Annotated in this window: 48 protein-coding genes and 1 riboswitch (1 of these 49 cut by a window edge); of the genes, 24 read left to right on the top strand and 24 right to left on the bottom strand. The window is 59.3% G+C overall.

The annotated features are described in order from the left end of the window. Positions 1 to 182: 182 nt before the first annotated feature. From AB3G35_RS06935 to AB3G35_RS06925, 3 genes are all read right to left on the bottom strand, one after another. Positions 183 to 905 carry an OmpA family protein gene (locus AB3G35_RS06935; RefSeq protein WP_016779503.1) on the bottom strand — a complete coding sequence of 241 codons (723 nt, stop codon included), beginning with the start codon at positions 903 to 905 and terminating at the stop codon, positions 183 to 185. Between the two features lie 155 nt (positions 906 to 1,060). Next, entirely contained in the window at positions 1,061 to 2,818 is a 1,758-nt protein-coding gene (locus AB3G35_RS06930; protein WP_369782417.1) for a DUF1302 domain-containing protein, read from the bottom strand. Positions 2,819 to 3,058: 240 nt separating this feature from the next. After that, on the bottom strand, positions 3,059 to 3,688 hold the full coding sequence (locus AB3G35_RS06925) for a LysE family translocator (RefSeq protein WP_016779501.1): 630 nt from the start codon (positions 3,686 to 3,688) through the stop codon (positions 3,059 to 3,061). Positions 3,689 to 3,768: 80 nt separating this feature from the next. Here AB3G35_RS06925 and AB3G35_RS06920 point away from each other — a divergent pair, with 80 nt between their 5' ends. The 3 genes from AB3G35_RS06920 to AB3G35_RS06910 all read left to right on the top strand — a co-directional run bounded on the left by AB3G35_RS06920 (position 3,769) and on the right by AB3G35_RS06910 (position 6,609). Then, the gene (locus AB3G35_RS06920; RefSeq protein WP_016779500.1) at positions 3,769 to 4,734 is read left to right on the top strand and encodes a 2-hydroxyacid dehydrogenase; all 966 of its coding nucleotides are present in this window, start codon (positions 3,769 to 3,771) and stop codon (positions 4,732 to 4,734) included. Positions 4,735 to 4,764: 30 nt separating this feature from the next. Next, positions 4,765 to 5,763, top strand: a complete 999-nt coding sequence (locus AB3G35_RS06915) for a class I SAM-dependent methyltransferase (protein ID WP_159259150.1) — start codon at positions 4,765 to 4,767, stop codon at positions 5,761 to 5,763. Positions 5,764 to 5,813: 50 nt separating this feature from the next. Next, positions 5,814 to 5,933: riboswitch (yybP-ykoY riboswitch) on the top strand. Positions 5,934 to 6,024: 91 nt separating this feature from the next. Continuing rightward, positions 6,025 to 6,609: a TMEM165/GDT1 family protein gene (locus AB3G35_RS06910; RefSeq protein ID WP_086799543.1), complete on the top strand. Its 585-nt coding sequence runs from the start codon at positions 6,025 to 6,027 to the stop codon at positions 6,607 to 6,609. Positions 6,610 to 6,763: 154 nt separating this feature from the next. On the opposite strand, the gene AB3G35_RS06905 is transcribed toward AB3G35_RS06910, so the two are convergent. Genes AB3G35_RS06905 through AB3G35_RS06890 form a run of 4 tightly spaced genes read right to left on the bottom strand, consistent with a single transcriptional unit; the run spans position 6,764 to position 8,753 of the window. Then, on the bottom strand, positions 6,764 to 7,585 hold the full coding sequence (locus AB3G35_RS06905; RefSeq protein ID WP_369782416.1) for a M48 family metallopeptidase: 822 nt from the start codon (positions 7,583 to 7,585) through the stop codon (positions 6,764 to 6,766). 34 nt (positions 7,586 to 7,619) lie between these two features. Continuing rightward, positions 7,620 to 8,246: an SOS response-associated peptidase gene (locus AB3G35_RS06900; RefSeq protein WP_369782415.1), complete on the bottom strand. Its 627-nt coding sequence runs from the start codon at positions 8,244 to 8,246 to the stop codon at positions 7,620 to 7,622. A 51-nt stretch (positions 8,247 to 8,297) separates the two neighbouring features. Further along, positions 8,298 to 8,558, bottom strand: a complete 261-nt coding sequence (locus AB3G35_RS06895; RefSeq protein WP_029611239.1) for a putative signal transducing protein — start codon at positions 8,556 to 8,558, stop codon at positions 8,298 to 8,300. Between the two features lie 12 nt (positions 8,559 to 8,570). Beyond that, complete coding sequence (locus AB3G35_RS06890) at positions 8,571 to 8,753, bottom strand: CPXCG motif-containing cysteine-rich protein (protein WP_086795873.1); 183 nt, start codon at positions 8,751 to 8,753, stop codon at positions 8,571 to 8,573. Between the two features lie 105 nt (positions 8,754 to 8,858). Here AB3G35_RS06890 and AB3G35_RS06885 point away from each other — a divergent pair, with 105 nt between their 5' ends. Together AB3G35_RS06885 and AB3G35_RS06880 are read left to right on the top strand one after the other, a co-directional pair. Beyond that, positions 8,859 to 10,025, top strand: coding sequence for a 1-acyl-sn-glycerol-3-phosphate acyltransferase (locus AB3G35_RS06885; protein WP_037000949.1), 1,167 nt, complete (start codon positions 8,859 to 8,861; stop codon positions 10,023 to 10,025). Between the two features lie 178 nt (positions 10,026 to 10,203). Further along, positions 10,204 to 10,410 (top strand): hypothetical protein, encoded by a 207-nt coding sequence (locus AB3G35_RS06880; protein WP_016779492.1) that lies wholly within the window; start codon positions 10,204 to 10,206, stop codon positions 10,408 to 10,410. 60 nt (positions 10,411 to 10,470) lie between these two features. Here AB3G35_RS06880 and AB3G35_RS06875 read toward each other — a convergent pair whose 3' ends face one another. Beyond that, positions 10,471 to 11,055 carry a YajG family lipoprotein gene (locus tag AB3G35_RS06875; protein ID WP_016779491.1) on the bottom strand — a complete coding sequence of 195 codons (585 nt, stop codon included), beginning with the start codon at positions 11,053 to 11,055 and terminating at the stop codon, positions 10,471 to 10,473. A 156-nt stretch (positions 11,056 to 11,211) separates the two neighbouring features. On the opposite strand from AB3G35_RS06875, the gene AB3G35_RS06870 reads away from it, so the two are divergent. Then, a complete protein-coding gene (locus tag AB3G35_RS06870; protein ID WP_169845841.1) occupies positions 11,212 to 11,445 on the top strand; it encodes a hypothetical protein in 234 nt (77 codons plus the stop codon). Positions 11,446 to 12,139: 694 nt separating this feature from the next. Continuing rightward, on the top strand, positions 12,140 to 13,648 hold the full coding sequence (gene mqo / locus AB3G35_RS06865; protein ID WP_016779489.1) for a malate dehydrogenase (quinone): 1,509 nt from the start codon (positions 12,140 to 12,142) through the stop codon (positions 13,646 to 13,648). Between the two features lie 469 nt (positions 13,649 to 14,117). On the opposite strand, the gene AB3G35_RS06860 is transcribed toward mqo, so the two are convergent. The 5 genes from AB3G35_RS06860 to AB3G35_RS06840 all read right to left on the bottom strand — a co-directional run bounded on the left by AB3G35_RS06860 (position 14,118) and on the right by AB3G35_RS06840 (position 18,679). After that, the gene (locus tag AB3G35_RS06860; protein ID WP_016779488.1) at positions 14,118 to 14,405 is read right to left on the bottom strand and encodes a PA4642 family protein; all 288 of its coding nucleotides are present in this window, start codon (positions 14,403 to 14,405) and stop codon (positions 14,118 to 14,120) included. A 51-nt stretch (positions 14,406 to 14,456) separates the two neighbouring features. Next, positions 14,457 to 14,951 carry a hypothetical protein gene (locus AB3G35_RS06855; RefSeq protein WP_086795869.1) on the bottom strand — a complete coding sequence of 165 codons (495 nt, stop codon included), beginning with the start codon at positions 14,949 to 14,951 and terminating at the stop codon, positions 14,457 to 14,459. A gap of 55 nt (positions 14,952 to 15,006) precedes the next feature. Continuing rightward, the gene (locus tag AB3G35_RS06850) at positions 15,007 to 16,722 is read right to left on the bottom strand and encodes an ABC transporter ATP-binding protein/permease (protein ID WP_106116764.1); all 1,716 of its coding nucleotides are present in this window, start codon (positions 16,720 to 16,722) and stop codon (positions 15,007 to 15,009) included. Between the two features lie 141 nt (positions 16,723 to 16,863). Then, on the bottom strand, positions 16,864 to 17,424 hold the full coding sequence (locus tag AB3G35_RS06845; RefSeq protein WP_016779485.1) for a response regulator transcription factor: 561 nt from the start codon (positions 17,422 to 17,424) through the stop codon (positions 16,864 to 16,866). Next, the gene (locus AB3G35_RS06840) at positions 17,417 to 18,679 is read right to left on the bottom strand and encodes an ATP-binding protein (RefSeq protein ID WP_086795867.1); all 1,263 of its coding nucleotides are present in this window, start codon (positions 18,677 to 18,679) and stop codon (positions 17,417 to 17,419) included. The genes AB3G35_RS06845 and AB3G35_RS06840 overlap by 8 nt, the downstream gene beginning before the upstream one ends. Before the next feature lie 328 nt (positions 18,680 to 19,007). Between AB3G35_RS06840 and AB3G35_RS06835 the strand changes: the two genes are divergently transcribed. From AB3G35_RS06835 to AB3G35_RS06795, 9 genes are all read left to right on the top strand, one after another. Beyond that, complete coding sequence (locus AB3G35_RS06835; protein WP_016779483.1) at positions 19,008 to 19,724, top strand: SIMPL domain-containing protein; 717 nt, start codon at positions 19,008 to 19,010, stop codon at positions 19,722 to 19,724. Between the two features lie 413 nt (positions 19,725 to 20,137). Further along, positions 20,138 to 21,763 (top strand): ABC transporter substrate-binding protein, encoded by a 1,626-nt coding sequence (locus AB3G35_RS06830; protein WP_016779482.1) that lies wholly within the window; start codon positions 20,138 to 20,140, stop codon positions 21,761 to 21,763. Between the two features lie 298 nt (positions 21,764 to 22,061). Continuing rightward, positions 22,062 to 23,660: an ABC transporter substrate-binding protein gene (locus AB3G35_RS06825; RefSeq protein ID WP_169845843.1), complete on the top strand. Its 1,599-nt coding sequence runs from the start codon at positions 22,062 to 22,064 to the stop codon at positions 23,658 to 23,660. A gap of 328 nt (positions 23,661 to 23,988) precedes the next feature. Further along, positions 23,989 to 25,353: an OprD family porin gene (locus tag AB3G35_RS06820; protein WP_095039890.1), complete on the top strand. Its 1,365-nt coding sequence runs from the start codon at positions 23,989 to 23,991 to the stop codon at positions 25,351 to 25,353. Positions 25,354 to 25,438: 85 nt separating this feature from the next. Continuing rightward, entirely contained in the window at positions 25,439 to 27,034 is a 1,596-nt protein-coding gene (locus tag AB3G35_RS06815; RefSeq protein WP_106116767.1) for an ABC transporter substrate-binding protein, read from the top strand. Between the two features lie 74 nt (positions 27,035 to 27,108). Further along, positions 27,109 to 28,119 (top strand): ABC transporter permease subunit, encoded by a 1,011-nt coding sequence (locus tag AB3G35_RS06810; RefSeq protein ID WP_086795865.1) that lies wholly within the window; start codon positions 27,109 to 27,111, stop codon positions 28,117 to 28,119. Positions 28,120 to 28,129: 10 nt separating this feature from the next. Beyond that, a complete protein-coding gene (locus AB3G35_RS06805; RefSeq protein ID WP_029611237.1) occupies positions 28,130 to 29,041 on the top strand; it encodes an ABC transporter permease subunit in 912 nt (303 codons plus the stop codon). Between the two features lie 10 nt (positions 29,042 to 29,051). Beyond that, complete coding sequence (locus AB3G35_RS06800) at positions 29,052 to 30,020, top strand: ABC transporter ATP-binding protein (RefSeq protein WP_086795864.1); 969 nt, start codon at positions 29,052 to 29,054, stop codon at positions 30,018 to 30,020. Beyond that, entirely contained in the window at positions 30,020 to 30,994 is a 975-nt protein-coding gene (locus tag AB3G35_RS06795; protein WP_169844754.1) for a peptide ABC transporter ATP-binding protein, read from the top strand. The genes AB3G35_RS06800 and AB3G35_RS06795 overlap by 1 nt, the downstream gene beginning before the upstream one ends. A 163-nt stretch (positions 30,995 to 31,157) precedes the next feature. On the opposite strand, the gene AB3G35_RS06790 is transcribed toward AB3G35_RS06795, so the two are convergent. The 4 genes from AB3G35_RS06790 to AB3G35_RS06775 form a co-directional block, all read right to left on the bottom strand. Next, positions 31,158 to 31,469 (bottom strand): hypothetical protein, encoded by a 312-nt coding sequence (locus AB3G35_RS06790; RefSeq protein ID WP_369782412.1) that lies wholly within the window; start codon positions 31,467 to 31,469, stop codon positions 31,158 to 31,160. Between the two features lie 343 nt (positions 31,470 to 31,812). Next, on the bottom strand, positions 31,813 to 32,076 hold the full coding sequence (locus tag AB3G35_RS06785) for a bacteriocin immunity protein (protein ID WP_016779473.1): 264 nt from the start codon (positions 32,074 to 32,076) through the stop codon (positions 31,813 to 31,815). After that, positions 32,076 to 34,325 (bottom strand): S-type pyocin domain-containing protein, encoded by a 2,250-nt coding sequence (locus AB3G35_RS06780; RefSeq protein WP_369782410.1) that lies wholly within the window; start codon positions 34,323 to 34,325, stop codon positions 32,076 to 32,078. Before AB3G35_RS06780 ends, AB3G35_RS06785 begins: the two co-directional genes overlap by 1 nt. Before the next feature lie 288 nt (positions 34,326 to 34,613). Beyond that, positions 34,614 to 36,197: a peptide chain release factor 3 gene (locus tag AB3G35_RS06775; RefSeq protein ID WP_016779471.1), complete on the bottom strand. Its 1,584-nt coding sequence runs from the start codon at positions 36,195 to 36,197 to the stop codon at positions 34,614 to 34,616. Positions 36,198 to 36,536: 339 nt separating this feature from the next. On the opposite strand from AB3G35_RS06775, the gene AB3G35_RS06770 reads away from it, so the two are divergent. The 5 genes from AB3G35_RS06770 (at position 36,537) to AB3G35_RS06750 (ending at position 41,600) form a co-directional block, all read left to right on the top strand. Then, positions 36,537 to 37,253, top strand: a complete 717-nt coding sequence (locus tag AB3G35_RS06770) for an ABC transporter permease (protein WP_016779470.1) — start codon at positions 36,537 to 36,539, stop codon at positions 37,251 to 37,253. A 24-nt stretch (positions 37,254 to 37,277) separates the two neighbouring features. Continuing rightward, on the top strand, positions 37,278 to 38,171 hold the full coding sequence (locus tag AB3G35_RS06765) for a glycine betaine ABC transporter substrate-binding protein (RefSeq protein ID WP_016779469.1): 894 nt from the start codon (positions 37,278 to 37,280) through the stop codon (positions 38,169 to 38,171). Positions 38,172 to 38,185: 14 nt separating this feature from the next. Next, entirely contained in the window at positions 38,186 to 38,839 is a 654-nt protein-coding gene (locus AB3G35_RS06760) for an ABC transporter permease (protein ID WP_016779468.1), read from the top strand. Continuing rightward, positions 38,836 to 39,993 carry a betaine/proline/choline family ABC transporter ATP-binding protein gene (locus tag AB3G35_RS06755; protein WP_016779467.1) on the top strand — a complete coding sequence of 386 codons (1,158 nt, stop codon included), beginning with the start codon at positions 38,836 to 38,838 and terminating at the stop codon, positions 39,991 to 39,993. The genes AB3G35_RS06760 and AB3G35_RS06755 overlap by 4 nt, the downstream gene beginning before the upstream one ends. Positions 39,994 to 40,436: 443 nt before the next feature. Next, positions 40,437 to 41,600, top strand: coding sequence for a type III PLP-dependent enzyme (locus AB3G35_RS06750; protein WP_083369775.1), 1,164 nt, complete (start codon positions 40,437 to 40,439; stop codon positions 41,598 to 41,600). Positions 41,601 to 41,644: 44 nt separating this feature from the next. Here the strand turns inward: AB3G35_RS06750 and AB3G35_RS06745 are convergent, their stop codons facing one another. The 4 genes from AB3G35_RS06745 to AB3G35_RS06730 form a co-directional block, all read right to left on the bottom strand. Continuing rightward, positions 41,645 to 42,637, bottom strand: coding sequence for an alpha-xenorhabdolysin family binary toxin subunit B (locus tag AB3G35_RS06745; RefSeq protein ID WP_106116771.1), 993 nt, complete (start codon positions 42,635 to 42,637; stop codon positions 41,645 to 41,647). Positions 42,638 to 42,674: 37 nt separating this feature from the next. Then, on the bottom strand, positions 42,675 to 43,904 hold the full coding sequence (locus AB3G35_RS06740; RefSeq protein WP_016779464.1) for an alpha-xenorhabdolysin family binary toxin subunit A: 1,230 nt from the start codon (positions 43,902 to 43,904) through the stop codon (positions 42,675 to 42,677). A 184-nt stretch (positions 43,905 to 44,088) separates the two neighbouring features. Next, positions 44,089 to 44,859 carry a tetratricopeptide repeat protein gene (locus tag AB3G35_RS06735; protein ID WP_369782408.1) on the bottom strand — a complete coding sequence of 257 codons (771 nt, stop codon included), beginning with the start codon at positions 44,857 to 44,859 and terminating at the stop codon, positions 44,089 to 44,091. A gap of 3 nt (positions 44,860 to 44,862) precedes the next feature. Beyond that, on the bottom strand, positions 44,863 to 45,543 hold the full coding sequence (locus AB3G35_RS06730; RefSeq protein WP_016779462.1) for a Fe2+-dependent dioxygenase: 681 nt from the start codon (positions 45,541 to 45,543) through the stop codon (positions 44,863 to 44,865). Between the two features lie 218 nt (positions 45,544 to 45,761). Between AB3G35_RS06730 and AB3G35_RS06725 the strand changes: the two genes are divergently transcribed. After that, on the top strand, positions 45,762 to 48,062 hold the full coding sequence (locus AB3G35_RS06725; RefSeq protein ID WP_106116773.1) for a TonB-dependent siderophore receptor: 2,301 nt from the start codon (positions 45,762 to 45,764) through the stop codon (positions 48,060 to 48,062). Between the two features lie 234 nt (positions 48,063 to 48,296). After that, on the top strand, positions 48,297 to 50,843 hold the full coding sequence (locus AB3G35_RS06720; RefSeq protein ID WP_369782407.1) for a PepSY domain-containing protein: 2,547 nt from the start codon (positions 48,297 to 48,299) through the stop codon (positions 50,841 to 50,843). A 143-nt stretch (positions 50,844 to 50,986) separates the two neighbouring features. Here AB3G35_RS06720 and AB3G35_RS06715 read toward each other — a convergent pair whose 3' ends face one another. The 3 genes from AB3G35_RS06715 to ptsP are packed head-to-tail and all read right to left on the bottom strand — an operon-like array spanning position 50,987 to position 56,537. Then, complete coding sequence (locus tag AB3G35_RS06715; RefSeq protein ID WP_088378967.1) at positions 50,987 to 52,723, bottom strand: PTS fructose-like transporter subunit IIB; 1,737 nt, start codon at positions 52,721 to 52,723, stop codon at positions 50,987 to 50,989. Between the two features lie 11 nt (positions 52,724 to 52,734). Next, positions 52,735 to 53,676, bottom strand: a complete 942-nt coding sequence (gene pfkB / locus AB3G35_RS06710) for a 1-phosphofructokinase (RefSeq protein WP_106116776.1) — start codon at positions 53,674 to 53,676, stop codon at positions 52,735 to 52,737. Then, on the bottom strand, positions 53,676 to 56,537 hold the full coding sequence (ptsP, locus tag AB3G35_RS06705; protein ID WP_095041471.1) for a phosphoenolpyruvate--protein phosphotransferase: 2,862 nt from the start codon (positions 56,535 to 56,537) through the stop codon (positions 53,676 to 53,678). The genes pfkB and ptsP overlap by 1 nt, the downstream gene beginning before the upstream one ends. 339 nt (positions 56,538 to 56,876) lie before the next feature. Here ptsP and cra point away from each other — a divergent pair, with 339 nt between their 5' ends. Further along, positions 56,877 to 57,671, top strand: the 5' portion of a protein-coding gene (gene cra / locus AB3G35_RS06700; RefSeq protein WP_016779456.1) for a catabolite repressor/activator. It continues 201 nt past the right edge of the window; 795 of the gene's 996 nt are visible here — the first part of the coding sequence; it begins with the start codon at positions 56,877 to 56,879; its stop codon lies beyond the right edge, outside the window.

Here is a 57,671-nt window from a genome sequence, read left to right as displayed (position 1 = left end):
AAGGATCGCGGGGCTTTTTGTTGTGTGTCTTGCGCCCACCCGTAGCAGCTGCCGCAGGCTGCGTTCGACGACAAAGTCGTCGCAAGATCAGCCGTCACCGTGTATCAGGCAAACCCCGCACCCAGGGTTTGCGACTGCTTCGCAGCGGGACGCAGCCTTCGGCAACTGCTACGAGGTACTGATCAAGGGTACTGCTGCACCTGACCCGGCTGCTGGTACTGCATGCCCGGGATTGGTGCCAGGGTCACCTGCACGCGACGGTTCTGTGCGCGGCCATCTGCGGTGGCGTTGCTGGCAATCGGATCAGCCGGGCCCATGCCTTTGACCGACAGGTACTGGCCGCTGACCCCTTGAGACGTCAGGTAGGTCGCTACGCTTTGCGCACGCTGCTGCGAGAGCTGCATGTTGTAGTTGTAGTTACCGGTGCTGTCGGTGTAACCCACGATCTGGATCAGGTTCTGGTTGTTGAACTGCTTCAACGAGTTGGCCAGGTTGTTCAGCGGCTGATAGAAGCTTGGGGCAATGTTGGCCGAGTTGGTGGCGAAGGTAATGTTGCCCGGCATCACCAGGGTGATGTTGTCGCCCTGGCGCTGAACTTCAACGCCCGTGTTGGCCATGCTCGCACGCAGGGCTGCTTCCTGCTTGTCAGCGTAATAGCCATAACCCGCAGCCCCCAGGCCCGCTACAGCAGCGCCGATCAACGCGCCTTTGCCACGGTTGTTATGGTCGATGGCAGCACCCGCCACAGCACCAGCCAGAGCCCCCAGGCCACCGTAGGTGGCGGTCTTGCTCAAGCCCGTGCCGGAAGACGCCTGGCCCTGGTTGTCATACGGGTTGGGCGTAGCGCAGCCGGCCAGCAAGGCAACCGCACTTGCAGCAACAATCAAACGACGCGAAATGAACATGGTGAAGCTCCTGATCAATCTTTCTGGGGGCAAAGGCCATAGGCATTAGACCTTTATAGGCGTTGGAACACGACCAACGGTAAAAATTCCTTTGATCGATAACATTTGCACTGCACCAACAATAGTCGCCCGATCGCCTGCCCACAAATCCCGATTCAGAACTTCACCCCCGCCGTCAGCGCCATGAAATCGCGATCACTGAGGGTGTTGTAGCGCCCGCCAAAGAAGTTGGTGTATGACAGGCTGGCGGTGTAAGTATTCTGGTACTCACCGTCCAGGCCCAGGCTGATGGCCTTGCGGCCCTCCTCGAAGCTGGCGTCAGGCCCCGGCGAGTAGCCGCTGACGTCATGGGACCACCCCAGGTTGGGCTTGAGGTTCACCCCGGGCAGCACGCTGTTGTATTGCCACACCGCCCGGCCACGGTAGCCCCAGGAAGTGGCCGTGGTGAAGCCGTCAGTGCCTGCGGAGCCAAACACCGGGTCACGCCCGTAGCGCAGCCCGGACGGGCTATCCAGGCCAGCCACATGTGTCACCCCCACTTCGCCGGTGACCGTCAGACGATCGGCACCCATCGCGTTATCGAACACATGACTCAGGGAGGTCTGCAACTGAGTGACTTCCTTGCGCCGATAACCCTGCACATCCGCGCCAGGCGTAACGGTCAGTGGCGATGCATCGGCAAGGCCGGGCAACAACGTGACATTGGCGTACAACAGGTCGTTGCTGTTGAGTTGTACCGGGGCATTGGGCCGGTAGCTCAACTCGCCCTTCCAGGCCGTGCCTGTGGATAACGTGGTGGCAAAACTCACACCGTACAGGCGGATATCTTCGGGGTACTCGACGTAATAGCTGGAGTTGCCGGCGACGATCATCGGCGCCAGCCCACCCGCGCCTGCCGCCGCGTTGTAGGCCGATTGCGCTGCGGCGCCGGCGCTGAGGATCGGGTCGCGGCTGTGGTAATTCATGAAATAGGCGCCGAACTCGGTGTCCAGCGGCTCGAACATATAGTGCATGGCCACGCCAAATTGCCCGCTGTTGCGCGCATTGCGGTTGGCGCCACGGCGCACCAGCACGCCCTCCTCGTTCACCTCTGCACCCGCCGAGGTGAGCGCCGCCAGGTCGGCAACATCCAGGGCCGAGCGCTTGCTCATCACCCGGTAGTTGCCGCTGCAGCCGTCGGCAATCACGTCAGACTGGGAGAAGAATGTGCCGCAGTTGTCCGCCTCGGAAGGTTCCCAGTCCAGCTGGTAGAAGGCGTCGGCCGAGAGGTTGTCGGTGAGGTTTTGCGACACATAGAACAGATTGACCGGCACCAGACCGTCTTTGTATTCCGTGCCCGGCCGACGATAGGCCGCGGGGTCGGTGGGGTTGATGGCATTGATGCCGCCGCCGATAAAAGCACCCTCGCCCCAACTGACCACCTGCTTGCCCAGACGTACCGCGCCGGGTTGATCGGCAATGGCGTAGTTGTGATACACGAATGCATCGAGCAGTTGCGCGCCGGCCGATTGCGCACTGGCCCGGCGACCACTGTCACTGATGGCCTTGAAGGGGCGGCTGTCGTCCTGCAGCTCGAAGTCGTACCAGTATTTGCCGCGCACATACAGGCCGCTGTCGCCGTACTTGAGCTCCAGGGCGTGCATGCCGGTGAAGATTTTCGAGAAGGTCTCGCCGCGTTTGAAATTGAGACGGCCATCATCGGAAATCTGCGACTGGCCCGTTCCGCCGTTATTGGCGCCGATCAGCTTGCTGTCGGCCCTGGCGGTGGACCAGTTGGCGCCAATGGACAACTCGGAATCGATCTGCCCCTCGACCGGGCCGACATTGAAGCTCACGCCCCAGGCGGACGTCGACGCGAGGCTGACTGCCAGCGCCAGCTTGGCGTGGCGCCAGGACCGGTGGACTGAGGACATCGATACTTCTCCGTGGGCACACTGCGATAGGCCCGCAAGGATGAAGCAAATCTGGATTTTGACAAGAACACTCCTACCCTCGTAGCAGCTGCCGAGGAACGAAGGCTGCGTCCGGCGACGCAGTCGTCGTAAAACCTGAGTTCGCTGCCTACCTGTTAAGCCGCAGACAAAGGTTTTACGATCGCTTCGCAATCGGACGCAGCCTTCGTTCCTCGGCAGCTGCTACGGGATATTTGGCGATCAATGCATCTCGGTAAACGCCAGTTTCACGCCCAGCGCCACCAGCACCGCGCCCATCGTGCGGTCAAACCAGTGGCCCATGCGGGCAAAACCGGTACGCACGCGCTGATGGCTGAACAACATCGCGACCATGCAGAACCACACCCCGGTGGCCACCGCCAGGTACACGCCATAACCGGCCTGGATCGACAGCGGTGTATGCGGGTTGATCACCACGGTAAACAGCGACAGGAAAAACAGCGTCGCCTTGGGGTTCAGGCCGTTGGTCACGAAGCCCGAGGTGAAAGCACCGCGCGCCGTGCGTTCGCCCACCGGCAAGCTGGCTGCCAGCGCCGCAGGATCGGCCGGCTTGGCCCGCAAGGCCTTGATACCGATATACAGCAGGTAAGCCGCCGCCAGCCATTTCAGGGCGTTAAACAGCACAATCGATTGCGACACGATAATGCCGATACCCAGCAACGAATAACCGACATGGACGAAAATCGCCGTGCCCACACCAAAGGCGGTAAACATCCCCGCGCGGCGACCATGGGTCACGCTCTCGCGCACCACCACGGCAAAATCAGGCCCGGGGCTGGCCACAGCCAGCAGGTGAATCAGGGCAACAGTCAAAAATTCTGTCCAGTACATGCGCCGCTCCATTACAAATTGTTTCTTCTGTTAGGCTCGCCACATTACGCCTTCATTTCACAGCACAAAAGGTACAGTTGATGACTAACACTCAGCGCGCCGTATTCCTTGATTACACCTCACTGGACCTGGGCGATCTCGACCTCGACCCGCTGCGTCGCGCCTTCGGCGACGTGCAGCTGTGCGCAGACACCACGCCAGCCAATGTGATCGAGCGTCTGCAAGGCGCCCGTGTGGCCATCAGCAATAAAGTCGTGCTCAACGCCCAAACCCTGGCTGCCTGCCCGGACCTGAAGCTGATTCTGGTGGCGGCCACCGGCACCAACAACGTCGACCTTGAGGCCGCCCGCGCCCAGGGCATCACCGTGGCCAACTGCCAGGGCTATGGCACGCCGTCGGTGGCGCAACACACCCTGGGCCTGCTGCTGGCACTGGCCACGCGCCTGGTCGATTACAACAAGGCCGTGGCCGATGGCCAGTGGCAGCAGTCGAAACAGTTCTGCCTGCTGGACTTTCCGATTGTCGAGCTGGAAGGCAAGACCCTGGGCCTGTTCGGTCACGGCGAGCTGGGCAGCGCGGTGGCGAAACTGGCCGAAGCCTTCGGCATGCGCGTGCTGATCGGCCAGATCCCCGGGCGCCCGGCCCGCGCCGGGCGCCTTGCGCTCGACGAACTGCTGCCCCAGGTCGACGCCCTGACATTTCACTGCCCGCTTACCGAGCACACGCGCAATTTTATCGGCGCCCGCGAGTTGGCCCTGCTCAAGCCCGGTGCCTTCGTGGTCAACACCGCACGCGGCGGCATGATTGACGAACAGGCACTGGCCGACGCCCTGCGCAGCGGTCACCTGGGCGGCGCCGCCACCGATGTGCTGAGCGTCGAACCGCCCCGCGACGGCAACCCGCTGCTGGCCGCCGACATTCCGCGCCTGATCATCACCCCGCACAGTGCCTGGGGCAGTCGTGAAGCCCGGCAGCGGATCGTCGGCCAACTGGCGCAAAACGCCGAAGCGTTCTTCACAGGTACAGCGCTGCGGGTCGTCAGTTGATAGACTGCGCCCCTTTTTGAGGAGCAGATTATGGATCCGCGCAGTGAAGTACTGCTTCGTCAGCCTGAATACTTTCAAGGCTCGGTGCTGTTGGTCGGCTTGCCGGCTGACGAGTTGCTGAACGAATTGCCCGATGCCCACGGCTGGTGCTGGCATGCCGGTGACCAGGCCCTGCTCGACGCCCGTTTTACCGGGCGCGTGCACTTCGGTGTCGATATCCCTGAGCGGGCGTTCGACACCGCAGTGGTGTTTCTGCCCAAGTCCAAGGAACTGAGCGACTACGTGCTCAAGGCCGTGGCCGCCCGCCTGCCGGGTGCCGACGTGTTTCTGGTCGGTGAAAAAAAGGGCGGCATCGAAGGCGCCTCCAAGCAACTGATCCCGTTTGGCAAACCGCGCAAGCTCGACAGCGCGCGGCATTGCCAGCTGTGGCAAGTGACCGTGGAAAACGCGCCAGCGGCACCGGTGCTGCATGAGCTGGCGCAACATTACGAACTGCCGATGGCCGAAGGCCCGCTCAAGGTCGTGAGCCTGCCCGGCGTGTTCAGCCACGGCCGCCTGGATCGCGGCAGCGCCCTGCTGCTTGAGCATCTGGACAAGCTGCCCAGCGGCCATGTGCTGGACTTTGGTTGCGGTGCGGGCGTGCTCGGGGCTGCGGTCAAACGTCGCTACCCGCACAACAACGTCACCTTGCTCGACGTGGATGCCTTCGCCACTGCCAGCAGCCGCCTGACCCTGGCCGCCAACGGCCTGGAAGGCGAAGTGATTACCGGCAACGGCATCGACGCCGCGCCCATGGGCTTGAACACGATTCTGAGCAACCCGCCTTTCCATGTCGGGGTACACACCGATTACCACGCCACCGAGAACTTGCTGCAAAAAGCAGTCAAACATCTGAAATCAGGTGGCGAACTGCGGATTGTCGCCAACAGCTTCCTGCGCTACCAGCCGCTGATCGAAGAGCATTTCGGCGCTTGTTCGGTCAAGGCCGAGGGCCAGGGTTTCCGGATTTACAGCGCCAAGCGTCGTTGAGCCTGCCGGAAAATAAGAGCTTGCCGGATCGGATTTGCCTAGGCAGAATCCGCTCCGTCCTAGGGGAGTAGTCTCCCACGAGCGTCAAGCTCGTCCGGCATACGTCAACATACTTGGTCAACAGACCATGGCGTATGCGACCCAGGTGTCCGCACAGACGGACCGGGGTTTGACAAGACCTATGACACGAACACCTTACCCGGGGCGGGGAGGCTGTACGTGTCATAGCCGTGTCGACCCGCCCCTGGAAACCACCTGATGATGCTCGATTCCCTGCTTGTCCCTACTGCAATCGTTGCCTTGGCCGAAATCGGCGACAAGACGCAACTGCTCGCCCTTATTCTGGCCGCACGCTTTCGCAAACCCTGGCCGATAATCGCCGGTATCGTGGTCGCGACCCTGGCCAACCATGCTGCAGCCGGTGCCGTAGGCGCCTGGTTCAGTACCTTCTTCAGCGATGCCATGCTGCACTGGATCCTTGCCGCGAGCTTTACCGCCACCGCGCTGTGGACTCTGGTGCCGGACAAGATGGACGACGACGAAGCCAGCACCGCACGCAAGTACGGACCGTTCGTGACCACGTTGATCACCTTCTTTATTGCCGAAATCGGGGACAAGACCCAGGTGGCGACCGTCATGCTCGCCGCGCAGTACCCGGACTTGTGGCTGGTGATTATCGGCACCACCCTGGGCATGTTGATTGCCAACGTGCCGGTGGTATTGGCGGGCAACTTTGCCGCCGACAAACTGCCGCTGACCCTGATCCGCCGCCTGGCTGCCACTGCGTTCGTGGTACTGGCCGTCGTGGCGGTGTACAAGGCGATGCAGATCAGCGGCTGGGTTTAAAAGCCCCTCACCCTAACCCTCTCCCAGAGGGAGAGGGAACCGATTGGGGGATGCTCCAGAGCAATACACAGCAGAAAAACTTGTACTGAACCTTGAAACAACTCGGTCAAGCCCCCTCTCCCTTTGGGAGAGGGTTGGGGTGAGGGCCAGGCCGTTACTGGGTTTTCGGCGCTTGCTGATACAGCGGCATGACCTTTGGAATGGCCGCTTGCAGCGCTGCGATCCGGCTGCTGGAAGCCGGGTGGGTGCTCATGAATTCCGGTGGCGCATTCTGTGATTGCTGGGCCATTTTCTGCCACAGGGTGATCGCCGCATTCGGGTTGTAGCCCGCACGGGCTGCCAGCTCCAGGCCGATCAGGTCCGCTTCGTTTTCATTGCTGCGGCTGTTGGGCAAGGTCAGGCTGTAGTTCACCACCGTGTCGGCCAGCCCCAGGCTGTCCTGGCCCAGCCCCAACAAAGCGCCAGCACCCTGCTTGGCGATCTCGATACCGTAGGCCTTGGACATGGATTCACGCCCGTGCTCACGCAAGGCGTGGGCAATTTCATGGCCCATGATCGCGGCAATTTCATCGTCGCTCAGCTTCAGCTGTTCGATGATCCCGCTGTAAAAAATGATCTTGCCGCCAGGGCCACAGTTGGCGTTAAGTTCATCACTCTTGATCAGGTTCACTTCCCAGTTCCATTGCGCGGTATCCGGGCGAAAGGCCGGGGCCTGGGCAATCAACCGGTTGGCGATTGCCTGCAGGCGCTTGGCGTTGGCGCTGGTCTTGTCCAGAGCGCCCTTGGTACTGGCCTCGCTGACAGTCTGCTGGTACGACTGGGCGTACATCTGGTCAACCTGCTGGCTCGACAGCATGCTGAACATGTACTGCTTGCGCTCTACGCCCACGGCGCCGCCATTGGTGGTATTCACCGCCTGGCATCCACCCAGCAACAACCCGGCGCCCACGGCGCACACTACCGCTAACTTACCCATCGAAGCTCTCCATAAAGATGCTGCGCATCGTATCTCAACCCGGCGTCAGGCACTCGGGCGCGTTGAGTTTTGGATCGTTGACCAGATTGGCCAAAGGACGCTCACGCAGCGGCATCTGCGGGCTGGCCAGCAGTGCCTGCAGCACATGCAGCGGGGTCTGGGGGTCAAGCCAGGCCTGTTGGCCGGCCTCATCCAGAATCAGCGGGCGACGCTGGCTGGCCGCCGCCTGTGTGATCACCGCGGTACTGAGCCACACATGACCGGCCACCGGGTAGGCCTCCCAGATACCGGCAAAAAACAGCGAGGAGCCCTCCCCCGGGGTCAGCCAATAGGGGCGCTTGCGGGTCGTGCCGCGCCACTCGTAAAAACCGTTGGCCGGAATCAGGCAGCGACGCTCGCGCAAGGCATCGCGAAACATGGGCTGCTCGATCACGGTTTCGGCACGGGCATGAGCCGGGGTGCGCGACAGGTCGGTAAGCCACGCCGGAGTCAGGCCCCAACGCGCCCGCGCCAGTTCTCGCTGGCCAGGCTCGGCCCCTGCACGCAGGATCAATACCGAATCATTGGGCGAAATGTTCCACTGGGCCTGCTGATCCGCCGGAAAACCGGGCAAGGCTGCAAACGCGGGGTTCCAGCGAAACAGGGCAAAACGTCCACACATGGGGCAGCACAACTCTTCTTTTATATGGCAGTGAAAAAACCGCTGCAGGCGTCAGCAGATCAGTACATCTGCAACGCTTTCGGGCTCATCGCCCGCCACCGGCGTGGCCGCATTGTACGCATCGATCAACGCGCGTGCGCAGCGCGCCTGATCATCGGCTACCGCCAGCCCCAACAACCCCAAGGCCGGCAACTCCCCGGTACCGCCAATCAAATCGCGACCCTGCAGGGTTGCCGCAATGCCTTCACTGGCCAGCATGCCCAGCAACAATTCGGCTTCCATCAGGTTTTCCGGCTCGTAGATGCGTTGCATGGTCTTCACTCACTACTCATTCTCGGTATGCACATCGAGCATCCATTCATGACCATCGGTCTGAAGATGGAAAAGGATCGGTCGGCAACACACCGGGCAATCCTCAATGTAGCTTTGATCGCCCCCCGAAAGATCCAGTACCGCTTCTGCCGGCTCGCCACAATAGGGGCATTCATAGCGTTCAGTTTCAAGCATCGCGGTCTCCAGAGTGACTTGTGCGTATAATCGCCGGTCTATTAGCAGGGCTATTATTTTTGCCCTGCCCTGCGTACCAACCCTAGCCGTTTCCAACAAGAGAGCATGATGGGCCAATTCGATAGCATCCGACCTTACGACGACGCCGAAGTACCAGCAGTGCTGGCCCGGCTGCTCAGCGACAAGGCGTTTCTGGATATCCTGACCCACTTTCGCTTTCCGCGCCTGGCTGGCGCTTTCGGCTGGCTGTTAAAACCACTTATAGCTCATCGCCTGCGCAAAGAGTTCGCCAGCGTCAATTCGGTTGCGTCCTTGCAGGACAAGGTCGAGGTTTACGTCGACCGCACCATCGAGCATGCCACCGACGGCGTGACCTATACCGGCGTCGAGCAACTGAAATCCGGCAGCGCCTACCTGTTTCTGGCCAACCACCGCGATATCGTGATGGACCCGGCCTTCGTCAATTACGCCGTGTACCACGCCGGCCTGCCGACGCCGCGCATCGCCATTGGCGACAACCTGCTGCAAAAGCCGTTTGTCAGCGACCTGATGCGCCTGAACAAAAGCTTTATCGTGCACCGTTCGATCACCGGGCGCAGGGAAAAGCTCGCGGCCTATCAACTGTTGTCGGCCTATATCAACCACTCGATCCGTAACGACTGCCAGTCGATCTGGATTGCCCAGGCGGAAGGCCGGGCCAAGGACGGTGATGACCGTACCGACTCGGCGATCCTGAAAATGTTTCATATGAGCCGCAAGGACGAGCCATTTGCCGAGGTCATCCAGTCGCTGAACCTGACGCCGGTGTCGATCAGCTACGAATACGACCCCTGTGACCAGGCCAAGGCCCGCGAGCTGTACATACGCGCCACCACGGGCACCTACAGCAAGGCCCCTGGCGAAGACGACACCAGCATCGCCAACGGCATTACCGGCTATAAAGGCCGCGTGCATGTGAACTTTGCCGCCCCGGTGACCGAACCTTTCGAGGACAGCAAATTGCTCGCCGCGGAAATGGATCGTCATATTCTCAGCGGCTATCGCCTGTTTCCGGTGCACTACCTGGCGTATGCACAGTGGGCTGAGGCCGAGGCTGAGCTGCAAGTGCCTACCGCCGCCGAGGTATTCGGTGCCGAAGAGCTGGCCAAGGCCCAACAGGAATGGCAACGCCGCCTGGACGCCTGCCCGGCCGAGCATCGCCCGTATCTGGTGCTGCAGTATGCGATGCCGGTGCGTAACCAGTACCGGATCAAGGCGGGGTTGCCCCTGTAACCCCATCCACCCTTGTGGGAGCGGGCTTGCTCGCGATGGCATCAACAAGGTCAAGCAGAACGACCGAGTCGTCAGCATCGCGAGCAAGCCCGCTCCCACAGGGGTAATTTCTGCTGTCACCGTATCGTCATGTAGAGAGGCCACTCTGTGGCCCCTCGACACCGACACGGAGCTTGTCATGTTGCACGCAGAAAACCAGGACCGCCTTTACCTGATCGCCCCCAGCGACGAACAGCAGGCATTGATCGAGGGCTTGGCCTTTAACGTACAAGACCGCCACTGGCTGGTTTACTGCGCCCTGAGCGGCCACGCCCATGCCGACCTGCCCGAGACAGACTTGCTCACCGGCGTCAGCCGCCTGGAGCTGTACGCCGAAGCGGCCTGAAACCTTCGAACATAAAAAAGCCCGAACTCACCGAGTTCGGGCTTTTTGTTTTGCCTGCGATTACTCGCTGAGCAAACGACCGATGGTCGGGTCCTTGAACACCCGTGTCAGGGCGTCGCTGAGCACGTCGCTCACCAGTTTGGTGTTGGTTTCCTGATTCGGCGCCATGCCGAAGCGCTGGTCCAGGGACGCACCATAGCGGCCGCTGTAGGTACGACCACCGTTCTTCACATCCGAGCGGAAGGTCGCGCCGATGGTGGCCTCAGTCACGTACATGGTGTCCTTGGGCGACTGGTACTTGAGTTCGGCCAGGGTCACGGTCAGCGTGGGTGCGTTCATCGCATTGGCTGTCGGGGTGAAACCCAGCAGGCGCACGGCCGCTTCAGCCTGGGCTTGCAGCTTGGGAATCAGGTCGGCACTGCTGACGCTGATGGCGCTGGTTTCCGGGTACATGCCACCGCGGGTGCCCAGGGTTGGCGAAGGACGACCGTCCACCACCCGCACCACCACCGGCTGGCCACGACCCACGGGCGCAAGCTGAGTCGTCAGCTTGGGTTGCGGGCTGAGTTGTTGCGGGCTGTGGGCGCAGCCGACGAGGGTCAAACTGGTCACAGTAATCAAACCGAACAACAGGCGTTGCAACATGCTCATCTCTCCAGGACTGGGTATAACAGGCCGTCAGTATAGGGTGCCGGGCGCCTGCGAACTAGCTGCAAGCTGTCACCCTCCTGTCATGCCCAATTCATCCTGATGTCACCTGCTCAGGGCATAGTCGCAACGACTGACTCAACAGGTGCCGCCATGAATATGCTCTTGACCCTGCTCGGCTTCAACCGCCCCAACCGCTGCTTCGCCCGCCTTGATCCGGCAGGCCGCTGCCAGGCTTTCAAGCAATGCAAACAGCCGCCGGTCGGCGACAGCTGGGTCGAAATCGAAGAAATCCGCCTTAACTGGTTGCACCAGGTGCTACCCGCCAACGCCCGTATTGCCTCGCCCGCACGGCGTTCGGCGGTGCAACCGCTGCTGGGCCTCTGACCGACGCACCAATAAAACTCATTTAACAGGATCAATTGCCCACGTTTCTTCGCTACAATCTCCCCCCGATTATAAGGACGTCTCCTGATCGGGCCCCGCAGCATCGCTAATGCGCTTGTATTGGCACCCCAAAACCGCCCACAGAGAGCCGCCCACACAGATCATGTGAAGCTGGTGCGCTTGAATTTCATGGCGTAACCCCCACTTTTTGCATGATCTGCCAGAGCTGTCATCACGCTCGGCCCCTGGTTCGGTGCCTGGCTTGCGACAGCCCTTTTTTGAGGTTCACGTATCCAAAAGAGCGTGAAAAAAAAACGGGTTTCACAACTTCACAAGAGTGTGGCGAGCAAATGAAAAGTTTTGCGTCTGAACATGCACCATTAGCGTCTGAAATTGCTTCACCAAGCAGGATCGAAGTCGGCTCCACAGCACAAGACTGAAGCCTGTCCGCTCACGGATTTGGTTGCACGAACGGACGCTCTAGACATTAAGTCGAATTGCCTCCCGGGGACTGAAATGCGTTCATATGAACCTTGAAGGCCCGGTTGGTGGCGTCCGCTGAAGCTGCAAGAAATTGCGAAGAATCGGACATGGCGATCCTGGCCACGAGTGGCCCGGGGCTAATCAGACACACGCCCCGGACACCTGGCAGCTATGCCGTCAATTTGGTGCCGTAGATTTTGGAGACGCGTTAATGGCGCATAACGAAGCAGTCGACGTAGTACTGGTTGGAGCGGGCATCATGAGTGCCACCCTCGCCGTACTGCTCAAAGAGCTCGACCCCGGCATTAAGCTGGAAGTTGTTGAGCAGATGGACTCGGGTGCCGCGGAGAGTTCCAACCCGTGGAACAACGCAGGTACCGGTCACGCTGGTCTTTGTGAGCTGAACTACACGCCGCAGGCGGCTGACGGTTCGATCGACATCAAGAAGGCTGTGCATATCAATGCCCAGTTCGAAGTGTCGAAACAGTTTTGGGCCTACCTGGCACAAAAAGGCACCTTCGGTTCATGCAAGTCCTTCATCAGCCCGGTTCCTCACCTGAGCTACGTTGAAGGCGAAAAAGGCGTGTCCTTCCTGAAAAAACGCTTTGAAGTGCTGAGCAAGCACCATGCGTTTGCCGACATGGAATACACCGAAGACAAAGCCAGGATGACCGAGTGGATGCCCCTGATGATGCCGGGCCGCCCTGCGGACCAGCACATCTCGGCCACCCGCGTGGAGCATGGCACCGACGTCAACTTCGGCGCCCTGACCCAGCAACTGCTCAAGCATCTGGCCAGCGCACCGGACACCCAGATCAAGTACAGCAAAAAAGTCACCGGCCTCAAGCGCAACGGCAGCGGCTGGACGGTGAGCATCAAGGACACCAACAGCGGCAACACCCGCCACGTTGATGCCAAATTTGTGTTCCTCGGTGCCGGTGGCGCGGCCTTGCCGCTGTTGCAAGCTTCGGGCATCGAAGAAAGCAAAGGCTATGGCGGCTTCCCGGTCAGCGGCCAATGGCTGCGTTGCGACAACCCGGAAGTGGTCAAGCTGCACCAGGCCAAGGTTTACAGCCAGGCCGCAGTGGGTTCGCCACCGATGTCGGTACCGCACCTGGACACCCGTGTAGTGGATGGCAAAAAGTCGCTACTGTTCGGGCCTTATGCCGGTTTCACCACCAAGTTCCTCAAGCACGGTTCGTTCCTTGACCTGCCGATGTCGATCCGACTGGGCAATATCGGGCCAATGCTGGCTGTGGCTCGCGATAACATGGACCTGACCAAGTACCTGGTCAGCGAAGTGCGCCAGTCGATGGAACAACGCCTGGAGTCCCTGCGTCGTTTCTATCCACAGGCCAAGGCTGAAGACTGGCGTCTTGAGATTGCCGGGCAACGGGTGCAGATCATCAAGAAAGACCCGAAAAAGGGCGGCGTCCTGCAGTTCGGTACCGAACTGGTTGCGGCCAAGGACGGCTCGCTGGCCGCTCTGCTGGGCGCTTCGCCAGGCGCTTCGGTTACCGTTTCGATCATGCTCGACCTGATCGAACGCTGCTTTGCGCAAAAAGCCACCGGCGAGTGGGCGGCCAAGCTCAAGGAAATCTTCCCGGCACGGGAAAAGGTCCTCGAAACCGACGCCGACCTGTACCGTGAAATCAGCACCCGCAACTCCGAGTTGCTGGAACTGGTTGCACCACAGAGCGCCAATACCAGCATCGCGTAATGCCACACTGACGTTTCACACGTCAAAAAAAGCCCCTCGCCCTGTTTCAGGGCGAGGGGCTTTTTTGTTGCCCTTATTCGGGGCACTGTAAAGCGTGTGTAACTCTTTACTCTGTGGATACTCTGTAGAAGGTCGAGCCCAATCAAAAGCCCCTCACCCTAGCCCTCTCCCGGAGGGAGAGGGAACTGACCACCCGCGGCCTCAATATCTCCACAGATCAGCCCCCTCTCCCGCCGGTAGAGGGAACTGACCGCACGCGGTCTCAATACCTCCACAGATCAGCCCCCTCTCCCTCCGGGAGAGGGTTGGGGTGAGGGGCTTTTTTGTTGCCCTGTATCGGGCGGCTGCAAAGGCGTAAGCCCAATGCAAGGTAACTCGTGAATCAGAACATGAAACAAGATCCGTAGCAGCTGCAGGAACACTGCAACTGTGGGAGCGAGCCTGCAACAGAGTATCTACAGGGTGTGGATCAACCGCGAGCCTGGTCGATCAGCTCGATGTACTCGTCTGCATTGCGCTGGTCCTTGATGATGTCCACGAACGTCTGACCCTGTTCGTCTTTGCCATCCAGGTCGTAGCCGGCTTCCTTGAAGAAAGTCAGGAAGCGCCCAAAGTCATCGATGCGCAGGCCACGGTAGGCCTTGATCAGTTTGTGCAGCGACGGCGAAGTGGCGTCCACGGGCTCAAAGTCCAGGAACAACTTGATCTGCTCGTCGCCGATCTCGTCACCAATCAACTGCTTTTTGTCTTTACGCATATCCGGCTCCAGCCTGCTGATACTTCACGGGGCCCGCAGTTTACCCAAGGCTTATCGTGCGCGCACGCTGCCGGTGTGCAAGTCGGCCCAAATATGGCCATTGGCATAGGTCAAAAATTGTACATAGAGCGTGTCGTTGCGCAGCAGGTCAATCACCACGCGGTACTGGCTCTGCGGGTAGGAAAGGCTCAGGGTTCGGGTCTTGCTGTCGAACACAGGCTTTTTAAGGCTTTTGCTTTCACCATCGAACGAAATCAGCACCTGGCGCACGGTCGCACCCTGGCTCATGGGCTTGCCCTTCAAGCGCACCAGCAAGGGCGAAGTGACCGGGATCGGCTGTTGGTTGGACTGGCGCTGGCTGCCCACCACCACCGAGTACGAGGTAACCAGCATCAGTTGTTGCTGTTCGGGCACCTCGCTGCGCAACTGCAGGTCATCGGCAGGCAGAAACTGCCCATGCAACAACGGCGTAGCAACAGGTGCCGCCGCCAGAGGCAGGCTGGCCAGCAGCAGGCTCAGGGCCGCACTGCGAAATAGAAGGCTCATGTCAGGATCCAGAAAGCGGGAAGCAGCACTCTAGCATGTTGCCCGCCCGCCCCTTCTACTGCGCAACCAGTTGCCCTTCGACGATCCGCACATGCTGTGGATGAAAGCGCGCAAGGCTGCTGCGATGGCCGACACTGACAATGCTCAAGCCCGGCAGTTGATCGATCAGGGCCTGGTACACCATCGCTTCGTCCTCCTCATCCATTGCCGAGGTCGATTCGTCCATATACAGCCATTGCGGGCGATACAGCAGCGCCCGGGCAAAGGCCAGGCGCTGCTGCTCACCACCCGACAGCAGCCGCTGCCAGTGGTTAACCTCGTCGAGCTTGGAGATCAGATGCTCCAGGCGGCACGTGCGCAGCACCTGTTCATAACACTCGTTGCTGTAGGTCTCGCCGGTCTGTGGATAACTCAGGGCATCGCGCAAGGTGCCGATGGGCAAGTAGGGTTTTTGCGGCAAAAACAGCGCCCGCTCACGCGGTAAACGGATTGCCCCGCCACCCCGCGGCCACAGCCCGCCCATCGCCCGCAGCAAGGTGCTTTTACCGCTGCCGGAGCGCCCGCTGAGCATCAGCCGCTCACCGTCCTGCACCTGCAGGCTGGCGCCATGCAACAGCGGCCGACCATCGGCCAGATCGAGACTCAGGTCTTTGATCTGCAACTCTTCGCCCTGGTGCTGTACATCAATCGCCGGCAAGCGCTGCTCATTGTCGGTCATGGCCTGACGAAAGCTCAGCAGACGATCGCAGGTGGCACGCCATGCCGCCAGAGTCACATAGGCATCGATAAACCAGCTGAAGTTTTCTTGCACATTGCTGAAGGCCGAGTTGATTTGCATCAGCTCGCCCAGCTCGATCTTGCCGGCAAAGTAGCGCGGCGCGGCCACGACAAACGGAAAGATAATGGCGATCTGCGAGTAACCGGCAGTGAAAAACGTCAGGCGTTTTTGCACCTTCATTTGCGTCCAGAAGTTTTTCCAGACCTTGTTGAAACGGGTACTCAGGCGCTCATGCTCATTGGCCTCGCCGTTGTACAAGGCAATGCTTTCGGCATTTTCGCGCACCCGCACCATCGAGAAACGCAAGTCAGCTTCGAAGCGCTGTTGCTGGTTGCTCAGGCCGATCAGCCGTCGACCGATCAGATGCGCCAGCCAGCTGCCCACGGCGGCGTACAACAGTGCGCACCAGAACATGTAACCGGGAATGGTGATGCCAAAAACCTCAATGCTGCCCGATACACCCCACAGGATGATCGAAAACGACACCAGACTGACTACGTTGCGGATCAACCCCAGGCCCAGGGTGAGCGTGCTGTCGGTGAACGAATTGATATCTTCACTGATGCGCTGGTCAGGGTTGTCGGTATAACCGCCCTGCTCCAGCTGGTAGTAGTTCTTGTGCGCCAGCCAGCGTGAGAAGTGCTGCTCGGTCAGCCAGCGACGCCAGCGAATGGTCAGCATCTGGGTCAAATAGAGCCTGTACACCGCACCGACAATACCTGCCGCAGCAATGATCCCGAAGTAGCCGATCAAGCTCCAGAACGCCTTGGCATCCTTGTTTTCCAGCGCGTTGTAGAAGTCCTTGTACCAGTGGTTGATCCACACCGAGATGCCCACGCTGACCAGCGACAGGGCCACCACGGCGATCAACAGCAACCACGCCTTGGTACGTTCTTCACTGCGCCAGTAAGGGGTTATGAGGCGCCAGACCCGAGGGATGAAATTCCCACGCACAGCATCATTCACGACAGAAGGCTCAGCGTTCTGATTCATCGTTCAGGCTCGTTGGGAGTAAAGAGCAACCTGCAAGCCGGTCAGGACGACCGGCCCACGACGCTGGGACACGTCTTGTTACAGGTTAGAAGCTGTAGCCGTCAGCATGCAAGGTGCATTGCACGCGCCTACAGCTCCCGTTCAGCGTCGCACCGGACGCTTCTGCAATTTGCGCTGCAAGGTACGCCGATGCATGCCCAGGGCGCGGGCAGTGGCCGAAATATTGCCTTCATGCTCACCCAGCACGCGCTGGATATGTTCCCACTGCAGGCGGTCCACCGACATCGGGTTGTCCGGCACCAGGGTTTCCAGATCGGCATGCTGGGACAGCAAGGCGGCGAGCACGTCATCGGCATCGGCAGGTTTGCACAGGTAGTTGCAGGCCCCGCGCTTGATCGCTTCGACAGCGGTGGCGATGCTCGAATAACCGGTGAGGATCACCACGCGCATTTCCGGGTCGAGCTCCAGCAGCTTGGGCAGCAGGACCAGGCCGGAGTCACCGTCCATTTTCAGGTCCAGCGCCGCGAAATCGGGCAGGTCCTGCTGGGCCAGGATCAGCCCTTCTTCGGCGGAGCCGGCGGTGCTGACGCGAAAACCGCGGCGGCTCATGGCGCGGGCCATCACGCGGGTAAAAGTGGCGTCGTCATCTACCAACAACAAATGCGGCAGTTCTTCGCCTTCGACCTGAATCTCTTCACTCATTTTCATTTCCTCGGGCGACACGTGGCAGGCGCAGCTCAGTGAGCGTACCGCCATCCTCATGACTGTAGAGTTTTACCGAGCCGCCAGCGCGGGTCACGCTGGCCTTGCTCAAGAATAGGCCCAGACCGAAGCCTTTGCCCTTGGTAGTAAAAAAGGGTTTGCCGATTTGCTCGGCGATGGCCAACGGTACACCCGGACCGTGGTCACGGATACTGATGGTCAGATCAACCGCATCCCAGTCCACCGTCACTTCCAGCCCTTCCGGGCACGCATCGGCGGCATTGTTGAGCAAGTTGAGCAGCGCCTGGGTCAAATCCGGTGGCGGCGCCAGGCGCGGCACCGGCGCATGGCCCAGGCACTGGAAGCGATAGGTGGCTTCGGGGCGCATCAAGTGCCAGCGGTTCAGGGCTTCATCCAGCCATTGCGTAACGTCCTGAACTTCAATCGCCAGCCGACGGTTGGCCTCGGCGGCACGCACCAGTTGCTGCAGGGTTTCCTTGCACAGCTTGACCTGATCCTGCAGCACGCTCAGATCGTCCTGCAATTCGGGATCAAGGTGATCGCGGCGCATCTCCTTGAGCAGAACGCTCATGGTCGACAACGGCGTGCCCAGTTCATGGGCCGCACCGGCCGCCTGCGTGGCCACGGCCAGCAATTGCTGGTCGCGCAAGCCCTCTTCACGGCGCAGGGCACGCAGCTCTTCCTGGCGGCGCAGCTCTTCGCCCATCTTGGCGGCAAAGAACGTAATCACGGCCGCAGACAGGGCAAAACTCAACCACATACCATAAATCTGCAGCTTTTCGCGGAAGAACGGCACCGTGTCTATCGGAAAAGACTGCGACAGCAACAAGGTGTAGAGCGCCAGCGCAATCCCGGTCAACACCAACGAATAGCGCCACGGCAGCGTGACCGCAGCAATGGTCAGCGGCACCAGGTAATACGATACAAACGGGTTGGCCGAGCCACCCGAAAAGTACAGCAGGGCACTGTGGATAAACAGGTCACAGGTCAGTTGCAGGGCGTATTCCAGCTCGGTGACCGGCCAGGTGGTGCGTAACCGGATTGCGGTAAACGCGCACAACAGCATGGAAAAGCCGAGGGTGATACTCAGCTGGAACCACGGCAGCGGCAGCAGGTTGAACAGATAGGCAAAGCCCACTGAACCCGCTTGCGCGGCCAGCACCAACATGCGGATAAACGTAAGACGCCAGAGGTTCTGGCGAGTTGCGGACAATAACTGAACGGGGGCGAGCATGAGCTCTCCTGATGAGCGCTCCAGGCGGATCACCGGGAGTATAACCAAGCAGGCGGCCTGACAGGCAAAAGTGCGGCAAAGAGCCACAGTGTTTTTTATGAAAAAGCGGCTAATGGCCTGCATCTGGGCAAACTGTGTGGGAGCGGGCTTGCTCGCGATGGCTTCGACGCGGTCTGGCTGACAGACACCGGTGCCTGCTTCGCGAGCAAGCCCGCTCCCACAGTGGACAAAGAAATAGCCGCCATATGTATCAAAAATGTAATTGGGCGAACTGATAGCCGTTAATTAGAGTCATATGGCCATTACTGTCCTCATTCAAGGAGCTTCCATGTCCAATTTCCAACGCACCGCTGCCCTTTTGACCCTGAGCATCGGCGCGCTTGCCAGCCTGCCGGCCCTGGCTGACGACATTCATTACAACCAGATTTCCCTGCGTGCCGAAGCCAGCCAGGAAGTGCCTCGCGACTTGATGATCGTGACGCTCTACACCGAAGCGCAAAACACCGACGCCGCCAAGCTGGCCGCAGAAATCACCACCGCGATGAACAAAGCCATCGGCCAGGCCAAATCGGTCAAGGAAGTCACCCTGCGCCAGGGCAATCGCAACAGTTACCCGATTTACGACAATAAAACCCAGAAGATCACCGGCTGGCGTGAACGCGCTGAACTGCGCCTGGAAAGCACCGACTTTGCAGCCCTGTCCAAGCTTACCGGCGATCTGATGCAAACCCTGAAAATGGGCAGCATGCAGTTCACTGTCGCCAATGCCACGCGCAAAACCAGCGAAGATGCGCTGCTCAAGGATGCCGTCAATGCGTTCAAGGCCCGCGCCCAACTGGCCACCGACGCACTGGGTGGCAAGGGTTACAAGATCGTCAACCTGAACCTCAACACCAACGGCTACCCGCAACCCTACCTACGTAGCGCAATGATGATGAAAGCCGCCGCCCCGGCAATGGACTCAGCGCCCACGCCTGAAGTCGAAGCCGGCACCAGCGAAGTCAGCATGAGCGCCGACGGCGTGATCGAAGTCCAGATGCAGTAAACCTGGCTCCACCGCACAAGCCCCTGACGCTCCCGCGCGCCAGGGGCTTTTTTATGCCCGCGGGAAAAACCCGGCAGACCGTCCTAGTATTAAACAACGCGCCCCCAAGCTCGATGTCACTAATCAGCATTTTCCTGAACGGTAGTCTGAATAAGTAACAACGCTGACCTGAAACAGTGCAGCCACCGTGGCAGAAGTCGCAAAACGTGTAAGCAAATGCGTCAAAAACACCGACGCAAACGATCAAATGCGTCATAACTTATATAAAAGCGACATTCTTGTACGATCGTTCCACGTTTTTAATCAGCAAGCGCTTTCGGATATTGCATTGGGTATGGGCTGTGCATAAGTATCGCCGGGTCGACTCACAAGGTCGCCCTCAAACCAAAAATGATAAAAATCATGAGGCCACCATGTTCAAACACGCGGTCATTCCGTTTTTAGTAGGCGCCAGCCTGTTGGCAAGTGCACCTTTCGCCCACGCGGCTTCCAACCTGGTGTTTTGCTCTGAAGGCAGCCCGGCAGGTTTTGACCCGGGCCAGTACACCACTGGTACTGACTTCGATGCATCGGCCGAGACCATCTTTAACCGTCTGAGCCAGTTCGAACGTGGCGGCACCAAGGTGGAGCCCGGCCTGGCTACCAGTTGGGATGTCTCGCCGGATAACCTGACATGGACCTTCCACCTGCGCGATGGCGTCAAGTTCCACACCACGCCGTACTTCAAGCCGACCCGTGATTTCAATGCCGACGACGTGCTCTTCACGTTCAACCGCATGCTCGACAAGGACATGCCGTTCCGTAAGGCCTACCCCACCGAATTCCCTTATTTCACCGACATGGGCATGGATAAAAACATCGCCAAGGTGGAAAAGATCGATGACAAGACCGTCAAGTTCACCCTGAACTCGGTCGATGCCGCGTTTATCCAGAACATGGCGATGCACTTTGCCTCCATCCAGTCCGCCGAGTACGCCGACAAGCTGCTCAAGGAAGGCAAGCCTGCCGACATCAACCAGAAACCGATCGGCACCGGCCCGTTTGTGTTCAAGAGCTACCAGAAAGACTCGAACATCCGCTATACCGGCAACAAGGACTACTGGAAGCCAGAAGACGTCAAGATCGACAACCTGATCTTCGCCATCACCACCGACCCCTCGGTACGCGTCCAGAAGCTCAAGAAGAACGAGTGCCAGGTCACGCTTTTCCCGCGTCCGGCCGACCTCAAGGCCCTGAGTGAAGACCCGAATCTGAAGATGCCCCATCAAGCGGGCTTCAACCTCGGTTACATCGCCTACAACGTGATGGACAAGATCAAGGGCAGCAACGAACCCAACCCGATGGCCCAGCTCAAGGTTCGCCAGGCCCTGGACATGTCGGTGAACAAGCAGCAGATCATCGACTCGGTGTACCAGGGTGCAGGCCAACTGGCCGTTGGCGCCATGCCGCCGACCCAGTGGTCCTATGACACCAGCATCAAGGACGCGCCTTTCGACCCGGAAAAAGCCAAGCAACTGCTCAAGGAAGCCGGCGTCAAGGAGGGCACCGAGATCGTGCTGTGGGCCATGCCGGTGCAACGCCCTTACAACCCCAATGCCAAGCTGATGGCTGAAATGCTGCAGTCGGACTGGAGCAAAATCGGCATCAAGGCCAAGATCACCAGCTACGAATGGGGCGAGTACATCAAACGTTCCAAAGGCGGTGAAAACGGCGCGATGCTGATTGGCTGGAGCGGCGACAACGGTGACCCGGACAACTGGCTCGGCACCCTGTTTGGCTGCGACTCGCTGGAAGGCAACAACTTCTCCAAATGGTGCGACCCGGAGTTCGACAAACTGGTCAAAGCCGCCAAGGCCACCACCGATATTGCAGAGCGCACAAAACTGTACCAACAGGCGCAGCAACGACTCAAAAGCCAGGTCCCGATGACACCTATCGCACACTCGACGGTGTATCAACCCATGCGCAAAAACGTAGAGGACTTCAAGATCAGTCCGTTTGGCCTGAACTCCTTCTACGGAGTCAGCGTCGGCAAATAACAAGGACCGGTGAATGCGGCTATAAGGCTGCATTCACTTATCTACCAGGACGGTGGAAATCACCTACAGCCTAAAGCCACTTCTGACTACATCAGAGGCTATAGGACGCAGAGACAATTCCTACAGTTTTGTCAGACCCCATGCATTTACCGGTGAATGCCGACTGCTTAACGTCGACAAACAGCCAGTCCATTGCAAGGGTGCGGTTGCGTAGATGATGAAATCGACGCCCTGAACCGTACGCCTTCGATCAAGGCGCGCTCAGGACTCAAAAACAAGAAGAAGGATAGGGAACGCCATGCGCAACCCTCTGGTTTTATCTGTACTTATCAGCGCCGGCGTACTTGCCGGCAGCCCGCTCGCCAGTGCCGCCAACAGCCTGGTATTTTGCTCCGAAGGCAGCCCGGCCGGTTTTGATACCGCGCAGTACACCACCGCCACCGACAATGACGCGGCCGAACCGATTTACAACCGCCTCGCCGAATTTGAAAAGGGCGGCACCGCCGCGATCCCGGCCCTGGCAACCAGCTGGGACGTGTCCGAAGACGGCCTGACCTGGACGTTCCATCTGCGTGATGGCGTCAAGTTCCACACCACCAAGTGGTTTACCCCGACCCGCAACTTCAACGCCGATGACGTGCTCTTCACCTTCAACCGCATGCTCAACCCCGAGCATCCGTTCCGCAAGGCCTACCCGACCGAGTTCCCGTACTTCACCGGGATGAGCCTGGACAAGAACATCGCCAGCGTCGAGAAAACCGACCCGATGACCGTGGTCATGAAGCTCAACACGGTGGACGCCGCCTTTATCCAGAACCTGGCCATGAGCTTTGCCGCGATCCTGTCGGCCGAGTATGCCGACCAGTTGCTCAAGTCCGGCAAGCCCAGCGACATCAACCAGAAGCCTGTGGGCACCGGCCCGTACGTGTTCCAGCGTTACCAAAAAGACTCCAACATCCGCTACGCCGCCAACAAGGACTACTGGGACCCGAGCCAGGTCAAACTCGACAACCTGATTTTCTCGATCAGTGTCGATGCCTCGGCGCGCATGCAAAAGCTGCGTAAAAACGAGTGCCAGGTCTCGCTTAACCCACGCCCTGCCGACGTTGCCGGGCTCAAGGCCGACCCTAAGCTGCAGGTCATCGAAAAACCCGGTTTCAACCTCGGTTACATCGCCTACAACGTGCAGCACAAACCGTTTGACCAGCTGCAAGTGCGTCAGGCACTGGACATGGCGGTCAACAAGGACGAGATCCTCAAGGCCGTCTACCAGGGCGCAGGCCAGAAAGCCGTCAATGCCATGCCGCCGACCCAGTGGTCCTACGACGAGACCATCACCGACGCCGCCTACAACCCGGAAAAAGCCAAGGAGCTGCTCAAGGCCGCAGGGGTCAAGGACGGTACCGAAATCACTCTGTGGGCCATGCCCGTACAGCGCCCTTACAACCCGAACGCCAAGCTTATGGCCGAGATGCTGCAGTCGGACTGGGCCAAGATCGGCCTCAAGGTCAAGATCGTCAGCTATGAATGGGGCGAGTACATCAAGCGCACTAAAAACGGCGAGCACGATATCAGCCTGATCGGCTGGACCGGCGACAACGGTGACCCGGACAACTGGCTCGGCACCCTGTACAGCTGCGACGCGATTGGCGGCAACAACTACTCCATGTGGTGCAACAAGGAATACGACACCCTGGTCAAGAACGCCAAGGTCGTGACCGATCGCGACCAGCGCACGGTGCTCTACAAACAGGCCCAGCAGTTGCTCAAGCAACAGGTGCCGATCACCCCTATTGCGCACTCTACGGTCAACCAGCCGCTGAGCGCCAAGGTCGAAGGTTTCACGGTCAGCCCCTTTGGGCGTAACGCCTTCTCGGGTGTGAGCCTCAAGGACTAACTCGCCCGACAACCCCCGGTATCAGCAGTGACGCTGGTCAAGTGTGGGAGCGGGCTTGCTCGCGATGGTCTTCAGGGCGCGGCATTTACTCAGTAAATACGCGTCATCGTTAACGACCATCGCGAGCAAGCCCGCTCCCACAGAGGCAGAAGCCGGTTCAGTGAACAACAGTGCGGTATCAGCAGGCCACTCTTCTGATGGCCCGCTCAAACTTCGCCTATCGGGTAGCTGGCAAACGTTTGCAATGCTTTAAAGCGTTTCACAACAGCCGAGTCAACACAAAAAAAGACCGGCCATAAAAAGAAGAAACCAAAGAGGAGCCTCAACCATGAAACTCACCAGCAGCGCGTTATTGGCCTTGTCCATCAGCAGCATCACGGCGATGGCCAATGCCGATGAATTTATGCCCACCGAATTGAAAGCCACCAGCGCTCAAAGCGAGACCAAGGGCTTTGTCGAAGACCAGACCCTGGGCGGCACTACCCGCAACTGGTACGCCAACGAGCTTCGCCGTCGCGATGACCGCTTCAGCTACAACAACCACGGTACCCGTGAGTCCACCCCGCGCCGGATCAACTGGGTGCAGGGCACCATCCTCAACTACACCTCGGGCTTCACCGAAGGCACCGTCGGTTTCAGCACTCAGGTAGCGGCGTACAACGCCGTAGCACTGGACCGCGACGCCAAGGACATCGCCGGGCCAAACAACCGCACCCTGACCCACAGCGACGGCGATGCAGTCGGCCAGTGGAGCAAGCTGGGCCTGGCCAACCTCAGCGCGCGCATCTCCAACACCACGCTGACCGTCGGCCGACAGAACTTCAGCAGCCCGACCATCGATGTGATCGGTAACCGGGCACTGCCTTCCAGCTTTCAAGGGGTGGGCCTGCATAGCGAAGAGTTCAACAACCTGTCGTTCGATGCCGGCTCCTTTGACCGCGTATCCCCGCGAACCGAGTCGAGCCTGAGCAAGTTTCGCAGCGAATACGGCCCTTCCACGATCGAGACCGATCGCGCCAGCGTTGCCGGGCTCAACTACCAGCCGCTCAAAAGCCTGAAGACCACGCTGTACGCCACCCACGTTGAAGACTTCTGGAACCAGTACTACTTCGGCGCCGTCCACGACATGGGCGACAGCGCCACACTGGCCCTGAATACCAACTTCAACTACTACAAGACCCTGGATACCGGCAGCAAGGCCCTGGGCAACATCAACAACGATGCCTACAGCCTGGCCTTCGCCCTGAACCATCAGGCTCACACGGTCAGCCTGTCGTTCCAGCAAATCGTCGGTGACGAGTACTTCGACTACCTGCACGAAACCAACGGCATCTACCTGGCCAACTCACTGCTGTCGGACTTCAACGGCCCGAACGAGAAATCCCTGCAACTGGCCTACAGCATCAACATGGCGCAGTACGGCATTCCGGGCCTCAAGTTCAACGCCTACCACGCTCGTGGCTGGGATATCGACGGCACCAAGTACACAGGCACCGCCTACGACGTGAAGAACATGGACGGCGAAACCCATTACGAGTACAGCGTTGGCACGTCCTATGCAATTCAAAGTGGCCCGCTGAAAGCCACCGCGATTCGTGCCACCTACACCACGCACCGTGCCAGCAAAAACCAGTCTGACGGCAACATCAACGAATTCCGCCTGGTCACGACCATCCCGTTCAACATTTTGTAAAAAGCTTACAACCCAAAGATCGCGGCTGATTCGACGAATCAGCCGTAGTCGTTACGCTGGCTCACCCGATTTGGAGAGGGTTGCTATGAAGAGACTTCCGCTACGCACCGCCCTGGCCGCGGCACTGCTCAGCACCGCTGTCAGTGTGAGCGCGAAAAACCTGGTGGTCTGCACTGAAGCCAGCCCTGAAGGGTTCGACATCGTCCAGTTCACTACCGCCGTTACCGCCGACGCCTCGGCTGAAACCATCCTCAACCGCCTGGCCGACTTCGCCCCCGGCAGTACCGATGTGGAACCGGCCCTGGCCGAGCGCTGGGACATCAGCCCCGACGGCCTTGAATACACCTTCTACCTGCGCCCCGGCGTGAAGTTCCACACCACCGATTATTTCAAACCGACCCGAAACCTGAACGCCGACGATGTGATCTGGAGTTTTCAGCGCCAGCTGGACCCGAATCACCCGTGGCACAAACTGTCGTTGGTCGGTTACCCCTACTTTGAAAGCATGGGCTTCAAGAATCTGCTCAAAAGCGTCGAGAAAGTGGACGACATGACGGTGAAAATCACCCTCAACCACCCTGAAGCGCCATTCCTGCGCGACGTGGCCATGCCGTTCAACTCCATCTATTCCGCCGAATACGCCGACCAGTTGCTCAAGTCCGGCAAAACCGCCGACCTCAACAACAAGCCGATCGGCACCGGCCCGTTTATCTTCGTGCGCTACAACAAGGATGCCCAGGTACGCTTCAAGGCCAACCCGGATTATTTTCGCGGCAAGCCGCCCAGCGACAACCTGATCTTCGCCATCGCCACCGACAGCAATGTGCGCCTGCAAAAACTCAAGGCCAACGAATGCCAGATAGCGCTGTACCCCAAGCCCGATGACGTCAAGAACATACGCAAGGACTCCAACCTCAAGGTCGATGAGCTGGCCGCCCTGATGACCAGCTACATCGCCATGAACACCAGCCACAAGTACTTGAGCGATGTGCGCGTGCGCAAAGCCATCGACATGGCCTTTGACAAGCAGACCTACCTGAATTCCGTACACGGTGAAGGCAATGCCCTGCTGGCCATTAACCCTTACCCGCCGACCATGCTGGGCTACAACACCAGCATCCCGCGGCCGCCCCGCGACCTGGACAAGGCCCGGGCCCTGCTCAAGGAAGCCGGAGTGCCCGAAGGCACAGTACTGACCCTGTTCACCCGTAATGGCGGCGGCCCGACCAACCCCAACCCAATGCTGGGTGCGCAATTGCTGCAGTCCGACCTGGCGCAAATCGGCCTCAAGCTGGATATCCGGGTCATGGAATGGGGCGAAATGCTCAAGCGCGCCAAAAATGGCGAACATGACCTGGTGTCGACCGGATGGGGGGGCGACAACGGCGACCCGGACAACTTCCTCACCCCGATGCTCAGCTGCGAGGCGGCGAAAAACGGCGAGAACTACGCGCGCTGGTGCAACAAGGACTTCGAAGCCCTGATCACCAAAGCCCGCGGTATCACTGAACCCTCCCAGCGGGCCGGGCTCTATCAACAGGCACAGGTGATTTTTAATCAGGACCAACCCTGGATCAACGTAACCCATCCTATGCTGTTTACTGCGATGCGTAAAAATGTCGAGGGCTATACCCTTAGCCCCCTGACCAACAACAACTTCGCCACAACCCAGGTGAAGTAGAACAATAAAAACCCGCCGGGGTTTACCTGAACCCTGGCGGACCTGCCTGACCGGCTGATAAGGAACACCAAACGATGTTTAGTTTTATTGCCCGCCGAGTGGGGTTGTTGATCCCCACGTTCTTCGGCATCACCTTGCTCACCTTTGCCCTGATTCGCATGATTCCGGGTGATCCGGTCGAAGTCATGATGGGTGAACGCAGGGTCGACCCCGAAATGCACGCCCAGGCCATGGAGCGCCTGGGTCTGAACAAGCCGCTGCACGAGCAGTACATCGACTACATCACCAAGCTGGCACATGGTGATCTGGGCGAGTCATTGCGTACCCGTGAAAGCGTATGGAGCGAATTTGCCGCGCTGTTCCCCGCCACACTGGAACTGGCCAGCGCCGCACTGTTGTTCGCCGGCATCCTCGGGCTACTGGCGGGAGTGATCGCGGCACTCAAACGAGGCTCATTGTTTGACCACGGGGTGATGGGTATCTCCCTGGCGGGTTATTCGATGCCGATCTTCTGGTGGGGCCTGATCCTGATCATGTTCTTCTCCGTGGGCCTGGGCTGGACCCCGGTGTCCGGGCGTATCGACCTGTTGTACGACATCGAACCAAAGACCGGCTTCATGTTGATCGACACCCTGCTCAGCGACGAGCCCGAAGCCTTCTGGGACGCGCTGCACCACTTGATCCTGCCCGCCATTGTGCTGGGCACCATCCCCCTGGCCGTGATCGCGCGGATGACCCGCTCATCGATGCTCGAAGTGCTGCGCGAAGACTACATCCGTACTGCCCGCGCCAAGGGCTTGTCGCCCGCCCGCGTGGTGTTTGTGCATGGCCTGCGCAACGCCCTGATCCCGGTACTGACCGTGGTCGGTCTGCAAGTGGGCACCCTGCTGGCCGGTGCCGTACTGACCGAAACCATCTTTTCGTGGCCGGGTATCGGCAAATGGCTGATCGAAGCCATCGGCGCCCGGGACTATCCCGTGGTGCAAAACGGCATCCTGCTAATCGCCTGCCTGGTGATTCTGGTCAACTTCGTAGTCGACATCCTCTACGGCTTTGCCAACCCACGCATCCGTCACCAGCGCTGAGATCCTGACCATGAGTAACTCCCCAAGCACGACCGAAGTGGATCAAAGCCTGCTTTATCCATCGCCTTACAAAGAGTTCTGGCACGCCTTCTCCCGCAACAAGGGCGCCGTCGCGGGCCTGATTTTCATGTGCATCATTGTGTTCTGCGCGATCTTCGCGCCGTGGGTCGCCCCCCATAGCCCGAGCGAGCAATACCGCGACTTCCTGCTGACCCCGCCGGTGTGGCTGGAGGGCGGCCAGTGGCAATTTTTGCTGGGCACCGACGAGTTAGGTCGTGACCTGCTGTCACGACTGATCGAAGGCTCGCGCCTGTCGCTGCTGATCGGTTTGTCGTCGGTAGTGATCTCGCTGATTCCGGGCGTGATCCTGGGCCTGATTGCCGGGTTTTTCCCGCGTTTTATGGGCCCGGGCATCATGCGGTTGATGGACATCATGCTGGCCCTGCCGTCCCTGCTGCTGGCTGTGGCGATTGTCGCCATCCTCGGCCCTGGCCTGATCAACACCGTGATCGCCATTGCCGTGGTCTCGCTGCCGTCCTATGTACGTCTGACCCGTGCCGCCGTGATGGGTGAACTGAACCGCGACTATGTAACCGCTGCCCGCCTGGCCGGTGCCAGCCTGCCACGCCTGATGTTTATCACCGTGCTGCCCAACTGCATGGCACCGCTGATCGTGCAGGCCACCCTGAGTTTCTCCTCGGCGATCCTCGACGCTGCAGCCCTGGGCTTCCTCGGCCTTGGCGTACAACCGCCAACCCCGGAGTGGGGCACCATGCTGGCCTCGGCCCGCGACTATATCGAACGTGCGTGGTGGGTCGTGAGCCTGCCCGGCTTGACCATTTTGCTCAGCGTGCTGGCAATCAACCTGATGGGCGACGGTCTGCGCGATGCGCTGGACCCGAAACTCAAAAACGCCGCCTGAGGAGATTCCCATGTCACTGTTAGAAATCAAGAATCTCAACGTGCGCTTTGGCGACACTACGGCCGTGCCGGTCGTCGACGGCCTGAGCCTGTCTGTGGATAAAGGCGAAGTCCTGGCGATTGTCGGCGAGTCGGGGTCGGGCAAGTCCGTGACCATGATGGCGTTGATGGGCCTGATCGAGCACCCCGGTATCGTCACCGCCGACGCCCTGACCTTCGATGGCAAGAACATGCTGACCCTCAGCGCCCGTCAACGTCGGCAGATCGTCGGCAAAGACATGGCGATGGTCTTCCAGGACCCCATGACCGCGCTGAACCCCAGCTACACCGTGGGCTTCCAGATCGAAGAAGTGCTGCGCCTGCACCTGAAAATGTCCGGCAAGGCGGCGCGCAAACGTGCGATCGAGCTGCTGGAAAAAGTTGAAATCCCGGGTGCGGCCAGCCGTATGGATGCCTACCCGCACCAACTGTCGGGCGGTATGAGCCAGCGCGTGGCAATTGCCATGGCCATCGCCGGCGAACCCAAACTGCTGATTGCCGACGAACCGACCACCGCCCTGGACGTGACCATCCAGGCGCAGATCATGGACCTGCTGCTCAGCCTGCAACGGGAGCAGAACATGGGCCTGGTGCTGATCACCCACGACCTCGCCGTGGTAGCCGAAACCGCCCAGCGGGTATGCGTGATGTACGCCGGCCAGGCCGTGGAAGTGGGCAACGTGCCGGGGCTGTTTGATGTACCGGCGCACCCGTACAGCGAGGCGCTGCTGGCCGCGATCCCGGAACACAGCATGGGCGCTGCCCGTCTGTCGACCTTGCCCGGCATCGTGCCCGGCCGCTATGACCGGCCCAAAGGCTGCCTGCTGTCACCGCGCTGCCCGTATGTACAAGAACAATGCCGTCAACAACGTCCTGCGCTGGAGCAACAGGCTCACAGCCAGGTGCGCTGCTTCTTCCCCTTGAATCAGGAGGTGGCGTAATGACTGTTGTTCTTACCGCCCGCGACCTAACCCGTCACTACGAAGTGTCCCGTGGCATGTTCAAAGGCCATGCCCTGGTGCGCGCACTTAACGGCGTGTCATTTGAACTGGAAGCCGGCAAAACCCTGGCCGTGGTGGGCGAGTCCGGTTGTGGCAAGTCCACCCTGGCCCGCGCCTTGACCCTGATTGAAGAACCGTCCTCGGGCTCGTTGAAAATTGCCGGGCAAGAAGTCGCCGGGGCCAACAAAGCCGAGCGCAAGCAACTGCGCAAAGATGTACAGATGGTGTTCCAGAGCCCCTACGCTTCGCTCAACCCACGGCAGAAAATCGGCGACCAGTTGGCTGAACCGCTATTGATCAACACCAAACTGAGCGCCAGCGAACGTCGCGAAAAAGTCCAGGCCATGATGAAACAGGTCGGCTTGCGCCCCGAGCATTACCAGCGCTACCCGCATATGTTCTCGGGCGGCCAGCGCCAGCGTATCGCCCTGGCCCGGGCCATGATGTTGCAACCCAAAGTGCTGGTGGCGGATGAACCGACCTCGGCGCTGGACGTATCGATCCAGGCGCAGGTGCTCAACCTGTTTATGGACCTGCAGCAAGAGTTCAACACTGCCTACGTGTTTATCTCGCACAACCTGGCGGTGGTGCGGCATGTGGCTGACACGGTACTGGTGATGTACCTGGGCCGCCCGGTAGAAATGGGTCCCAAGGAAGAGATCTACACCCGGCCGCTGCACCCCTATACCCAGGCACTGCTGTCGGCCACCCCGACCATCCACCCGGACCCGCTCAAACCGAAAATCAAGATCGTCGGCGAGCTGCCCAACCCGCTGAACCCGCCATCGGGTTGCGCCTTCCACAAGCGCTGCCCGTATGCCACGGAGCTGTGCAGCACAGTCGAGCCGGCGTTGCGGGTGCTCGATAACCGCCAGGTTGCGTGCCATCACGCGGAGCAGTTTTTGCAGAGCTAAACACGACCCGTAGCAGCTGCCGAGGAACGAAGGCTGCGTTCGGCGGCGCAGCCGTCGTAAAATCGAGGCCCGCGGAGTAACAGACACACCGCACGCTCAGGTTTTACGATTGCTTCGCAACCGAACGCAGCCTTCGGCAGCTGCTACACATATGTGCACACCACTACGTCTGGCTATCGCCTTCGTCCCCCGCGTCACCCTCATCGCCGTTATCCCCACCGTCACCGCTACCACCACCATCTGCGCCGCCGTCACCGTCGGTCTGGTCATCATCCCCCGAACTGCCGCCCTGGCCCTGATCACCCGGTTCCGAATCCGACTTGTAGATGGCATGAATCGTCGGCCCCGGCACGCCCATAGCCGAGAACCCTGCCCCGGCACTGCTCAGCGGGTTGCTCGCCCAAGCCGCTGAAGCACTCACCGTCAGCAACACCAGCACCTTGAGCAACAGCACAATGCGTTGAAAAAGCTTCATGGAGATTTCCATCCTGTTGTGGGAAAACACCCTTTAAACCTAGTTCGCCCCCTTTAGATTTTCCAGAAACACGCAGGTTGCGATATACCCATTCGGACTAACACAGCCGCGTTTGTCGATACTGTGTGGCGGGGCATACGCGCCCTTGTAGCCGTTGACGAGCAGCGCGAGGCTACGTCCGGCTGCGTAGCAGTCGTAAACTGCATCGGGCACGATCGCAGCCTTCGGCAGCGCCTACAGGAAACATATGCATTAGATAGTTGAGTTGATAACCACAGTTGTTGAGCCAATAAAAAGCCCAGCCACTCATGATCACTGGATGGCTGGGCTGAACAAGCAACAATTAAGCCGGTTTGAAGCCAGGCTTACCGTTGGCGGCTCGCCACTCACTGACTTTCTTGGTTATAGCTTCTGGCGTGCTGTCCAAATCAGATGCGGCATAGTAGATAAGATCTGTCCCTTCAGGATGCTCAGTGATCTTTTCAAAATGCTCCAGAAGTTTGTCAAGGTGCTCATCAGTTTCAGCAACGTTCTCCTGGAATATTTCTTTCATAAACACCAAGAACTCGGCTTCCGTATACTCTGAGAAACTGCTTTTCAGCTCCATTATTTAGCTCCTTTATGAATATCCAAGTGACGCTTGGGGGTCAAGATCAACATATTCTCAACATTATAAATATCTCCCCCCTTAGCGACTTCATGGACATGATGAATTTCAAATGTGGACCGCTTGCCCACGGCATCAGTTTTTCTGGTCTTAGCTGCTTTACCAATGCTCATTCGAGCTCTATTTGGAGCTATAAACTGCTGTGACAGCACCGGATCTTTCGTTACCTCTACCCAAAACGCCTCTCGAAACGCCTTGAAATTCTTGAACTCCCTCCCCCGAAGCTGATCAGCAATCTGTGACGGTACAGGAGCCCCCTCACCCTGCGCCGCAGTCCCCAACCAAATGCCTGTCACTGGCTGCCCCATCCCCGTTGCAACCCCTGCATCCTCACGGGGGTCTCTGAACATCACATACAGCGGCGGTAAACCGGAACTCGCCGGGAATACCGTAATAAAATCATTAAAACCCGCTTCAGCAAGTCCCGGGAAGGCATCAATTCTTCCCGTCACCGGCGTGACAGTGGCGCCAGTGTAGACCGTTGGCACTGGTTGCTCGGCAGGGGAAGTAGTCGAGCTACTCCCCGGATCGACGATGGGTGTCCAGGTCAACGTCCTTGGTGGTACATCTTCGGTGGTTACGCTGTAAACATTCTGCTGGGCGTTGAACGTTGCAGCTACAACCCTGACTTTCGACGGCACAGTTATGCCATCCGCCAAAGCGACAAAAACTTCAGACTGCCCATCTGCAGCTGTCTTAGAACTGATACGCACTGGCAGATCAACATTGCCATTGGCGGCAGCAATAGTTGATAGATCATCCTTGAGCCCAGGCGCCAAATCCGAGAGCGGCGTACTAAATGCATAGCGCTCAGGCAATTCGCCATTTGCCAGCTTGGGCGAATACACCAAGGCAGACACACCCACCAAAAGCCCCGAAGCAGTACCCGCGACCAAACCGGACAAGGCGCTAATGGCAGAACGTACAGCCGCTTGCAGAGTAACCGCCGCTGCATCAATAACCGCTACAGTCCCCGCCGAAGTGACAAGCAGGGGGCTTGTCGCTGATGATGGACCCGGTGCACTAAACGTATTGGCTTTACGAATAGTGTGTTCAATTCGCTTTGCCCGCTCAGCCAGCCCCCCAAATGAATTACCGGTTATCGCAAGATGCCTGGCCGACTCAGCCTTCAATAAGGCATCGTGATAACTCAACCACTTGGTTCCCAAGTTCGTATGAGTTTGCAAGTAAACCAACTCGTTGAGCGCCTCCAGCTCAGGCTTGCTCAAAGGAGCCTTGATTTTCGGATTCTCTGCTGGAAAGTTGATTGTAATCCCGCCCCTGCTGAGCGGCGGGGCCGCGGAAACAGGTTTGATTTCAGCAGTTTTAGACGCGGCCATGCTTGTCAGCGTCTCCTTGAAGTGGCTCAACGCTTCAGAGGCCGTCATACCTGCCACTGAACCCGCCGCAGTGACGAACTCGGTATGGAGGAACTGCGGCAGTTGCTGAGCGTGTATAGCCTGCTCCTGGTTGATAATGCCCAAACGCTGATAAGCAGCTGCGTCATTGGCAGCACCTTGCATGCGCTCTACTTGCTGCGCCAATTCGGCAAGCTTGCCCGCAAGCATATCCGTGGAAAGAGCAAGCACCTTGAGAGCCATTGCCGATTTATACACATGATCAAACTGGGCGAACAACGCCATAAAACTTTCGCGAGGATTACTTCCATTATCCCTGTTAAAAAAATCGTTTATTTTCTGGCTCGACAGCAACGTCATCAAAAAATAGGGACTTTGCCCATAAAGCCCATATATATCAGGCGCAATGGATGTGCACTGTTGCCTTTTCGACTCAATAAGCTCCAAAGCAACCTGTTGATCTATTACCGCTGAGTCCGCAGCTCCGTGTGTCTTGGCGCCCTGGGCAAGCAATTTTCTTTCTTGCAGCTCCCGACCAATATCACCCAAGAGATTTTTGAATCGGGCAATATAGTCGCCATCAATATCTGCCTGATTGTGGATTTGTTCATTCATGAATTCCGCAACAACATTTGGCTTTGCAACTTCATGAATATTGCTCGGCCCGCCCTCTCCTCTGCGCGGCCCTTCATTCAGCCCCCATGAGTTGTATCCGCCACCAAACTTAATATCTGACTCCCATTTCCCTACAATGGGATATGGCGCCAACTCATATGAGTCAGGACCAATTTTCCTGTGAGGCCCCAAATACTTGTCTACATCATTAGGCATTGAGCTGCACTCCTTTCATTACCCGATCTCGATACGACCAATGAATTTAATAACGCGCGTTACGCACATTAATTTATGAAATACACCTCAACAGCCAAGCAAGTATCTATAAATAACGAGAGAAAGTTCCCATAATTTTGTAGCCGCTGCCGCAGGCTGCGATTAGGACTACAGGGCCTTCGCGCTACTCAGGCCGCGATCGCAGCCTGCGGCAGCGACTACAAAATTTGCGCAAAAAAAAAGCGAAGCCCAAGGGCTTCGCTTTTTTTCAACCAGACACCGAAGTGTTTAGTGATGCTCGCGGGTTGCGCGGAATTTCACATCCGGCCAGCGTTCTTCCATCAACGCCAGGTTAACGCGCGTCGGGGCCAGGTAGGTCAGGTGACCACCACCGTCCACAGCCAGGTTTTCCACCGCCTTGACGCTGAACTCTTCAAGCTTCTTCTTATCGTCGCAATCAATCCAGCGCGCCGAGTACACGGTGATCGGCTCGTAGGAGCATTCCACTTTGTATTCTTCCTTCAAGCGGCTGGCAACCACGTCGAACTGCAGCACACCCACGGCGCCCAGGATGATGTCGTTGCTGCGCTCCGGGAAGAACACCTGGGTGGCGCCCTCTTCGGCCAGTTGCTGCAAGCCCTGGCGCAATTGCTTGGACTTGAGCGGGTCGCGCAGGCGCACGCGACGGAACAGTTCCGGGGCAAAGTGCGGGATACCGGTAAAGCTCAGGCTCTCACCCTCGGTGAAGGTGTCACCGATCTGGATGGTGCCGTGGTTGTGCAAACCGATGATATCGCCGGCAAAGGCCTCTTCGAGCTGTTCACGCTCGGAGGAGAAGAACGTCAGGGCATCGCCGATACGCACGTCCTTGCCGGTGCGCACATGGCGCATTTTCATGCCCTTTTCGTACTTGCCCGAGCAAATGCGCATAAAGGCGATGCGGTCGCGGTGTTTTGGGTCCATGTTCGCCTGGATCTTGAACACGAAACCGGTGAATTTCTCTTCTACCGGCTCTACGGTGCGCTCGTTGGCAACACGGGCCAGCGGCTTCGGCGCCCAGTCCACTACCGCGTCAAGTACGTGGTCGACACCAAAGTTGCCCAGTGCCGTACCGAAGAACACCGGGGTCAACTGACCATCCAGGAACTCCTGCTGGTTGAATTCATGGCAAGCGCCCTGAACCAGCTCCAACTGGTCAACAAAACGATCGTACTCGTCACCCAGATGCGCGCGGGCTTCGTCGGAATCGAGTTTTTCGATGATCTTGGTTTCGGTGCGTTCGTGACCGTGACCGGCGGTGTAGACAATGATGTAGTCGTCCGCCAGGTGGTAAACACCCTTGAAATCACGGTAGCAGCCGATCGGCCAGGTGATCGGCGCTGCCTTGATTTTCAGGACTGCTTCGATCTCGTCCAGCAACTCGATCGGGTCGCGAATGTCGCGGTCGAGTTTGTTGATAAAGCTGACGATAGGCGTGTCACGCAGACGACAAACGTCCATCAGGGCGATGGTACGAGGCTCAACGCCCTTACCGCCGTCGAGGACCATCAGCGCCGAGTCGACCGCCGTCAATGTGCGGTAGGTGTCTTCGGAGAAGTCTTCGTGGCCCGGGGTGTCGAGCAGGTTGATCATGTTGTCGCGATACGGGAATTGCATGACCGACGTGGTAATCGAAATACCCCGTTGCTTCTCCATTTCCATCCAGTCGGAGGTGGCATGGCGGTCGGACTTTCGCGATTTCACCGTACCGGCGACAGCAATCGCCTTACCCATCAGCAAGAGCTTTTCGGTGATGGTGGTCTTACCCGCATCGGGGTGGGAAATAATGGCGAAAGTGCGGCGTTTCGCGACTTCGGCGGCCTGGTTGGTCATGGGAAATCGCCTGACGATTGATTCAAAAAAGGGCGCGGATTATAGCCCAAATACGGGCTGTGCAGCCACCGTTGGAACCGTGGCTCGTCGGACAAGGGTGGCAATGTGCCGTAAAAAATGTGAACCTTTTAAACAGTGGAGGCGTCCACTCTCCTGATACGACAAAGCGTCAGGGGCTGAAATATCAGCAAGTTAGCCTGACGAGGCTGCGCTAATGACAGGTGCTGAGGGCGCATTTTCGCCACCACCTGTTGCTCTTCGCGAACATATTGCCGGCAGCCAGGAATGGCCTTGCCACACGACGATGTGTTCGCCGACTGAAAAAAAAGGAGTCCGTCTATGGCGAATCGCTATGGAAAAGGGCTTATAGGATGTGCGGTAGTTATCGCGCTTCTGGCCCTGTTGGTCCACTGGATCGGCATCAGCACTATCGAACACTATCAAGATGATTTGTTGTTCTACCTGCAAGCCCACCTGTACCTGGTACTCGCTTCAATGTTCGCGGCCCTCCTTGTAGGGATACCTGCCGGCATTTTCCTCAGCCGACCTTCAATGGCCGGACGTGCGGAACGCTTCATGCAAGTCTTCAACATCGGCAACACCGTGCCTCCTCTGGCCGTACTGGCCATCGCCCTGGGCTTCCTCGGCATCGGCAGCGGGCCTGCCATCTTCGCCCTGTTTCTCGCCTCGTTGCTGCCCATTGTGCGCAACACCTATGAAGGCCTGAAAAACGTCCAGGGTTCGCTCAAGGAAGCCGCAGTCGGCATCGGCATGACCCCGCGCCAGGTGCTGTGGCGGGTCGAGCTACCCAATGCCGTGCCCATCATCATGGGCGGTGTGCGCGTGGCACTGGCGATCAACGTCGGTACCGCCCCCCTGGCGTTCCTGATCGGCGCCAACAGCCTGGGCAGCCTGATTTTCCCCGGCATCGCCCTTAACAATCAGCCGCAACTGATCCTTGGCGCGGCCTGTACTGCGCTGCTGGCATTGCTGCTCGACGGCCTGGTGATACTGGTCAGCCGCCGGTGGTTGGAACGCGGTCTGCGACCTGCTTAAGGTCTGGCTGAGAAAGGAATACCCATGAAAAAAATTAGCTTTTTACTAGGCTGCATCCTGCTGTGTGCAGGAATTGCACAGGCCGCCGAAAAACCCTTGATTCGCATTGGGGCGCGGGTGTTTACCGAGCAAACCCTGCTCGCGGAAATCACTTCGCAATACCTCAACAGCAAGGGCTACAACGCCCAGGTGACTGGCGGGCTGGGCAGCAGCCTGGCGCGCTCGGCCCATGAGTCCGGGCAACTGGACATGGTGTGGGAATACACTGGTGTTTCGCTGGTGGCCTACAACCACATCACCGACAAGCTGGACAGCCAGCAATCCTACGACCGGGTAAAAGAGGTCGATGCAAAAAAGGGACTGATCTGGCTGCACCCGTCCAAGTTCAGCAACACCTATGCCCTGGCTCTGCCGCAAAAGGTGGCTGAGGAGTTCCCGGGCATCAACAGCGTCAGCGACCTGAACAAGGCCCTGCGCGAACCGGAAAACAAAAAAGCGCTGGTGGCCCTGGACACCGAGTTTGCCAACCGCTCCGACGGTTTGCTGGGCATGGTCAAGCTGTATGACCTGGACCTGACCCGTCGCAATATCCGTCAGATGGACGCAGGCCTGGTCTACACCGCCCTGAAAAACGGCCAGGTGTTTGCCGGCCTGGTCTACACCACGGACGGTCGCCTGAGCGCCTTCAACCTGAAGCTGCTCGACGACGACCTGCATTACTTCCCGGACTACACCGCCGCCCCGGTGGTACGCAAAGAGTACCTGGACGCCCACCCGGAACTCGAAGGCCTGCTCAAGCCGCTGGCGGATCTGTTTGACGACGAAACCATGCGCCAGCTCAATGCCCGGGTCGACGTTGACCACGAAAGCCCGTCCAAAGTCGCCGCAGATTTCCTGCGCCAGCATCCACTGAACTGAATAGAGGAGAAGACATGGAATTTTTAAACGCCTTTTCCCACATGGACTGGTCGCAGGTCCTGCATCTGACCCTACAGCACATCAGCCTGGTCGGCATCGCGGTGATCCTCGCGATCCTGATCGGCGTGCCGCTGGGCGTGCTGATGACGCGCTTCCCGTCACTGGCCGGCCCGCTGCAGGCCAGCGCCACGGTGCTGTTGACCATTCCGTCGATCGCCCTGTTCGGTCTGCTGCTGCCGTTCTACTCCAAGTTCGGCCAGGGCCTGGGCCCGATGCCGGCCATTACCGCCGTGTTCCTGTACTCGCTGCTGCCGATCATGCGCAACACCTTCCTCGCCCTCACCGGCGTGGAACCGGGGATTCGCGAAGCGGCCCGCGGCATCGGCATGACCTTCAGCCAGCGCCTGCGCATGGTTGAACTGCCGATTGCCGTACCGGTGATCCTGGCCGGTGTGCGCACCGCCGTGGTGATGAACATCGGGGTAATGACCATCGCTGCCACCATCGGTGCTGGCGGTCTGGGTGTACTTATTCTTGCTGCAATCAGCCGTAGCGACATGTCGATGCTGATCGTCGGCGCCGTGTTGGTCAGTGTTCTGGCCATCATCGCCGACCTGCTTCTGCAATGGCTGCAACGCTCGCTGACTCCAAAAGGACTGCTCAAATGATCGAACTTCAAAACCTCAGCAAAACTTTCCAAAGCAACGGTAAAGACGTCAAAGCCGTGGACTCGGTAAGCCTGACCGTCAACGAAGGCGAAATCTGCGTGTTCCTCGGGCCTTCGGGTTGCGGCAAAAGCACCACGTTGAAAATGATCAACCGCCTGATCAAACCCACCTCGGGCAAGATCCTGATCAACGGCGAAGACACCACCGACCTCGACCCGGTGACCTTGCGTCGCAATATCGGTTATGTGATCCAGCAGATCGGTCTGTTCCCCAACATGACCATCGAGGAGAACATCACCGTGGTGCCGCGCCTGTTGGGCTGGGACAAGCAAAAGTGCCATGAACGTGCCCGCGAACTGATGAGCATGATCAAGCTCGAACCCAAGCAGTACCTGCATCGCTACCCGCGCGAGCTGTCTGGTGGCCAGCAACAACGTATCGGCGTGATTCGCGCCCTGGCCGCCGATGCGCCGTTGCTGTTGATGGATGAACCCTTTGGCGCGGTCGACCCGATCAACCGTGAAATGATCCAGAACGAATTCTTCGAGATGCAACGTGCGCTGAACAAGACCGTGATCATGGTCAGCCACGACATCGACGAAGCCATCAAGCTGGGTGACAAGATCGCCATCTTCCGTGGCGGCAAGCTGCTGCAGATGGATCACCCGGACACCCTGCTGGCCCACCCGGCGGACGACTTTGTGAGCAACTTTGTCGGCCAGGACAGCACCCTGAAACGTCTGCTGCTGGTAAAAGCAGAAGACGCCGCGGACAACGCACCGTCGGTGAGCCCGGAAACCCCGGTGGCCGAAGCGCTGGAGCTGATGGACGAACTGGACCGCCGCTATGTGGTGGTCACCTGTGCTGACAACAAGGCACTGGGCTATGTGCGTCGTCGCGACCTGCATCGCCAGAGCGGCACCTGTGGCCAGTACCTGCGTGAATTCAACGCCACGGCAGCGTATGACGAACACTTGCGCATCCTGCTGTCGCGCATGTACGAGTTCAACCGTTCGTGGCTGCCGGTGATGGATGCCGAGCGGGTGTTCCTGGGTGAAGTGACCCAGGAATCGATTGCCGCCTACCTGAGCTCGGGCCGTTCCCGGGGGGCCAAGACCAGTATTGTGTCGCCGGCGGATATCGCGCTGGCCTGATCAATCGCAGCCCTCACCCTAACCCTCTCCCAAAGGGAGAGGGGACTAAAGGCAAAAGCAGATGTGCGCAACGCCGCCAATCAGCCCCCTCTCCCTCCGGGAGAGGGCTGGGGTGAGGGGCCTTTGATTTTCTCCTGCGTGAACTCTGCGCTGCCATCACAGTCGGTTACATAAATAGCCGTCTCTCCCCCCCACGACGAACTCGTGCAAAAACGCGACATTTTTTGTTGATCTGCGGGCACTCACGCCCTAAAGTTCGCGCCGAACATCCATGCTGGAAACGATCCATCCGGCTCAAGTACTGACGACGAGACAGCAAGGTCCATTTACCTTTTTTGCTTTCGGCGGACATGCCTTGGGAAGTAGGCGAACCAAAGTGGGGATACGGAGGATGTTCAGCTGCACCCATTTATTTATGACGTTTGCCACAGGAGTCCCCCAGCATGTCGATTCAGGTCGAAGACTATTACGCGCGCGATACCTTCCAGAAAATGAAGGCCTTCGCTGACACCCAGGAAACCCCGTTCGTGGTGATCGACACCGCCATGATCAGCAAGGCCTACGATGACCTGCGTGCAGGGTTCGAATTCGCCAAGGTGTACTACGCCGTCAAAGCCAACCCGGCGGTCGAAATCATCGACTTGCTGCGCGACAAAGGTTCGAACTTCGACATCGCCTCGATCTACGAGCTGGACAAGGTGATGGCCCAAGGCGTTGGCCCGGACCGCATCAGCTACGGCAACACCATCAAGAAATCCAAGGACATTCGTTACTTCTACGAGAAAGGCGTGCGCCTGTTCTCCACTGACTCAGAAGCCGACCTGCGTAACATCGCCAAGGCAGCACCGGGCTCGAAAATCTATGTGCGCATCCTGACCGAAGGCTCGACCACGGCTGACTGGCCACTGTCGCGCAAATTCGGCTGCCAGACCGACATGGCCATGGACCTGCTGATCCTGGCCCGCGACCTGGGCCTGGTGCCTTACGGCATTTCGTTCCACGTTGGCTCCCAGCAACGCGATATCAGCGTGTGGGATGCGGCCATTGCCAAGGTCAAGGTGATCTTCGAGCGTCTTAAAGAAGAAGACGGCATCGTCCTCAAGCTGATCAACATGGGCGGCGGCTTCCCGGCCAACTACATCACCCGCACCAACAGCCTGGAAACCTACGCTGAAGAAATCATCCGCTTTCTCAAGGAAGATTTCGGTGACGACCTGCCGGAAATCATCCTGGAGCCGGGTCGCTCGCTGATTGCCAACGCCGGGATCCTGGTCAGCGAAGTGGTACTGGTTGCGCGTAAATCGCGCACTGCCGTTGAGCGTTGGGTATACACCGATGTGGGCAAATTCTCGGGCCTGATCGAAACCATGGATGAAGCCATCAAGTTCCCGATCTGGACCGAGAAAAAAGGCGAAATGGAAGAAGTGGTGATCGCCGGTCCAACCTGCGACAGCGCCGATATCATGTATGAAAACTACAAGTACGGCCTGCCCCTGAACCTGGCCATCGGTGACCGCCTCTACTGGCTGTCGACCGGTGCCTACACCACCAGCTACAGCGCCGTAGAATTCAACGGCTTCCCGCCGCTGAAGTCGTTCTACCTGTAAGCACATGCCCCCCGCACTCGCGTGCGGGGGGCTGTCGATATCGTCTAGCGGCTGATGCGCCGCAAAAAGCCCAAAAACCCGACCAGCTCTGCCGACGTCTGACGCAGCAAGTGCTCATCGACTTCAGTGGTCGCACGCACCCGGGCAATGAACACCCCCATCCCCTTGGCCACCAGCCTTATATTGGCAACCCAGCAGGCACGCACCTCAACCAGCTCCGCGTGGCGCCTGATCTTTTGCGCGCGCTCCTGCAGCACTCGCGCATCCGTCTTGTTCTTGTTGCTCAAGGTTCTCAGGTCGACCAACCTGTCGCTTATCTTGTTGCGCGCTTCAGTCAGCGAAAACAGCCTGAACCCGCCGTCATAAACGCCCAGGTACTGAGTCAATCGCTCAAGGGCGGCAATCACGGTGTCTGCATCCGCCCTTCCCACCAGGGCGGTGCTGACCAACCCCTGGATTTGCTCCGGTGTGGGCAGCAAGTCACGCACATGGTCGAGCCAGGTTCGTGATTGCAAAAGCGTTACCGCTGCGTCAATCACCTGCTTGTCTGCACGCAGCCGATCTTCTTCGGCCTGCAGGTCAACGGCCTGCTGCTCCAGTTCTTCGAGCCTGGCCGCGTCATAAGCCAGCAGCGGGTCCGAATAATGCTCCAGGTTCAACCCTTCACCTTCCACTGCGCGCATTTCGATCTGTTCTTTCGCCGCCCTGGCGGCACTTGCAATACGGCTGACCCGCTGAAAAAAAGTATCACTTAACGTATTGATCGCCGACGCTTGTATACCGGCAGCCAGACGGGTATGCCCCTGAACAATGATCCACTGCTGGAGAAGTTCGTCGAGCCCGGCACTTTCAACCATCACTTCAAGATTGCTGGCCTTATCAGCAACAGCACGCACACTTTGACTCAAATACCTGGCTGCCTGCCCCAAACGCTCCTGGAGCGACGGAATAAAATCGTATTCATGATTGACCGCCACCGCATGGAATTTTTTCAAGCCTTCGATAACACCCGGCATATCGGGATTTTCATAACCCATAACATCAATCTCCCTGTTCAAGTATTCACTTCCTTGTTTACTGACGCCCATCTACCATGTCATCAAACACCAGTGCGATATAAAAACTGTAATCCTTGACACGCATCCAAGGGTTCAACAACTGAGCAAAATCAAGTTTGAACTTGTGTAATCGGGCAAGGGTATTGACCCCTTTGAGTTCAAACGCTGCCTCATCCAGATATTTGGCGATATACCCCCAGACCTGTGCCAGTTGCCTGGCGCCCTGCTCGGCGCCGAGCATGCGGCTGCGCAAATCCGTGAAGCGCTGCTGGGTGGTGTCCAGGGCTACAGCCAGACGTTCCTGCTCCTGACTGCCTTGCCTGGCAAGATCGCGCTCGGCGATCAGCTTGTTTTTCCGCGCGCGTATGCTTTCAGCCTTGACCCCGAAAATTCCGCCGGTAATCGCCAGCCCGATAGGCCCCAGAAAGATCCCCGAATGCCCGTACAGCACATGCGAGCGGTAGTCCCTGATCAACTGCTCGATTTCACTGTCCAGTTCCTTGATGCGCGCAGTCAGCAACTTGCGCTCAGCCGATAGCCCCGCCTTGGCATACGCTTCGAGCTTGGCATTTACCTGGTGAATCAGCTCATCCGACAACACACGCTCAAACTCGGCCGCCAGTGCGCCCACGGCATGGGTTTTTTTGATGTAGGCCTCGGTATCCTGCTTGATAAGCAGCACATAGTCCCTGACGATACCCACTGCTCTCAGCTCAGTTGCGCTGAGCACAATCTTTTTAAGCTCGGCTTCTTCTGCCTGGGTCAGTTCGTCAAGCGTGCCACTTAGGAATCGGTCCAGTTCGACTTTATTGATCAACTCGATAATGCTGTTGGCCGTGGTGATGAACCCGTCGGAGAACCGGTTGAGTTGTCGGCTGAGTTCCTTGGTATCACGCTCCAGCACGGCCCAACTGGCGGCATGTTGCACCACACGCTGGTGAAACGACTGGATACTGGCCGGCTCCAGCCCCGCGACACTCGCCGTGTCGGCGCCGAGCCAGGCCACGACCTTGGTGTACTCCACGGGCAATGCCCTGGACTCGCGCACATACGCACGGACACTCTGGATATCACTGCGCCGGACAATAAAGCCCAACTCGTCCCTGGAAACAGCAGCGGTTTTTTCACCCGCGAGCATTTGAATATACTGCGACGGCAAGTAGATGGCCGCTTCCAGTGCACTCATCTCTTCAAGCGGGCGGGTATCTTCAGCGCCGCCAGGGGGCGCAACATTTTGAACCTGCATATTAATTCCCTTTAAACAATGATCCTGCTGTGCAGCATCATGTTTTAAAGGGCATCAAACAATTACCGGGTAGCCTGCAACTGTGTAAGACCAGAGCGTAAATAAAAATGAATAGTTACCTCAACTAACCAGCGCGTACTCGGACGCGATAAACAACAGCGTACGAGTATTAACCGCCGCGCTGTCATCTGTTTTGCACAGGGCTGCTCTGCAACGTATGGATACGGGCTTGCCAAGCCTCGCTCATGGCCCTGACACGCAGGTCGCTGGCTTCAAGCAGGGCCGCCAGGCTTACCCGCAGAAAATTCAGGTTGCCGCCGGCCAGGGCGCGCTCAAACCAGGTCAACGCTTCATCAATACGCCCAGCCTCGGCCAGGACCGAGGCATGGCTGAACTGGCCACGAAAATCACCGCCCTGAGCCGAGCGCTCATACCAGACCCAGGCCGCTTGCTTGTCGCCCGGGCAATACACCCCCTCTTCGAGGTAGCGCCCCACCAGGTTCATCGACTTGGCATGGCCCGCCTGCGCCGCGACCCGGTACAGCTTGAATGCCGCCCCCTGGTCTGGCGCCACGCCACGGCCGGTGGCCAGCAGGTTGGCGTAGTTGTAGAGCGCCCAGTCCAGCCCCGCCTCGGCGGCTTGGCGGTATTCCAGGCTGGCCAGGGTGCAGTCCACAGGCCCGCCCCAGCCGTGTTCCCAGCAGCGCCCCAACATATTGCGGGCCATCAGGTGGCCAGAATTGGCGGCGATCTGAAACCAGCGCTTGGCCAGCACCGGATCGCGCTCAATGCCCTGGCCGTCGAGCAGAATCTGCCCGAGCAAGGCCTGGCCATCGACGATGCCCTGCTTGGCGGCGATTAAAATGGCCTGGGCCGCCTTGCCCGGGTTTTCAGCCAGCATGGCGCTCAGTTGCGCACCGTCGAGCACTTCTTCACGACGTAGTTGAAAGCTCATGACTTACACCTCGGCCCAGCGACGCAGCAGGTTGTGGTAGGTGCCGGTGAGCTGGATCAGCGAGGGGTGATCAGGAACGTCGCGGGTCAGTTGCTGAATCGCGCCATCCATTTCAAACAGCAGCGTGCGCTGGCTGTCTTCACGCACCAGGCTCTGGGTCCAGAAAAATGACGCAAAGCGTGCACCACGGGTAACGGCGTTGACCTTGTGCAAGCTGGTGCCGGGGTACAAGACCATGTCGCCAGCAGGCAGCTTGACCTGCTGCACACCGTAAGTGTCCTGAATCACCAGCTCGCCGCCGTCGTAGTCCTCGGGGTCGCTGAAAAACAGGGTGGCCGACAGATCGGTGCGCACCCGCTCGGGGCTGCCCTTGGGCTGGCGCACGGCATTGTCGATATGAAAGTCGAAACTGCCGCCCCCGGTGTAGCAGTTCACCAACGGCGGAAACACCTTGTGTGGCAAGGCCGCTGACATATACAGCGGATTTTTCCACAGCCGATCAATCATCGCCGCGCCGATTTCCTTGGCCAGTGGATGGTCTTCGGGTAATTGCAGATTGTGCTTGGCCTTGGCCGACTGAAAACCTGCGGTGATCTTGCCGTCAGCCCACTCGGTCTGCTGCAGCGCCTCACGGATGCGCTGCACCTCTTCACGGGAGAACAAGCCGGGGATATGCAGCAACATGACGCAATACCTGATAGCAAAGGGATGGCAATGGTATTGATTCTTATTGTCTGTGTAAAACTTTGTTAAGCGGCCTGTAGACGAACGAGTGTGAAAAAACCGTAAAGGCAATTTGTAAAGAATGTAAATTCAGCGCAAATAGTAATGCCTCTCAATTGATAGTCAGAATTGTTTGCCATATATTTCGCGGCTCAAATTCTGGGGGAAGGGATCTTCAAATGTCGCGCCAACAATTAAAAATACCCGTCAGCTCACCGCGTTTACTGGCTTCGGCCATCGGTGTCGCGATTACCGCGACCTCTGCATGCCATCTGGTTCAGGCTGCCGAGAGCACTGACAGCAAGGCCCAGGGCAGCAGTATTTCCCTTGGCGCGACCACGGTTACCGGCGAGCAGACTGACAAGTCTTATCAGACCGAGAAAGCCAGCTCCCAGAAGTACACCGCACCGCTGGTTGATACGCCGCGCTCTGTCACCGTGATCCCGCAGCAAGTGCTGCAGGACACTGCAGCCACCTCGCTGCAAGACGCCCTGCGCACCGTGCCAGGCATCACCTTCGGCGCAGGCGAAGGCGGCAACCCACAGGGCGACCGTCCGTTTATCCGTGGTTTTGACGCACAGTCCGACATGTACCTGGACGGCGTGCGCGATGCTGGTGGCCAGACCCGCGAAATCTTCGACATCGAATCGATCGAAGTCAGCAAAGGCCCGAACTCCACTTTCGGTGGTCGTGGCTCGGCTGGCGGCAGCCTGAACATGGTGAGCAAGACCGCCAAGGCAGGTGATTTCCTCAATGGCGGCTTCACCTACGGCTCCGACCAGACCCGTCGCTACACCCTGGATGTAAACCGTCAGTTCCTGGACACCGCAGCGTTCCGTCTGAACCTGATGAGCCACGAACAGAACGTCGCAGGCCGCGAATCGGTCAACTACGACCGCTGGGGCGTAGCACCATCGCTGACCTTCGGCCTGGGTACTGAAAACCGTCTGAACGTCAGCTACTACCACCTGGAAAGCAACGACCTGCCGGATTCGGGCATTCCATACGGCTACAGCAACAGTTCCAAGACCGCAGTTCACGTCCACGACAAACCGGACGATGGCGGCGACAGCAAAAACTTCTACGGCCTCAAGGACCGTGACTTCCGCAAGACCCGTGTGGATATCAGCACCATCTCGTTCGAGCATGACTTCAGCGATGCGATGACCCTGAAAAACACCTTCCGCCACGGCAACACCGGCCAGGACTACATCCTCACCCAGCCGGACGACAGCCAGCACAACGTCAACCAGTACGGCACCGTATGGCGTCGTGCCAATACCCGTGTTTCGACCACCGAAACCACCACCAACCAGACTGACCTGTTCGGCAACTTCCAGGTTATGGGCTTCAAGAACAACTACTCCACCGGTGTTGAATTCACTCGTGAAGAAACCCGTGCCAGCGGTTACACCGTGACCCCGAACAGCAACCCCAACTGCACGCCAGACAAAGTCGGTAACAGCGGCGGCCAGTGCACCTCGCTGTCCAACCCGAACCCGAACGATGTGTGGACCGGTACTGAAGCGCGCAACTACTACGGCACCAACACCGTGGGCGTGACCAAAGCCGCCTATGTGTTCGATACCATCGAGCTGGATCCGAAGTGGCTGTTGAACGCCGGCCTGCGTTACGACGCCTTCAGCACCACCGCCAACACCAATGCCGCGACTGGCCGTACCAAGGCCTCGAACGACAGCCACTTCTTCAACTGGCAGACCGGCCTGGTCTGGAAGCCACTGGATAACGGCAGCGTTTACCTGTCCTACGCGACCTCGGCTACTCCGCCAGGCGGCGTGGTGGGTGAAGGCGTTGAAGGCAATGGCCTGGTTGCTCCAGGCAGCACCATCACCAGCGACCTGAAGCCGGAAGAAACCGTTAACTACGAACTGGGCACCAAGTGGGACGTGTTCCACGATCGTCTGTCGCTGACTGCAGCCATCTTCCGTACCGAGAAAAAGAACACTCGCGTACTGACTGACTCGTTCACCTACGAAAACGCCGGTGAGTCTCGCGTTGACGGCTTGGAACTGTCGGCCAGCGGCAAGATCACTGACAAGTGGCAAGTGTTTGCAGGCTACAGCTACCTGAAAAGCGAGCTGGTTGATCCGGGCCAGAAAGCCAACCGTAATGGCACTATCAATACCGCAGCCGTTTCGGACAAAGGCAATGAAATGCCGAACACCCCGAAAAACAGCTTCAGCCTGTGGACAACCTATGAAGTGATGCCAAAGCTGACCATCGGCGGCGGTGCGTTCTATGTTGACGAAGTCTACGGCGACACGGCCAACACCGTTTACGTCCCGGCTTACACTCGCTACGACGCAATGGCCAGCTACAAGCTGACCAAAAACATCGACCTGCAACTGAACGTACAAAACCTGACCGACAAGACCTACTACGACAAAGCCTACGCTGCGCACTTTGCCAGCCAGGCCGCAGGCCGTACCGCCTTGTTGACCACCAGCTTCCACTTCTAATTCGAAGTTGAGCTGAACAAAAGCCCCGCCCATCTGATGGTCGGGGCTTTTGTGTGTAGCCGCTGACGAGGCACGAGGCTGCGATGCGGGCCGCAGGAGCGCCAACGGGGGCCGCTGCGCAACCCATCGCAGCCTCGTGCCTCGTCAGCGGCTACAGATTCTGAAGCGTGTAGAACTGACGTACACGGCATACTGCGCCGTGATGAATTCAATTGAGCAAGCAAGGCGGTCGTCGTGTTTAAGAAAACACTGTTTCAGCTGCACTGGTTTTTCGGCATAACCGCCGGGCTGGTTCTGGCCCTGATGGGGATAACCGGTGCCACGGTGTCGTTTCAGGACGAGTTGCTGAACTTGCTCAACCCTTCGGTGCTCAAGGTCGAAAAACTCGACAGCGGCGTATTGCCACCGGCCGAGCTGGTGCGCCGGGTCGAAGCCACCGAGGGCAAGCAAGTCGCCATGATGTGGGTGGGCGTGGACAGCGGCACCGCCGCACGGGTTTTCTTTACCCCGCCACCGGGCGAACGCCGCGGCCAGTTGCGTTATGTCGACCCCTACACCGGCACCTATCAGGGTGAGGCCAATGGCCAGGGCTTTTTCGACCTGATGCTGCAGCTGCACCGCTTCCTGGCAATGGGCCAGAGCGGTCGCCAGATCACCGGCGCCTGTACGCTGATGCTGGTGTTCTTCTGCCTGTCGGGCCTGTACCTGCGCTGGCCGCGCCAGGCGCTGAACTGGCGCGCCTGGCTGACCCTGGACTGGGCGAAAAAAGGTCGCAGCTTCAACTGGGACCTGCACGCCGTGGCCGGAACCTGGTGCATGGTCTTTTATCTGCTGGCAGCCCTGACCGGCCTGTCGTGGTCATACGAGTGGTACAACCAGGGCCTGCAAAAACTCCTGTCCGATGCCCCGAGCGGTGAACAGCGCCAGGGCGGTGGTCGCGGCCCCCGTGGCCAGGGCGGCCCGGCCGGCCCTGCGCCGGTCGCCGATTACGACGCCATCTGGGCCAGCATCCAGAAGACCGCCGGGCCGGACCTGGCCCTGTACAACGTGCGTATGCCGCCAGTGGCCGGCCAGCCTGCAACGGTGTTCTACCTGCTGAACACCTCACCCCACGAGCGCGCCTTCAACCAGATCGTGCTCGACCCGGCCACCGGTGCGGTCAAAAAAGTCGAGCGCTATGACGACAAGAGCTACAAGGCGCAATTGCTGACCAGCATTTACGCGCTGCACACCGGCAGCTACTGGGGCATCACCGGGCGCGTGCTGGTGACTGTCGCCAGCCTGACCATGCCGCTGTTCTTTATTACCGGCTGGTTGCTGTACCTGGACCGTCGCCGCAAAAAGCGTCAGATCAAACAGGCGCGTCAAGGTTTTGCCGACACGGGCAGCGATGCCTCGTCATGGCTAATCGGCTTTGCCAGCCAAAGCGGCTTTGCCGAGCAACTGGCCTGGCAGACAGCCGGGCAACTGCAGGCCGCGGGCTTGCCAGTAAGGGTCCAGCCATTGGGTGCGCTCAGTGAAGATGATTTGCAGCAAGCCAATCATGCCCTGTTCGTGGTCAGCACCTTTGGCGATGGTGAAGCGCCCGACAGCGCGCGGGGTTTTGAACGCAAAATCCTCGGCCAGCCCCTGGGCTTGAATGCTCTCAAATACTCCGTACTGGCTTTGGGTGACCGTCAGTACCCGCACTTTTGCGGTTTTGCCACACGTATCCAGCAATGGTTGAGCGAGCGCGGCGCACAAGCGCTGTTTAGCCCGGTGCAGGTCGACAGTGGTGATGTCGAGGCCCTGCATCACTGGCAACAACAGCTCAGCCAGCTCACCGGCGGCGCACCGGGCACACACTGGCAGGCGCCGAGCTATAACAACTGGACCCTGATTGAGCGCAAGCTGCTCAACCCCGGTAGCAGCGGCTCGGAGGTTTACCTGCTGGGGCTCGACGCGCCAGACGCCAATGTTTCATGGCAGGCCGGTGACCTGGTAGAAGTCATGCCGCGACAATCGAGCTGGGCGGTTGAGCACTTTCTGGAGGGCCTGGGCCTGTCGGCTGACACCCAGGTGCAACTCGATGGTCTGCAAGAAACCCTGGCCCAGGCCCTGGCGGGGCGCCAGTTGCCGGAAAATCGCGGCCATCTGGTGGGCATGCATGCCCAGGCATTGGTAGACGCGCTGATCCCGCTGAACATGCGCGAATACTCCATTGCCTCGATTCCGCAGGACGGTGTGCTGGAGTTGATCGTGCGTCAGGAGCGGCATGCTGATGGCAGCCTGGGGATAGGTTCGGGCTGGCTCACAGAGCATGCCGCCGTCGGTTCGGCGATCAGCCTGCGCGTGCGGTGCAACAGTGGCTTCCACCTGCCCGCCGAACCGGTGCCGCTGATCCTGCTCGGTAATGGCACCGGGCTGGCGGGGCTGCGCAGCTTGCTCAAGGCCCGCATTGCCCAGGGCCAGCAGCGCAACTGGTTGTTCTTTGGCGAGCGCAATGCTGCACACGACTTCTATTGCCGCGATGAGCTGAAAGGCTGGTTGGCCAGCGGTGACCTGGCGCGGCTGGATCTGGCGTTTTCACGGGATCAGGCACAGAAAGTGTATGTGCAGGACCGCTTGCGTGAATCTGCCGCACAAGTACGCCAATGGCTTGACCAAGGCGCGGCGATTTATATCTGTGGCAGTTTGCAAGGGATGGCGGCGGGTGTGGATCAGGCGCTGATCGACATGCTGGGGGCTGAAGCGGTGGAGCTGCTGATCGAGCAAGGGCGCTATCGGCGGGATGTGTATTAGTCGGACAAGCTGCTCAGCTCTTGTAGGAGCGGGCTTGCTCGCGATGGCATCGCCACGGTTTGCCTGACAGACCGCAGCGCCTGCATCGCAGGCAAGCCAGCTCCCACTGGATTTACGGTGACATTGTGGGAGCGGGGATTGTTTTATGCTTTGGCCGTCTCCAGCGCCATTTCAACCGGCTCCGGCCGCTTGATCACTGCGTACACCACCGCCGTCAGCAAGCTACCTGCCACAATCGCCAACAAGTACAGCAGCGCATGGTTGATCGCGTTCGGGATCAGCATGACAAACAGGCCACCGTGCGGTGCCATCAGCTTGCAACCGAAGTACATCGACAGTGCCCCTGTCAGTGCCCCACCCAGAATGCTCGCCGGGATCACCCGCAGCGGGTCCTTGGCAGCAAACGGGATTGCCCCTTCAGAAATAAAGCACAGCCCCAGTACCAGCGCAGCCTTGCCAGCCTCGCGCTCAGTCTGGGCGAACTTGCGGCGCGCCAGGAACGTGGCAATGCCCAGGCCAATCGGCGGCACCATGCCAGCAGCCATTGTGGCCGCCATCGGTGCATAACTTTGCGAGGCTAGCAGCCCTACCGAAAACGCATAGGCCGCCTTGTTGATCGGCCCGCCCAGGTCGACGCACATCATGCCGCCCAGCAATACACCAAGCAGGATGGCGTTGGTGGTGCCCATGCTGTCGAGGAAGTGGGTCAGGCCTTCAAGCATTCCGGCAACCGGCTTGCCCACCACGTAAATCATCACCAGACCGGTAAACAGGCTGGCGAACAACGGAATGATCAAAATCGGTTTCAACGCTTCAAGGCTTTGCGGCAACCGCGCATAGCGATTGATCGCCTTGGCGCAGTAACCGGCGATAAACCCGGCAATGATCCCGCCGATAAACCCGGCCCCCAAGGTGCTCGCCAACAGGCCGCCGATCATCCCCGGCGCCAGGCCCGGGCGGTCGGCAATCGAGTAGGCGATGTAACCCGCCAACAACGGCACCATCAGTTTGAACGCAGCATCACCACCGATCTGCATCAGCGCCGCCGCCAGCGTGCCAGGTTCTTTATAAGCTTCAATGCCAAACACGAAGGACAGCGCGATCAGCAAACCGCCCGCCACCACCATCGGCAGCATAAAGGACACGCCCGTCAGCAGGTGTTTGTAGACGCCGGCCTTTTCTTGCTTGGCAGGCGCTCCGCCAGCCGCCGCAGCGCTCTCTTGCTGCCCCTCGCTCAACGCCTTGTTCAGTGTGGCTTCGGCCTGCTTGAGGGCGATACCGGTGCCGCAACGATAGATTTTTTTGCCGGCAAAACGCTCGGTCGGTACCTCGATATCTGCCGCCAACAGCACCACATCGGCATCGCGGATGGCTTCGGCGCTCAACGGGTTGCGCGCACCTACCGACCCCTGGGTCTCGACCTGCAGATCGTAGCCCAAGCGCTTGGCCGCTTGCTGCAAGGCTTCCGCCGCCATAAAGGTGTGCGCCACGCCCGTAGGGCAGGCAGTGACGGCAACGATTTTCGGGGCTTTCTGTGCGTTTTTATCCGCAGCCGATGGCGCCGCAGCAACGTAGACCTCAGCCTCCTGCACACCACGCTGCAATACCGCTTCTACATCTTGCAGGGCCTGGGCCGGGGTGCTCTGGAACACCCGCTTGCCGATAAAACGCTGCATATCCAGCGGTGTGCTGCTGACCACCAACACCCACTCAGCTTCGTCGATGGTCGCCGCCGACAACTGGCGCTCTGGGTGCTTGGGGTCGTGGACTTCAACGCTGGTGCTCCAGCCCTGACGCTGCGCCGCAGCGTCAAGCAGGCGGGCACACAGCACGCTGGTCACCATGCCGTTGGGGCAGCCCGTCACAATGGCTAATTTCATGTGGATTCCTTTTATTCTTCTGTCAGGGGGCGAACGCGAACGCCGCTTTCGAGCGTCGCCAGGTGCGCCGCATCGCTGATACCAAAACCGATTTGGGTAACGGCCATTGCCGCAATGGCCGTGGCGGTGCGCAGGGTCTGCTCGGGGCTGTGGCCGCTGAGCAAACCGTGGACCATGCCCGCCAGCAGCGAATCGCCTGCGCCTACCGTGCTGGCGACGCTGACTGTGGGCGGCAACGCCTGCAAGGCCGGTGCGCGGCTGAACCAGTTCACGCCTTCTGCACCGTGGGAAATGACTACATGCTCGACACCCTGCGCCTGCAAGCGCGATGCCGCAGCAATCTGCGCTGCAAGGCTGCTGATATCGCTGCCCAGGGCATCGCTGAGTTCTTCACTGTTGGGCTTGATCAGCCACGGGCCTGCCGCCAGCCCTTGCTTCAAGGCTTCGCCGCTGGTGTCCAGGATCACTTTCAACCCCATGCCCTTAAGGCGCAGCAGCAGATCGTGCAACCACTGCGGGCTGACGCCCCGGGGCAAACTGCCAGCCACCACGACCGCGTCATGCCCGGGAGCAATGCGTTCAAGGGTATCGAGCAACGTTTGCTGCGCCTGTGCGCCAACCTGCGGCCCCGGCCCGTTAAGGTCGGTGACACGACCGTCGTCTTCGGCCAGCTTGATATTGCTGCGGGTTTCGCCGGGCACGCGGATAAAGGCATCGACAAAACCGCGACGCTTGAACAGGGCATCGAACGCTTGCGCATTGTCTTCGCCCAAAAAACCGCTCACGGTCAGTGTGTGGCCCAGATCAGCCAGCACTTGCGCGACGTTCAGGCCTTTGCCGGCGGCATGGGTCAGCATCAGCGGGCTGCGGTTGACTTCGCCCGGCTGCAACTGAGCAAGGCGCACGGTCAAGTCCAGTGCCGGGTTGAGGGTAACGGTCAGAATACGGGCCATCAGAGCGCCTCCACCAAGGCACGGACTTCATCCGGGCTGCCGACGCTCAATGCCTCGGCGGCCAGGGTTTTCAGACGGTCCATGCTCAACTCGCGCACCCGCGCCTTAACCTCGGGGATGCTGCGCGCCGACACGCTCAGCTCGTCCACGCCAAGACCGACAAGTACTGGCACGGCCAGCGGGTCGGCCGCCAGTTCGCCGCAAACGCCCACCCATTTGCCGTGGGCATGGGCGGCACGCACGGTGATGTCGATCAGTTGCAACACCGCCGGGTGCAGACCGTCGGCCTGGGCCGACAGGGTCGGGTGACCACGGTCGATGGCCAGGGTGTACTGGGTCAGGTCGTTGGTGCCGACGCTGAAAAAGTCCACTTCCCTGGCCAGCACCGGCGCCAGCAAGGCGGCGGACGGGACCTCGATCATGATCCCCAGTTGCAGGTCAGCTACAGGGATTTCCAGACGCAGACGCTCGGTCATGTCGCGGGCGGCGCGCCACTCGGCCACGCTGCCCACCATCGGGAACATGATGCGCAGCGGGCGGTTGTCCGCCGAGCGCAGCAGGGCGCGCAACTGGCTTTCCATCACTTGCGGGCGTTGCAGGGTCAGACGAATACCACGCACACCCAAAAACGGGTTTTCTTCTTTCTCGATCGGCCAGTACGGCAGCGGTTTGTCGCCGCCCACGTCCAGCGTGCGCACCACCAGCGGTCGACCGGCCAGACCATCGAGCACACGGCGGTATTCGGCTTCTTGCGTCGCCTCGTCCGGCACTTGCGAATGGGCCATGAAAATCAGTTCGGTGCGCAGCAGGCCAATGCCTTCGGCACCCTGCTCCACCGCAGAGGCGACGCCTTTGCTTTCGCCGATATTGGCAAACACTTCCACCGCATGCCCGTCCTGGGTCACGGCCAGTTCGTGGCGCCGCGCAGAGGCTGCCAGCAGACGCTGCTCACGGCTGTCGCGCTCTTGCGTGGCGCGCTGCAAGGCGTCTGCGTCAGGGGATACATGCAGGCGACCGCGCTGGCCATCAATCAACAGCTCAGTGCCCGGCGCCAGCAGCAACACCGCTTCTCCAGCGCCCACCAGGGCCGGAATGCCGAGGGCACGGGCGACAATCGCGCTGTGCGCCGTCGCACCGCCACGGGCGGTCAAAATACCCGCCACCCGCGCCGGATCAAGGCGCGCCACATCCGAAGGCCCGACCTCATCCATCACCAGCACATACGGTTCATCAGGCTCAGCCGGAGTTTCAACACCACACAACTGGGCCAGCACACGACGGCCAATATCCCGCAGGTCGGCTGCCCGCTCGGCGAGCAGGGCATCCTGCAAGGACTCCTGCTGACGCGCAGCAGCCTCGATCACCGACATCCACGCCGCTTCAGCGCTTTCGCCCTGCTTGAGGCGCGAATCCACTTCATCAGTCAGCTCCGGGTCGTCGAGCATTTCCTGGTGAGTAATGAAGATTTCGCGGATGGCCTTGGACTGGCTGCGCGTAATCAGGCCTTCAATATCCTTGCGCACTTCACTCAGGGCTTTTTGCAGACGCTCTCGCTCGACCACGCAGGACTCGCCACGCAGCGGGTAATCGAACGTTTGCAGCACCTGTATATGGGCCGGGCCAATGGCAATGCCGGGCGAGGCAGCAATGGCCTGCACCGTGCTGCCAGCCGCCGGGGCAGTGATCAGCGTAGCGATTTCGGCTACGCCGGGCACAGCTTCGGCCACCGTCGGCAACGGTTCGACTTCTTCACCCAAACCGGCCTCAACTGCAGCCAGCAGTGCAGGCAGTGCATCATTGGCGATAGTTGGTTCAGCGACAAACTCCAGCACCTGACCGCGACGGGCACCCAGGCTCAGCAGCTTGCTCAGGCTCTTGGCCGAAACGGCCGAGTCCTGACCATCGACGATCCTGACGCGAATTTCGCCTTCAAAGCTTTTTGCCAATTGCGCCAGCACCTTGGCCGGGCGCGCATGCAGGCCGTGGGCGTTGGCCAGAGGGATACGGGCACTTGGCCAGTCGGCCGGCAGCTCACCGCCCAGTACTTCCAGCACGGCACGGCGACTGGTGGCATTGCCCAGTTCATGGCCGCGACCGGCAATCAGCAGCGCACACAAGCGTTCCAGCAAGGCCTGATGGGCTTCACCGAGGCTGGCCAGGCAAAACAGGCCGCTCAACGGCTGGCCCAGATAGCGCATCGGTTTGTCGGGGGTCACAAACGCCAGCCCCGGACGCTTGACGGTTTGCTCGCTGTGCAGCCACCACAGGCCATCACCCAGCGGCAGCGCATCGACTTGTTGCAAGACGGCAGCAAAGCCATTGCTCACGCAATCGGCCTGGCGCAACAGACGGGCGCCGCGCCATACCAGTTCCTCAAAGTCGTCAGCAGAAACGCCCAGGCCAATCATCTGGGCATCCAGCGCCAGCTCTTGCGGTGCGCCCTGCAACAGCTTGAGCAACGCCTCGGCAGAGCTGGCGCGGCGCAGGGCCTCGCCCAGATCGGTTTCGCCCAGAGCACGGGTCAGCAGTTGCAGCAAACGCAAATGTTCGTCGGACTTGGCCGCAATACCAATCGCCAGGTACACCATCTGACCATCGCCCCAATCCACCCCTTCAGGGAACTGCAGCAAACGCACGCCCGTGGTAAACACCAGCTCGCGGGTTTCAGGGGTGCCGTGGGGGATGGCGATGCCCTGGCCCAGAAAGGTCGAGCCCTGAGCCTCACGCGCTTGCAGGCCGCTCAGATAACCTTCGGCCACCAGGCCATCGGCAACCAATTTATCGGCCAGCAATTGCAGCGCCGCAGATTTATCCACAGCCGTCTGGCCCATGGATATCTGCTCTATAGTGAGCTCGAGCATGCGTTCTCCTTTCCGGTACTCAATGGCAACCGGTATTGTTTTGAATTAAGTCAGCTTAGGTCGCCCGTCCCGGGCTGCGTCAGCAGATGTGTGGCAAACACATCGCTACCAGGACAGGCGCCTTTAAATACGGCGGCTGAAACGTTTAATCAAGAATACCCGGCACGTTACTGCATAATTGCCCGCGCTTGAAGTCCAACTTGTCGTATTGCCTGGCGGCAGCGGGCAGATGTCGCAAATAGATACAGCGCACCCAAGGCAGACGATGGTCGGCTGCCTTTATCGGTTAGGATTGGCCAGAATGTCGACATGTACTACAAAAAATAAGGAATATTCGGCGTGAAACTCAGTGATATCGCTCAATTGGCAGGTGTTTCCGTAACGACTGCCAGCTATGTCATCAATGGAAAAGCCGAACAGCAGCGCATCAGCAGCAGCACGGTCGAGCGCGTGCGTGCGGTGGTCGAGGAGCACGGCTTCACGCCCAACCCGCAGGCAGCCGGGCTGCGCAGCCGACATACGCGCACCTTGGGGTTTATCCTGCCGGATCTGGAAAACCCCAGCTATGCGCGCCTGGCCAAGCAGCTTGAGCAAGGTGCCCGTGCCCGTGGCTATCAGTTGCTGATCGCCAGCTCCGACGATGCGCCGGACAGCGAGCGCCAATTGCTCAAGTTGTTTCGTGCCCGTCGCTGCGATGCCCTGTTCGTGGCCAGTTGCTTGCCCGCAGACGATGACAGCTACCGCCAGTTGCAAGACCTGGGCATGCCGATCATTGCCATTGACCGGACCCTGGAGCCGGAGCGCTTCTGCTCGGTGATCAGCGATGATTGCGAAGCCAGCCTGCAACTGACCCGCAGCCTGCTGCAGCCATTGCCGCGCCAGATTGTACTGATCGGTGCGCGTCCGGAACTGAGCGTGAGCCAGGCGCGTGAAGCCGGCTTCAAGCAAGCGGTCGAAGGGTTCAAGGGCGAAGTGTTGATCGAACACGGCAGCGCGTTCAGCCGCGAATGCGGGCGGCGCATCATTGATGATCTGCTGGCACGCCAGGGGCACTTCCCCGATGCGCTGATCACCACCTCCTATGTGCTGCTGCAAGGGATGTTCGATGCATTGCTGGAACACCCGACTCAGCGC

Origin of the sequence: Pseudomonas sp. WC2401 (genome assembly GCF_041200115.1) — a bacterium.
GTDB classification, from domain to species: domain Bacteria; phylum Pseudomonadota; class Gammaproteobacteria; order Pseudomonadales; family Pseudomonadaceae; genus Aquipseudomonas; species Aquipseudomonas fragi.
The sequence above is the reverse complement of the archived record's forward strand: the minus strand, read 5'-3'. Positions and strand labels throughout refer to the sequence as shown.

Coding starts and splice junctions, on each gene's coding strand:
- AB3G35_RS06935 (WP_016779503.1), bottom strand. CDS start 905: ATGTTCATTTCGCGTCGTTTGATTGTTGCTGCAAGTGCGGTTGCCTTG.
- AB3G35_RS06930 (WP_369782417.1), bottom strand. CDS start 2,818: ATGTCCTCAGTCCACCGGTCCTGGCGCCACGCCAAGCTGGCGCTGGCA.
- AB3G35_RS06925 (WP_016779501.1), bottom strand. CDS start 3,688: ATGTACTGGACAGAATTTTTGACTGTTGCCCTGATTCACCTGCTGGCT.
- AB3G35_RS06920 (WP_016779500.1), top strand. CDS start 3,769: ATGACTAACACTCAGCGCGCCGTATTCCTTGATTACACCTCACTGGAC.
- AB3G35_RS06915 (WP_159259150.1), top strand. CDS start 4,765: ATGGATCCGCGCAGTGAAGTACTGCTTCGTCAGCCTGAATACTTTCAA.
- AB3G35_RS06910 (WP_086799543.1), top strand. CDS start 6,025: ATGCTCGATTCCCTGCTTGTCCCTACTGCAATCGTTGCCTTGGCCGAA.
- AB3G35_RS06905 (WP_369782416.1), bottom strand. CDS start 7,585: ATGGGTAAGTTAGCGGTAGTGTGCGCCGTGGGCGCCGGGTTGTTGCTG.
- AB3G35_RS06900 (WP_369782415.1), bottom strand. CDS start 8,246: ATGTGTGGACGTTTTGCCCTGTTTCGCTGGAACCCCGCGTTTGCAGCC.
- AB3G35_RS06895 (WP_029611239.1), bottom strand. CDS start 8,558: ATGCAACGCATCTACGAGCCGGAAAACCTGATGGAAGCCGAATTGTTG.
- AB3G35_RS06890 (WP_086795873.1), bottom strand. CDS start 8,753: ATGCTTGAAACTGAACGCTATGAATGCCCCTATTGTGGCGAGCCGGCA.
- AB3G35_RS06885 (WP_037000949.1), top strand. CDS start 8,859: ATGATGGGCCAATTCGATAGCATCCGACCTTACGACGACGCCGAAGTA.
- AB3G35_RS06880 (WP_016779492.1), top strand. CDS start 10,204: ATGTTGCACGCAGAAAACCAGGACCGCCTTTACCTGATCGCCCCCAGC.
- AB3G35_RS06875 (WP_016779491.1), bottom strand. CDS start 11,055: ATGTTGCAACGCCTGTTGTTCGGTTTGATTACTGTGACCAGTTTGACC.
- AB3G35_RS06870 (WP_169845841.1), top strand. CDS start 11,212: ATGAATATGCTCTTGACCCTGCTCGGCTTCAACCGCCCCAACCGCTGC.
- mqo (WP_016779489.1), top strand. CDS start 12,140: ATGGCGCATAACGAAGCAGTCGACGTAGTACTGGTTGGAGCGGGCATC.
- AB3G35_RS06860 (WP_016779488.1), bottom strand. CDS start 14,405: ATGCGTAAAGACAAAAAGCAGTTGATTGGTGACGAGATCGGCGACGAG.
- AB3G35_RS06855 (WP_086795869.1), bottom strand. CDS start 14,951: ATGAGCCTTCTATTTCGCAGTGCGGCCCTGAGCCTGCTGCTGGCCAGC.
- AB3G35_RS06850 (WP_106116764.1), bottom strand. CDS start 16,722: ATGAATCAGAACGCTGAGCCTTCTGTCGTGAATGATGCTGTGCGTGGG.
- AB3G35_RS06845 (WP_016779485.1), bottom strand. CDS start 17,424: ATGAGTGAAGAGATTCAGGTCGAAGGCGAAGAACTGCCGCATTTGTTG.
- AB3G35_RS06840 (WP_086795867.1), bottom strand. CDS start 18,679: ATGCTCGCCCCCGTTCAGTTATTGTCCGCAACTCGCCAGAACCTCTGG.
- AB3G35_RS06835 (WP_016779483.1), top strand. CDS start 19,008: ATGTCCAATTTCCAACGCACCGCTGCCCTTTTGACCCTGAGCATCGGC.
- AB3G35_RS06830 (WP_016779482.1), top strand. CDS start 20,138: ATGTTCAAACACGCGGTCATTCCGTTTTTAGTAGGCGCCAGCCTGTTG.
- AB3G35_RS06825 (WP_169845843.1), top strand. CDS start 22,062: ATGCGCAACCCTCTGGTTTTATCTGTACTTATCAGCGCCGGCGTACTT.
- AB3G35_RS06820 (WP_095039890.1), top strand. CDS start 23,989: ATGAAACTCACCAGCAGCGCGTTATTGGCCTTGTCCATCAGCAGCATC.
- AB3G35_RS06815 (WP_106116767.1), top strand. CDS start 25,439: ATGAAGAGACTTCCGCTACGCACCGCCCTGGCCGCGGCACTGCTCAGC.
- AB3G35_RS06810 (WP_086795865.1), top strand. CDS start 27,109: ATGTTTAGTTTTATTGCCCGCCGAGTGGGGTTGTTGATCCCCACGTTC.
- AB3G35_RS06805 (WP_029611237.1), top strand. CDS start 28,130: ATGAGTAACTCCCCAAGCACGACCGAAGTGGATCAAAGCCTGCTTTAT.
- AB3G35_RS06800 (WP_086795864.1), top strand. CDS start 29,052: ATGTCACTGTTAGAAATCAAGAATCTCAACGTGCGCTTTGGCGACACT.
- AB3G35_RS06795 (WP_169844754.1), top strand. CDS start 30,020: ATGACTGTTGTTCTTACCGCCCGCGACCTAACCCGTCACTACGAAGTG.
- AB3G35_RS06790 (WP_369782412.1), bottom strand. CDS start 31,469: ATGAAGCTTTTTCAACGCATTGTGCTGTTGCTCAAGGTGCTGGTGTTG.
- AB3G35_RS06785 (WP_016779473.1), bottom strand. CDS start 32,076: ATGGAGCTGAAAAGCAGTTTCTCAGAGTATACGGAAGCCGAGTTCTTG.
- AB3G35_RS06780 (WP_369782410.1), bottom strand. CDS start 34,325: ATGCCTAATGATGTAGACAAGTATTTGGGGCCTCACAGGAAAATTGGT.
- AB3G35_RS06775 (WP_016779471.1), bottom strand. CDS start 36,197: ATGACCAACCAGGCCGCCGAAGTCGCGAAACGCCGCACTTTCGCCATT.
- AB3G35_RS06770 (WP_016779470.1), top strand. CDS start 36,537: ATGGCGAATCGCTATGGAAAAGGGCTTATAGGATGTGCGGTAGTTATC.
- AB3G35_RS06765 (WP_016779469.1), top strand. CDS start 37,278: ATGAAAAAAATTAGCTTTTTACTAGGCTGCATCCTGCTGTGTGCAGGA.
- AB3G35_RS06760 (WP_016779468.1), top strand. CDS start 38,186: ATGGAATTTTTAAACGCCTTTTCCCACATGGACTGGTCGCAGGTCCTG.
- AB3G35_RS06755 (WP_016779467.1), top strand. CDS start 38,836: ATGATCGAACTTCAAAACCTCAGCAAAACTTTCCAAAGCAACGGTAAA.
- AB3G35_RS06750 (WP_083369775.1), top strand. CDS start 40,437: ATGTCGATTCAGGTCGAAGACTATTACGCGCGCGATACCTTCCAGAAA.
- AB3G35_RS06745 (WP_106116771.1), bottom strand. CDS start 42,637: ATGGGTTATGAAAATCCCGATATGCCGGGTGTTATCGAAGGCTTGAAA.
- AB3G35_RS06740 (WP_016779464.1), bottom strand. CDS start 43,904: ATGCAGGTTCAAAATGTTGCGCCCCCTGGCGGCGCTGAAGATACCCGC.
- AB3G35_RS06735 (WP_369782408.1), bottom strand. CDS start 44,859: ATGAGCTTTCAACTACGTCGTGAAGAAGTGCTCGACGGTGCGCAACTG.
- AB3G35_RS06730 (WP_016779462.1), bottom strand. CDS start 45,543: ATGTTGCTGCATATCCCCGGCTTGTTCTCCCGTGAAGAGGTGCAGCGC.
- AB3G35_RS06725 (WP_106116773.1), top strand. CDS start 45,762: ATGTCGCGCCAACAATTAAAAATACCCGTCAGCTCACCGCGTTTACTG.
- AB3G35_RS06715 (WP_088378967.1), bottom strand. CDS start 52,723: ATGAAATTAGCCATTGTGACGGGCTGCCCCAACGGCATGGTGACCAGC.
- pfkB (WP_106116776.1), bottom strand. CDS start 53,676: ATGGCCCGTATTCTGACCGTTACCCTCAACCCGGCACTGGACTTGACC.
- ptsP (WP_095041471.1), bottom strand. CDS start 56,537: ATGCTCGAGCTCACTATAGAGCAGATATCCATGGGCCAGACGGCTGTG.